Genomic DNA, 55,841 nt, shown 5'->3' with positions numbered 1-55,841 from the left:
GATGATGCGTATCGCTCATTTCAAGCAAAGAAATTAATTCCCATGGATGTGCCCAATACCATTGCGGATGGATTGCTGACTTCTCTGGGTAAACTCAATTTTCAGATCATCATGGAGTACGTAGATGATATCCTCACGGTCAACGATGAAGAAATCATTGCAGCCATGCGCTTGATTTATGAAAGAATGAAAATCGTTATCGAACCCAGTTGTGCTGTTCCCCTTGCCGCTTTGCTCAAAAACAAAGAGCAATTCAAAGGTCAAAAAGTAGGAATTATCCTAAGTGGTGGAAATGTAGATTTGGGAAAGCTGCCTTTTTGATCCCTGTTCTATAGCACACGGATGACTTAAATGTTGCGGATTTCCGCTGATATTGTCTCTTGGTGAAGATTGCATCTACACCTTAAATATCTTTTAGGATTCATGATGATAAGATTAGAGGTGGTTTTTTCATCAGCGACTATCTGCTCAATCTGTGATATCCGTGTTCTATAGCACACTGATGACGCTGATTTTGCGGATTTCCACTGATTTTGTTTCTTGGTGTAGATTGCATCTACACCTTTAATATTTTTTCGGATTCACTGTGATAAGTTTAGAGTAATATTTTCATCAGCGATTATCTGCTCAATCTGTGATATCCCTGTTCTATGGCACGCGGATGACGCTGATGTTGCGGATTGCCACTGATTTTGTCTCTTGGTGTAGGCATCTACACCTTCATGTTTTTTGAATATCAATTTTTTAATCATCGACTACCCGCCCAATCTGTCAGATCCGTGTTCTATAGCAAATAAAAAAAGCCCCAACATGGGTTGAGGCTTTATAAGTTTTGTGCTTTATGCACGCATTAGATTTTTAATTATTGTTGATTCGAAACTCCACCTTGTGGAATTGCAATACCTAGTTTGGTAAGTACCAACTCAGTGAACTTATCTTCGTCTCTTGTGTAAAGCAATACAGGAGATTGACCTGCTGACTCAGAGAAGATATGTGTATAATTGTTTTCTGCTGCTACGGCATTGATCGCATTGAATACTTTAGTCTGTACAGGCTCCAAAAGCTCCTGTAATTTTCTTTGGTAAGAAACTTCAGAGTCCTGCTGATATTTTTGAAGATCTTGTTGAACTTTTGTCAATTCTTGCTCTTTTGCATTTCTAGCTTCTTCAGTCATGGTCTGCGCAGCTTGTTGATAAGCTTGTACCTGTCTTTGGAAATCCGCATTTTTAGTTTGAATTTGCGTTTGGAGCTGTTGTGAGTAATCTTGAATATCAGCACCGATTTGTTCCATTTCTGGCATCAAGTCCATAATCAACTCTACATTGGTGTAACCAATTTTCACATCTTGAGCCTGAGCTACGAATCCTACGCAAAAGATAGCAATTGCTGAAAGGATAAATTTTGCTTTCATCATCTTAGTTTTTATTTGTTTTTTTTTATTTGTTTTCAATTCCTAATTCTTCCAATACAAATTCAGAGTAGTCATGACGCGGATCCGTGTAGATCAGGCCCATTGAAGCCGCTTTGTCATGCAAGGCTGCCAGTCCATTTCTTTTTGCTACCTTATCGATCGCGTCAAAGATTTTAGACTGCAAGGGCTGTAGCAACTCAGTCTGTTTTTGGTAATATTGACCATTAATGCCAAATACCCGATTATTGAATGCTACGGCACTATTTTGCTTTGCTTCTATCGCTGCCATGCGCTCTTGATACATCTCTTCTGTCAATAAAACCTCCTCTGCCTTAAGCGTTGAAAGCATTTCTTTCACTTCCCTTTCCAAATTTTGTGCCTCTTTTTTCCACTCTGCTTTGAGAGCTTCTAGTTCGTTCTGAACAAGCTTGTAGTCAGGATGTTTGTTCAGAATAAATTCCGAATCTATGTATCCCCACTTTTGGGCTGACACTTGATGTATACCTATTGTCAGGAAAAATATACCTGACAAAAGTAACAAATTGATAACTTTTTTCATGTTTATCTGAATTGTTGACCAATAGTGAAGTGGAATTGTGGTCCACTTCTTTGATTGGTTCCAGGAGCATCATCGAATCCATATCCCCAATCAATTCCCAAGAGACCGAAAGCCGGCATAAATATCCTTGCACCAACACCCGCAGACTTGTAAAGGTTATATGGGTTGTATTCAGCATAGGATCCCCAGTTGTTTCCTGCCTCAGCAAAGCCAAGTAGGAAAATTGTCGCAGATGGATTTGGCGACACCAAGAAGCGCAACTCCATCACATGTTTGTTATAAACGATACCACCATAACCTTGAGTGGAATTTGGATCAAATCTTGTCACCGCTCCAGGTGTTATTGTTTGGTTTTCGTACCCTCTCAGACCTATGATTTCTTGTCCTAAGGCAAAGTTATTAAATGTCATACCATCTCCTCCCATCACAAATCTTTCCAATGGAATTACGCCTATTCTACTTCCGTATGACCCCAGGAAGCCCATGTGCGTACGTGCACTTACTACCCATTTGTTAGACCCGAATACAGGAGTGTAGAAAGTTGCATCAAACATCCACTTGTGATATTCTAACCACTTGAACCTTTCCTGATCAGGAGATTCTCGATTAATATTTCTATTCAGCGAAGAGTATGGAGGAGTAAAGGATGTAGCTAACGAGATATTAGAACCCATTCGCGGGTAGATGGGGTTATCCACATTATTTCTAGTGATCGTTGTATTAAAAGCTAAACTTTTTGATTGACCGGTCTGATAACTTAATCCAAATTGTCTTCCAAATTGATCAAAATCATAAATTTGGAACTGCAGGGAGTTACTTACCATGAAGTAATCATCAGGCCAAGTGACTCTTTTTGCTAATCCTAATGTTGCCCCAGTTATGCTAAATGACCCTATTTCTTGCATAGGATTTACTCTGTTAGTAAAATCCAATTGCCTTTGTACCGAATGGTTAAAGCTAAAGCTTAGTGCGTTTGGTTTCTTTCCACCAAACCACGGTTCAGTTAAGGAAATACTGTAGTTTTGGAAAGACCTACCATTTGCTTGTACTCGCAAGGATAGTTTTTGTCCATCACCCACAGGAAGTGGTCTCCACTTATCGAAATTACCAATGTTTTTGATAGAGAAATTGTTGAAAACCAATCCAACAGTACCCACAAAACCGAAGAAACCTCCCCAACCACCTGACAATTCTACCTGATCATTTGGTCTTTCTTCTAATTTAAATACAATATCTACTGTAGCATCCTCAAAGTTAGGACGCATATCCGGTTCGATATTTTCCGGATCAAAATAACCCAATTGTGAAAGTTCTCGAATCGTTCTTACGAGCAAACTTCGGTTGAATTTTTGACCTGGAAGAATCCTGATTTCTCGCATTACAACGTGATCAGAAGTTCTTTCATTTCCCTCGATTGAAACAGAATTTACTGTTACTTGTGGACCTTCTATGATACGAAGCTCAATATCTATGGAATCATTTTGTACATTCACCTCCACAGGATCGATGTTGAAGAAGAGATAACCATCATCTTGGTAGAGTGATGAGATATCATCTCCCTTCGCAGGATCATAATTCAATCTTGTACTTAGCTTTTCTTTGTTGTAAGGATCACCTTTTTCTATCCCTAATTTAGCTAACAAAATACTGTCGGGGTAAATATAGTTACCCGTAAAATCGATTTTTCTATAATAGTATTTGTTTCCCTCTTCGATTTTCAAGCCTACATTAACTGTATTTTCAGAATACTTGTAAACCGTGTCAGAAAGAATTTCAGCATCTCTGAAACCTTTTGAGTTGTAAAAATCTATAACCTTTCCTTTATCTTCTCTGAAGTCTTTGGTGACAAATTTGGATGCGTTGAAGAAGTTTAACTTGAAATTCTTATTCATGTAAGTGATCACTTCTTCATCTGAAACAGGGTTTCTGTAAAGAATGGCTTCTTTTGCAGATTTTGGAGTTGTATTGGTCAGGCGGCTATAAACTTCTCTGAAAAAATGCATTCTTGGGTGTTCCTTGGTACCCTTCAGCTTGCCTTTTACTTTTCTATCGCTGATTTCTTCATTTCCATCAATGATCACTTCATTGATCTTTACCTTACCTTTTTTATCTACGTCAAATTTTAATTTAACACTATTAGGAAGCGTAGTGTCTCTTTCCTGAACAACTTTTACCTCAGTATTGAGGAATCCTTTATCAACAAAATACTGACGGATATTTCTCTGAGAGGTATTCAAAACATCATCCCTGACAACCCTTCCGCGGATATTTACTTTATCTTTCAGTTCACTTTCTTGGGTTTTGTTGACACCAGAAAACTCAACCCTACTAAACCTCGGCCTTTCTGTCAAATCCAGGAGAAGATAAATGTCATCCCCTTCGATTTTGGTTACCAAAATTTTAACATCACCAATGATACCCTGTCCCCACAGTTTTTTGAGGGCAGTAGATATTGCATCTCCTGGCACGTTGATCTGATCATCTACCCGTAATCCTGAAAGTGAAATGATGGCAATTTCATCTAGCGTGGCCAAACCAACAGCCTTAATCTCAGCTATTCTAAATTTTTGAGGCTTTGAATAATTGAGTTCCAAAATATCCACCGGTTTAGAGGAGGTGTAGCGACTTTGACCCAGTCGAATCTGAGCTTGAAGTGAACCTGCCACAAGGAGGAAAGCTAGGATAATAAAATACTTTTTCATCAATAATTATGATTTAATCTGAGTTCCGGTTTTACCAAACCTTCGCTCTCTTTTTTGATAGTCCAGAATAGCAGCTTCTAAATGCTCTTTTCTGAAATCCGGCCACAATACATCTGTAAAATACAGCTCTGTGTAAGCCATTTGCCATAGGAGGAAATTACTGATTCTCAGCTCTCCACTCGTCCTGATCAGCAATTCTGGATCAGGCATGTCATTGGTATTCAAATGGGAGGCAATTGCCTCCTGACTAATTTCTTCTACGGTCATTTGACCTGCAACTACTTTTTTGGCAATGTCTTTTACTGCTTGCTCCAACTCCCACCTTCCACTGTAACTCAAAGCCAGATTTACTCTTACTCCTGTATTGTTTTTGGTTGTCTCTACGGTATTCTTCAAGTTCCTCTGCATACTTTCAGGAAGACTTTTGATATCCCCAATAGCCGTCAGGCGAACATTATTTTTCACCATTCTAGGAAGTTCACTGATGAAGCTATTGATCATGATTTCCATCAGGGCACTCACTTCATCTGCTGGTCTAGACCAGTTTTCTGTGGAAAATGCATAAAGGGTCACGATTTTCACACCCAGATCATCTGCTGCTTCTATCGTGTCGCGAACCGCGGCTAAGGCATGTTTGTGACCAAAGACTCTCATGGCGCCTTTTTTTTGAGCCCAACGGCCGTTACCGTCCATGATTATCGCAATGTGTTGAGGGATTTTTGTACTGTCTATTGATTCCTTCATTCCGTTCAAAACCGATTTCGGTAGTTTTTTGGAGGTACAAAAATGCTATTTCTTTTCCAATATTCTAACCTAACGGTCAAATAATTAATAAGCGTAGCATTTAATAGAAGTAATCGAATAACTCAAAGTTACACCCAAAAAATAATACCAGTCTTTATCGCTGTAATTCCCATAATAGAAACCTCCAATTTGACTAGGAGGATCCACTAGGCCTGTTTCAGGATCTCTTTGAAATCTAGCTTTGCTATCTAATCGGTCTACCAAATCACTGAAAGTTGGCCTAAAGCCCATCTCGACGCCGAGGATCCAATTATTATTTATTTTATATTTCATTCCTATTCCAAAAGGAATCACAGGTGTAGAAACTGCATAGCCGCCACGATCGTCATTTCCGTCGTAGTTAAAAGCGCCATTTCCAGAGATAACCGAATAACCTAAGCCAAAGAAGCCATAAGGTGAAAACCTGTAAGCTGACTGTGGATGAAGATAATCCAGAAAATGATATTCCATGACCGCTGATATTTCAAATACGTTTGCCTTGAAATAAGCATTGCGGATCTCAGCCAAAGGATCGATTGGATTAATGCTGTCCGCCGCACTGATTCTTCCATAAGAAAGTCCTGCGCGAAGAGACCATACATTGTCAAAATTTCGTCTGCCAAATAACGTACCTTGAATACCCACATTTCCTTTGTCCAACCTTCGGACAATATCACCTGTGTAAGCAGCCACTCCTAAGCCCCCTCCAAATTCATATTTTTGTGCTTTCACTTCTACAAAAGACATTGAGCCATAGAGGACAAGTGTCATGAATAATACAAGGAGACTAAAGTTGACTTTTTTCAAGACGTTGCAATTTATGAAGTACTAAACGATATTAAAACCTAGTTTAGTGTTTGGTGGGTTAATTTATGTTAATACGATTTCAATACAGGCAAATATGGAAATATTACTTCCAATTCACAAGTTTAAAAGCTTGGTTGTCATGAGATATGATTGGTGATTTTGAAATTCCTACTTTTTAAAAGTGGCCAATCAAAACAATTAAATGATGTCTTTTCAATCAGCAATGAACTAGCGTCCGTCGACAGTTGACTTTTTCAATTGTCCTGAAATCAGCTAAGCACAACAAAATCAGCTATGCACGATAATGTATTCAGGCCCTATTCATCAGCAGTTGACCATCGTCCGTCGACTGTCGACTTTTTCAATTGTCCTAAAATCAGCAAAGCACAACAAGATCAACTATGCACAACGATGTATTCAAGCCCTATTCATTAGCAGTTGACCATCGTCCGTCGACAGTTGACTTTTTCAATTCCTCATATCAAAGCCCCAATTCAGCTTTTGCCTTAGTGTGTCGAAAAAGGAATAACTAGAAAACTTCACAAGCTTGGCTGAGAAATCCGCTTTTTTTAATCGCAATTCATCAGATGCATCAATCGTAGTCGATCTTGAATCCAAAGAAACAAGGAATTTCTCTCCTCTACCTTCTATTCTAAAACTCATTTCGGATTCGTCTGAAATGATGATGGGCCTCACATTTAAATTATGTGGACTCACCGGTGTGATTACAAAATTGCGAGCTCCGGGTGTAATCAAAGGCCCGCCACAACTCAAAGAATATCCTGTAGACCCGGTAGGTGTGGCTATAATCAATCCATCAGCCCAATAACTGTTGAGATACTGTCCGTCGATATACGTATGAATGGTAATCATGGAAGATGTATCCCTTTTATGAATCGTGAATTCATTCAATCCAAAGTTTACACCATTGAAAATCTGTTTTTCTGTATGCACGCTCACCAATGCTCGGTTTTCTATGGTGAAATCACCAGCTATCAATGCCTCAATGGCCAAATCAATGTTTTCCTTTGCCACTGTGGCTAAAAACCCCAGTCTTCCGGAGTTGATTCCCACGATGGGGATTTCATATTCACCCACCAAACAGACTGTATCCAAGAGGGTTCCATCGCCTCCTACAGAAAGCACAAAATCCATTTCTTGGATAAGGCTCTTTGGTAAAAGAGGTTCGTAACCCTCTATTTTCAAATGATTTTTTTTGAGTGACTTTGAAAAAGATTCTGTAAAAAAGATGCGAATATCATGTGATTTCAAACTAGCAATCAACAACTCAATATGGGGCACAAATTCTTTGGGAAATCCTATTCCATGAATTGCAATGTTCATTGATGGGTCATTTAGATGTCCAAAAATCTTAAAAGATTTCCTATGCGGTCCTGTTCTTTGTCAGGTTCGTTTTCTTCTTGGTAATGGTCAATAATTCTATATCCAAAGCGCTCTAAGGTAGCTTTGATATGCCTCAACTCAGTTTTATCCAATTTCAAAGTGACTTTGATTTTGCTATCATCGAGCGGGTCAACACTGATGAAGCTGGACAGGATTTTTGCGTTTTCTGATTCAATTACCCGGGCAATCTCATACATGCTGTAGTCTGTCATAAACATGGACAAAACCACCACAGCACCTTGTGATTGAATTGAAAAACTGTCAGCAAAGGCTGAAATAGCATCTTCCATCGTGATTACTCCTTGGTACTTGAGGTCTCGATCCAAAACTGCCACCATATTCGAATGATGCTCAGAGGCTACTCGAAGGACATCATAAATGTGCTTGTCTTGGTACACAAAACAAGCGATTCCTTCCGTTTCAATGTCCCCAACTTTAAGTGTGGGGTCATTAAGCGTGTAGATCAAGTCGTCTGTGATCAACCCCTTGAATTGAGTGTCATCTACAACAGGCAAAACATTGATACGGATTTCCTCCATCCAAGCCAAAGCCTTTTTGGTATTGTCAGTCACTTTCAATGGGGGAATAAGATTGTTGATAAATTCGTATGCCTGCATAAGCTAAATATATTAATTCAATTCGGATAATAAAACTAAAAAGCGAATGAAGAGGTTCGGAAAACACCAAATTAGTGAATATTTTAAAGTTGGAAAGTTAAAAAGTTTTAAGGTTAATGGAGTTGCGAGATTTTGTTGTTCTTTGGAGAGAAAAAAAGCCTTGTGCCCTTTGTGCAACCTTCGTGTTCTCCTTTGTGGTTAAAAAATTTAAAGTGAATTTAGAACGATGAACTCTGAATTATAAAGTAAAATTCACTCTCAATACTGCATTTCTTGGTACATTGTACTTAGTACTTTGTACAAAAATCATCCTTTAACTTTTCCCCTTTTTCCTTTAACCTTTTATTTCATTCCTGCCCAATTCCTAATCACCTCTAAACCATACTCCGTCAAATGCGCCTCAGGATGATACTGAATCCCTACGATAGGTAGTTGGTTGTGGGCAATGGCCATGATTTCTCCCTGAGGAGTTTCCAAGATTTTCTCTAGACAGTCAGGAAGCTCTTCCAAAATCAAAGAATGGTATCGCGTCACCTCAAATTCTGCCGGGAGCGAATCAAAAATCGGATGGGAAGCACATTTTCTCACTCGGTGAACCTTACCGTGTACCGGAACTTTGCCTTTCACTAATGTAGCTCCAAAAAACTCTCCAATAGCCTGATGCCCCAAGCACACACCCAAAATAGGGAGTTTGTCATGATAGTAGCGTAAGATTTCCATCAAATTCCCCGCTTTGTCAGGAGATTCGGGTCCTGGAGATAAAATGACTCCCTCAAATTCTTCATCCTTGATAGAATTGAGATCAATATCATTTCTGACAATCTTCAATTCTTTACCCGACTGCCGAAAGTAATCTGCCAAAATATGGGAAAACGAATCAAAATTGTCAATTAAGAGGAGCATTCTTGGCAGTATTTACAAGTTCTTGTATGGTGGAAACCGCTTGGTTGATGATAGGAGTGTAAGCATCCACGAGGGTGATGACAAATGGAGCAATAGGTTGAATGATCGGATAAACTTTCGACTCCGCAATCCATTCTTCCGAAACCTTAAATTCAAATGAATTGGCTACCCAAAGCAGGAGACTTAATATGAATCCGGTCTTCAAAATCCCTAATACAGACCCCGCGACATTGTCTAAAGAACCTAAAATGGTCAAATCCATCGTTTTTTTCACCAAAAAAGCCAAACTACGAATGCTGATGATGACAATCAAAAATATGATCAGAAATGCTACAAAAGGCAACATAAAGGTCAGGTTTTCAATTTTCGAAGCCAAAACCTCTGCTCCCCAATCCATCAGATGAAAGGCCAAAACGATGGCTACAAAAAAAGCCACTATAGATATAATTCCAATGAATAGACCTTGTCGATAGCCGCTGTAAGCTCCGATGGCTAAAATTATGAAAATGACGATATCTAAAGTGGCCAAATGATTTTATGCTAACAATGATTTTACCTTTATGGAGATGGCTTTTCCATCAGCTTTTCCTGCCAATGCTTTGGAAGCAAGTCCCATCACTTTACCCATATCTTTGGGTCCTTCCGCACCTGATTCGGCGATGATTTTCTTCAACTCAACTTCCAATTCCTCTTCTGATAATTGTTTTGGCAAAAACTCTGAAATGATTTCTAATTCAGCCAATTCCACTGCCAAAAGATCTTCTCTATTCTGTTGTTGATAAATATCAGCAGAATCTCTGCGCTGTTTTGCAGCTTTGGTAAGTAGCTTCAATTCATCCTCTTCAGATAAAGTCTCAGCTGCTCCTCCTTTGGTTTCTTCCAACATGATCAATGATTTGATCGCTCTCAAAGCACGTAATCTGTCTTTGTCTTTAGCCAACATGGCTTTTTTAATTTCACTTTCTACACTTTGCTTTAAACTCATTCCCTTGTTGTTTGTGTTATAGGTGTAAATTTGTCACAAAAATATCTTTTAATTTAGGAAAATGACCAAGTTAAGTGTAAATATTAACAAAATCGCCACCTTAAGAAACGCTCGTGGAGCAAATAACCCGAATGTTGTCCAAGTAGCTTTGGATGCAGAGCGATTTGGTGCTCAGGGGATAACCGTCCATCCAAGACCTGACGAGAGGCATATTCGTTATCAAGATGTCCTTGATTTGAGCAAAGTGGTGACCACGGAGTTCAATATCGAAGGTTACCCGGACAGAAGATTTATGGATTTGATCAAACTGGTGAAGCCTGCACAAGCCACCTTGGTTCCAGATCCACCGGAGGCGATTACCTCTAATTCAGGTTGGGATACCATCAAGCATTTGGAGTATTTGAAAGATATTGTTGCAGAACTCCATTCCTACGGAACGAGAGTCTCGATTTTCATCAATCCGGAAACCAAATATTTTGAACCTGCCAAAGAGACGGGGACAGACAGAGTAGAGCTATACACAGAGCCTTATGCCGTGAATTTCCCGAAAGACAAACAGGCTGCTATCAAACCTTATGTGGAGGTTTCCGAACTTGCGAGACAACTCGGACTGGGTCTCAATGCAGGACATGATTTAGATCTACATAATCTCAAATTCCTCAAAGAACAGATTCCCTATCTGGATGAAGTATCTATTGGTCATGCTTTGGTTTGCGATGCTTTGTATTATGGTTTGGAAAATACCATCCAAATGTACAGGAGGCAGTTGGAGGTTTAAAATCTAATTCGGTAGCCGAGAAAAGATATTTCAAAAAGATCGAACTGATGAAGTATAGAGATTGAAATAAGGTAGAAATACGCCTCTGCCTAACAGCAGACAGGGTTGGCGAAATATTGAAATAGGTAGACTGACTGTGAGAAAGCCTTTTTATTGAAAATTATAGGATAAGCAAATGAAACTTAATTTTAGAAAAACAGGCTCAGGAGAGCCATTGATTATATTACACGGACTTTTTGGATCTGCGGATAACTGGTTTTCCATAGCCAAGGAGCTGGAGAAAGATTTCACCTTATATCTCGTCGATCAGCGAAATCATGGGGATTCACCGCACAGTGAGGAGTGGGATTATAAGGTCATGGCAGAAGATATCAAGGAATTGATGGAAGAAGAGGGGATAGAAAAAGCTTTTTTCATGGGGCACTCCATGGGAGGGAAAACAGTAATGAATTTTGCTTTAAGATATCCGGAAAAAGTGATAAAATTGATTGTGGCTGATATTGCACCAAGGCATTATCCTGTACATCATCAAACTATTTTAGAAGGCTTGTCTTCTGTCAATTTATCAGAAATCAAATCTAGAAAAGAAGCAGATGAGCAACTGGCAAAGTTTGTTCCCGAAGCAGGTATAAGACAATTTCTGCTCAAAAGTTTGGGGAGAGATGGCAAAGGAGACTTTATTTGGAAGATCAATTTGTCTGTTATCATCGACAAAATAGAAAATGTTGGTGAGGCTTTGGATTACGAAAATAGCTTCGATCAACCAACTTTATTTATGGGAGGTGCCAATTCAAACTATATCCAAGACAAAGACAAGGAAGATATAGATCGATACTTCCCTAATAATCATCTGATTTATATAAAAAATGCTGGACATTGGCTTCATGCCGAGCAACCGCAAGCGGTGATCGATACGGTAAAGGCTTTTCTTAGATGAAAAATGTACAAAGTACTAAGTACAACGTACAAAGAGGTTGAAAATGTAGTTTGGCCTAAGGATAAAAGAGATTAGATTTTATTTCTATCCACTTTCACAACAGTAGCCATTCAAAATAATTGGATCATTATATTTCGATCATCAGTTGACTGTCGATCGAGGATCGTGGAAAACCATAAAATGATATATAATAATCGCACTTAAAGTATTGCAGATAATCATATAATCCATTTATTTCGCATAACAAACGGGGTGTAGCGCAGCCTGGTAGCGTACTTGCATGGGGTGCAAGGGGTCGCTGGTTCGAATCCAGTCACTCCGACGAAATGTAAAGCCTGTCTTAAAAGGTAACTTTGAGTCAGGCTTTTTTTGTTTTTAATGTCCTTTGCGAGTTATAGATTCAACTCCATTCGGAGTTGTTGGGTTGATTTTATCTAGCTGGACCTCCGAGTTGTCACTCGGGGTTAATCGAAGTTTGTTCCCGTTCGGGAACGTGAGAAATAGATATTTTTAGAAATTAATTTTTACACTTTAAACGACAGATTATTTGAGTGTATTTCAAGACAATTTCCAAACTCAGCTGTCTGATTGATTATTATTTAAGCTATAATTCCTTATCAATCTAAATCAAAAACTTTTACCCAAACTGATTCCTAATCCAAAGGGAAAAAATTGGATGGGGTTTTCTGAAATGCCAGAATTATAGAATGCTAGGGTAGGGGTGTAGCCTACTCTATAAAAAAAACCTCCTTCAGGCTTCTGATAACGATATCCAATTCTTGCCATTACGAAGCTATCCCAATATGTTTTTTCTTGAAGTTCGCCTGCTTGATCGGGGTCCAACAAAAATCTTCGGTTTAGAATTGTGAAAAATCCTGCACCAAACTCAAAATGATGTTTATCTCTCCCAAGAAATGCTGTAATCTCAGCTGGAATGACAGGAGTCAAATAACCAGAGTGAATAGGTTCACTAGGTTGGCGATATCTCAACGAGAAACCTACACTTGCCGCTATTTTTAACTTATTGTTTTGATGTATAATGCGCCCATAGTTGACGGCATGCTGAAGCGCATTTGCCTTGAGATCAACAAATATCGAGTTTTTGGCAGTGAAAGTTTCAGCCTCTTCTTGGGCAATTGCATCGAATTGAGAAAAGAGCAAAAGGATGATGGAAGTGAAAAACATAAATCTATTTTGAAATGATTTCATAGGCTTAGATTTTATTTCAGTTTTCATCTTATTAAGGTTTTACTATCAAAAACTTTTCCCCAAACTGATTCCTCCCCATAGCGGATGGAATTTTGGACTATCTTCTGAACCGAGAAAAAGATTAAATGCAGGAGTGTAACCAACTCTGAAGAAGAAACCTCCTTCTGGTTTTTGATACCTGTAGCCTATTCTCAGCGGGAGGATTGCTTCTAGAGATTTGTCTTCTTGAAAATTATTGGCTGCATCTGGATTGAATACTAATGCACGAGAAGCATAAAAAGTAAGACCGGTGCCAATTTCCAAATGATGATTTGACTTTCCCCAGAAAGCGGAAATTTCAAGTGGTAACACAGGTGACCAAAAGGGAGAAATGTTTGAAGACTGACTCCCTCCACTTTGTTGGAAGATGGAAAACCCAGCACTCCCCGATATTTTCAATTTACTTTTCTGAAGTAGGATTCTATTGTAATTCACTGAATAATAAATTGAATTTCCCCCGAGATCAACAAATATCGAGTTTTTGGCAGTAAAAGTCTTTGCCTCCTCTTGGGCAATAGCATCAAGTTGGGAACACAGCAAAAAGATGATTATAAAGGAAAATAGAGGTTTTTGGAATAAAGATTTCATATTCAAGCTTTTTGTTCGAGTTTCAAACGGAAAAATCATTAAACTAAAGAATTTTTAATTTTACAAAAAAAAATCTAGGAAACAAATTATTAAAAAAATATCTAGGAATATTTACAGAATTTATGTCTAAGAATACTTTGAAAAATTCATTTATCATTTATGTTTGATTCAACTCCATTCGGAGTTGGGAGATGGTTTTTATTCATTTCATCCCCGAGTTGCCACTCGGGGTTAATCGAGATTTGTTCCCATTCGGGAACTTAATTACTAAATAATTTTAGAACATAATATCTAAAAAGAATTTAGAAAAAATCTCCTCATCATTTCGGAAGAGCCTGTTCCGAAGAATTGCGAGGAAAGTATTATTGAAAATGTATTCAACTTCAAATGAGTTATTTTTTTGATCTATTACCTGAAAATCTATGAGACATTTAATCCAAACTTGGCAAACTCAATTTGTACTTCACGGCGATCATTCGAATGGATATTACTACAGACATAGAGATAAGCAGATTATAATCGCGCTCTAGCCCAAAATAATTCAACACCAAATACAATATAGCTCCAGTCAAACAAGCGGAAGCATAAATTTCTTTTCTAAAAAGAATCGGAATTTCATTGGTCAAGGTATCCCTCAGTACGCCGCCCATAACAGCTGAAAACATACCCATAATGGCAGCAATCTCCACACTTGCCCCTAGACTCAATGCTTTTTCCACACCTAAAACCGTAAAAAAACCAATTCCCAGTGTATCAAATAGAAACATGGTTTTGCGAAGCTTCAACAAGAATTTTTGAAATAAAAATGCGGAGATGATGCCTGCAAAAATCGCATAAACAAACTGAACATCCCCAATCCAAACCAAAGGATAGCTTCCCAGGAGTACGTCCCGCAAACTACCTCCGCCAATCGCCGTGATAAATCCCGTGAATCCAGCTCCAAAAAGATCATGTTCCCTGTCTTTCACAGCCAACGCTCCTGAGATCGCAAAAACAAATGTACCAGCTAATTCCAGAGGGTATTGTAAATCCATTGCAGTGATAAAATTGATTTAATAATTTGTCAAAGTTAAGTATAAACGATTGTTTAATTAAAAAATCCCTTTTAGCTGTAGCACTTTTGGAATAGATTTCGTCTAGAGATTTGTAAATAGGGAATAAAATTATGAAAATGAATACGATGAAAAATTGGCTAGTAATTTTTCTATTATGTAGCTCTGCACTTTTGGTAGCATTTCAATGTGGAGAAGATATCAATCCCGACGAGATTGTAAACTGTATTGATGAATCAAAAATCCGCACAGATGCCGCATGCTACATGATTTATGACCCTGTATGTGGTTGTGATAAAAAGACCTACGGGAATGACTGCATCGCTATCAATGCCGGCGTGACGTCATTCACCAAAGGTGCCTGCGAATAAGCTTTATTGTTATTTGCTCAGAGGATAAATTAGGTTTCAGCCATATTTTGTAAAGTTTAATGTTATCTGACACTGACTACGCCGCGGCATATAAGATTAGATGGTTTTATCAAAATTTGGCTTAAGCTAAATTGTTTAATAACTGGCCCTGATTCACCGCAAGTGATCTTAATTCTCTCTATCCTCGTACCATTTTTCATCAAAGGTAGAATTCACCTCTACGTCAGCGACGAGGACTTTATAAACCATCCAAATGATTATCATCGGAGAAATTGAAAAGGCGAATAGGATCAAAGCCAAATTGATATTGGCGAAAATGGCAGCAACATAAATTATCAGGGCTGCAGTGCCGTAGTAAACAGGAGAGAGGTAATTTTTCATATTATTTTGTTTATTCTTTCAATATGATAAACTAGCTAGCACCTATTCTTGTTATGACCCTGTTATGAAAGGATTCAGATTTACAAAATATATACCCCCACAAGATCCAGAAAAAAACAATTTTGAAAATTTGCTCAATATTTTTCTGCAACTAGTGACCATGACCGGTGGTGATGCAGCAGAAGCCTTGAGTTGGTTGACCAATTTGGATAAGCAATACAACCTCACTACCCCACAATATGGTATTGGAGATTTTATTGAAGACCTGAAGTCTAAGGGCTATTTAACCGAAGAAAATCAAAAAGGTGAATTTAAAATCACTGGCAAAGCTGAGCAATCAATCAGAAAATCAGCTTTGGAGGAAATTTTCGGTAAATTGAAAAAGTCGAAAGGTGGACAGCATAAAACTACCCACTCCGGAACCGGCGATGAAAAAGGAACCGACAGAAGACCTTATACTTTCGGAGATAATTTAGATCAGATAGCTTTGACGGATTCTTTGAGAAATGCCCAAGTGAATCATGGTTTTTCTGGAGATTACTTGTTGACTGAGGATGATTTGGAAGTAGTGGAAAATGAAGTCAGAACGCAAACTTCCACTGTCCTAATGATCGACATTTCCCATTCCATGATTCTCTATGGAGAAGACAGAATCACCCCTGCAAAGAAAGTGGCCATGGCCCTTGCAGAATTAATCAAAACCCGCTACCCAAAAGACACGCTCGATATCATTGTGTTTGGAAATGATGCTTGGCAAATAGAAATCAAGGATTTGCCTTATTTGCAAGTTGGTCCATACCATACCAATACTGTTGCAGGATTAGAACTAGCCATGGATTTGCTTCGCAGGAGAAAGAATCCCAACAAGCAAATATTCATGATCACAGATGGCAAACCCACCTGTCTGAAAGTTGGAATCAAATACTATAAAAATAGCTTTGGGATAGACAGCAAGATATTGAGTGAAACGCTCAAGTTAGCTGCGCAATGCCGAAAGCTAAAAATCCCCGTGACAACATTTATGATTGCTTCGGATCCTTATCTGAAGGAGTTTGTCAAAGAATTCACCAAAGTGAACAATGGAAATGCCTATTACAGTAGCTTGAAAGGGCTCGGAGATTTGATTTTTGAAGATTATAAGCGTAACAGAACTAAAAGATTTTAAAAAATGGAGTACAATAAATTGACTGCTAAAGAATTACTGAAAATAAAAACCTTGGGAGAACTGAAAGCCGCTGGCTATGAACCCAAGTCTATCAAAGAAGAACTCAGACAAAACTTGATCTCAAAAATCCAAAAGGGCGAAAATGTCTTTGAGGGAATTTGGGGCTACGAGGATACGGTAATTCCTGATATTGAAAGAGCCATTCTCTCTAGACACAATATCAATTTGCTTGGCTTGAGAGGTCAGGCAAAAACTAGAATTGCCAGGATGATGACTTTTTTATTGGACGAATTTGTACCCGTGATAGAAGGGTCCGAATTGAATGACGATCCACTTGCGCCTCTTTCAGCTTCTTCGTTAGCATTGATAGAAGCGAAAGGGGATCATACGCCAATCGGGTGGTGGCATCGAGCAGATCGCTATACTGAAAAATTGGCCACGCCAGATGTTTCAGTCGCCGATTTGATCGGTGATGTAGATCCGATCAAAGCTGCGACCATGAAGCTTTCATACAATGACGAACGGGTAATTCATTATGGATTGGTACCACGATCGCACAGATCGATTTTCGTGATCAACGAACTTCCTGATTTACAAGCGAGAATTCAGGTTGCACTTTTTAATATTTTGCAAGAAGGAGATATTCAGATCAGGGGATTTAAATTGAGGCTGCCATTGGATATTCAGTTTGTCTTCACTGCGAATCCGGAGGATTATACCAATAGAGGATCTATCGTGACACCATTGAAAGATAGGATAGAAAGTCAGATTATCACCCATTATCCAAAGACCATTGAAATCGGGAAGCAAATTACTGCCCAAGAAGCCAAGCTAGACGGGAAGCCTTTGGACAAAATCCATGTCCCTGAATTAATGAAGGATTTGATAGAGCAGATTGCGATAGAGGCAAGACATAGTGAGTATGTAGATGAGAAAAGTGGGGTTTCGGCAAGGTTGACGATCTCGGCTTACGAAAACTTAATTTCAGCTGCTGAAAGAAGACTCTATAAAAATAAAGAAGAAAATACAGTTGTTCGGATTTCAGATTTGATTGGTGTTATTCCTGCCATTACCGGAAAAGTAGAATTGGTTTATGAAGGAGAGCAAGAAGGCGCAGGTTTGGTCGCTTACAACTTGATAGGAAAAGCCATCAGAACCTTATTTGTGGATTATTTCCCTTCACCCGAACAAAAGAAAAAAGACAAAGAGGGTAATCCTTATGTGTTGCCATTATCTTGGTTTGGAGAGGGAAATTCCTTGGATGTCTTGGCATCACAATCTGACAAGGAATATAAATCAGAATTGCACAAAGTGCCAGGCTTAGAGGATATCATCACGGCAACCATCAAAGGACTTCCTGAAAAAGAGAAAGAATTCTTTATGGAATTTGCACTTCATGGATTGGCAGAATACAGTCAGTTGAGCAAGAAGCTTCTGGACACAGGCATGCAATTCAAAGACCTATTCAGTTCTATGTTTGACATGGGCGCCCCCGATGAAGACGACTTTGACGAGGATGATAATTGAATTTATTTGAATCTTGTCTTATATTTATAGGAGTGAACTTTGAGAAAAACATAAGAAGATGAACACAAAAGAAAAGTTTCATTTATTGATTGAAGGTATTGAGAATGAAAGGGAGCTGAATTCTTATTATCACCTAATTCAACGATTAAGTTTAAATACACAAGGAGAGCTTCTATCAGGTTTGTCTGCTCAAGAAAAAAATGAATTAGAGATAAGTTATCAAGAAAGTGAAGATCCAAATCAACTTATTCCTCAATCTGAAGTCGAAAAACAATTTAGTAAGTGGTTAAAAGGGTTGTGAATAAAAAGGGGCGTCAGCCCTGCAATCTTCGTAGAAAATAAGGTCTAATAATTAATATAAGGGGCGTAGCCCTGACATCTCTTAGTTTTCACATTAAATAAAATTCATTAAAAAAAAGTCCAGCTTCTGATTTAGAAGCTGGGCTTTTTGATTATATTATTATTTTTTAATTGAAACTCACTTTTCTAAAAACCATATCTTCCTCAGGGGTATCTAAAACACCTAAATAGAGCCCGTCATTTGTTAAAATTCTGGCCAAAAATGAGTACTCAGCTAAAATTGAGTTAAATAGGGTTTCTCCAAGCAAGTTAAAGTTTGCATCAAACTTTTGAATAGAGAATTCTCTAGTAGCAGCACTGTTCCTTTTGCCGTCTAAATCAGTCAAATCTTGAGATAAAACACAGATTCGATAGATAACTTCATTGTAATTGTCTGTAATGATGTCATGATAATAGCCTTCTTTGACCATCCATTCTATTTGGTTGATGCTTTGATTAACATCTAAAGGTGTTGGACTTTTTAAAAATGATGATTTGGCATCAAACCAATTATTTTTGTCGACACTAGAACTTTGAATTGAATCTTCATTTCTGAAAGAGATTAATATTTCAGTATCTGAATGCAAAGCATAATCAATTCCTAGTTTAGTATTGTTAAAGAAAAACTTACCATTTTTAATCTTATAACTATCTGGATATTCACCAAATATGGTTGCTTCATCGAGGGTTTTTAAATTAAGCTTTGCCAAAATCTTCCCATCATAATAGGCTTGTTCTTTTGGAGAAAAGGCACTTTGATGAATTCTAAAAATTAGATTTCCATTTTTATGAATCAGATTTTGAGAATTGTTTCCAAAGAAAAACTCGTATCCTTCTGGTAAATAGTCGTTAAGATTAAAAGCCTTTATAAAGTCACTGTCTGAATCCGACAAAAGTATTTTACCAAAAAAATCTATGAATAAAACAGAATCTTTTGATATTGGCAGCACTTCTGACAAGGAAAATTCATAGGCTTCAGGAACATCTGGTAAGGGAATAGTCCTTATAAAAGCACCATCTTCCCAGTTAAATAAATCTAATTGGGATGAGAGTTGGTTGAAACCATATAACAGATTTTCTTCAGAAAGAAGATAATGTTTGTTATAGCCTCCTATGGCTTCAGAAATATCAATTGTTTTTGTTTCTTCAAAAACTGGTGCTTTGATTTCAGATTTTTGTTCACAAGAGATAGTTGAAGTTAAAAGGATAAAAAGGAAAATGATATTTTTTTGCCGCATTGTGTTTAAAAGCTAATCCTTAAAGTTAATTAAAATTTATAAAAATATCGATTTTAACAGCAAGAATAAGTTGAGGTAATAATCATTTTTAAAAATCTACTGTATAGCTTACTTATTTCATTCTTTAATTAAAATATTCATCAATAAAAAAGCCCATCTCCTTCAGGAAATGGGCTTTTCTATTTTTTTTATCTTTATGATTAAAGCACTCTCTCAGCTTGGCTGAAAAAGAAATTACCTTCGATTGCTGCATTTTCGTCAGAGTCAGAACCGTGAACCGCATTTGCTTCGATAGATTTAGCGAAGATTTTTCTGATTGTTCCTTCCGCTGCATCAGCAGGATTGGTCGCACCGATCAATTTACGGAAGTCTTCTACTGCATTTTCTTTTTCTAAGATTGCAGCGAAGATAGGACCTGAAGACATGTAAGCACAAAGGTCAGCGTAGAAAGGTCTAGCTTGATGTACTTCGTAAAATTTACCAGCCAATTCAGGAGTTAATTTTGTAGCTTTCATTGCTACTACCTTGAAACCTGCTTCTTCGATCATTTTTAAAATTGCACCTGAATTACCCGCGCCAAAAGCATCAGGCTTGATCATTGTGAAAGTTCTGTTAGTTGCCATATTGATAGATTTATATCGTTTTTAGAATTAGGGTGCAAAAATACGGGAAATAAATGAAGTTCCGAATGTTGCATGTGAAATCTCTGTTATCTCTTTTGTTTTGAGGAGCTTAGGGATATTGGGATTTTCGGAAAATTATCCTGACCTTTGCGGACTGTGTTCTAAAAAGAGCAGTAACAAAAGCTTTATAATGCAAGCATTCGAGTTATTTAAAAATAAAATCGCCTCCCCAGCCAAAGTAGTAATTACCACCCATCATAAGCCCGATGCAGACGCCTTGGGATCTTCCTTGGGATTGGCTAACTACTTAATCAAAAAGGGCCACGAGGTAACTGTGATTACCCCTTCTGATTATCCTTCCTTCCTGCATTGGATGAAAGGAAATGAAGATGTAATCAATTTTGAAGATAAGAGCGTTCAAGAAATCGCAATAAAAAAAATTCAGGAAGCTGAAATCATTTTTTGTCTTGATTTTTCTTGTTTGAGTAGGCTTCAGTCTATGCAAGATTATGTCAAAGAATCCAAAGCCTACAAAGTAAATATTGACCATCATCAAGATCCAAAAGATTTCTGTGCTTTCCGATATTGGAGTACAGAGGCTGCTGCCACTTGTGAATTGATCTATGAATTGATTGAAAAAGTAGGGGACAAAGGTTTGTTGGATTCAGATATTGCAGATTGTCTCTATGCGGGCATCATGACAGATACCGGAGGCTTTAGGCATCCTAATACCACCAAAAATGTGCATTTGATCACCGCTGAACTCATTGAGCTAGGTGCAGATAATTCTAAAATCTCCAAACTGATCTATGATACCAACAGCGTCAATAGATTGAAATTCATTGGCTTTGCGATATCAAGAAGATTGGTTATCAATGAAGAGTTGAAAACGGCTTATTTTGCGATCAGCAAGAAGGATTTACGCAAGTATTCTTCTCAAACAGGTGATACCGAAGGTTTGGTCAATTATGCCCTTTCAATTGGAGGAATAAAAATAGCAGCACTATTTACGGAGAGAGAAGATGGGATTAAAATTTCCTTCCGATCGACAGAAGAAGTGGCTGTCAATAAATTTGCTCAAGAACATTTTAATGGTGGAGGACATAAAAATGCCTCTGGCGGAAAATCGGACTTGACTTTGAGCGAAACAACAGAGAAATTTGAAAAATTAATTAAAGAAAATTATAACACCTTATTCAAACAACTTGAACTTATCCATGAAAAAAATTAAAAATCTTCTATTATCAACCGTCGTTTTTGCATTGGCAATCGGAATGGTTTCTTGTACTAAAACGAAAAAAACGACAACTGATGGAATCGAATATACCTACATCAAAGAAGGTAAAGAAAGTCCAAAGAATGGGGAATATGTATTATATAATTTGATCGTACAAACAGAAGATGATTCCACTTTCATTTCTACATACGAGCAAATGGCTCCCCAGTATTTTATTTATGATGATTCTCTGGAGACAACTCTTGGGATTCAGGAAATCCTAATTGGATTGAGAAAAGGCGATAGCATCGTTTTCCAGGCTCCTGCTGTAAAGATTTTTGGTGAGTTCAATTCTCCACCATTTATCGGAGAGAATGGTGAAGTAAAAGTTCAAATCGGTGTATTTGACGTATTGGATGAACAAGGTGTTCAAGAATATTTTACTTCTTTACAAGAAGCACAAATGAAGAAGCAAGCTGAATTGTCTGTAAAGCAACTTGAAGAAGATGTGAAAATCATTGAAGAGTATGTTGCTGCAAATAATTTGAATGCAACCAGGACGGAATCGGGTCTATTTTACGTCATAGAAGAAGAAGGTACAGGAGATCAAATTGCAACTGGTCAGGTAGCATCAGTGCATTATGCAGGTTACTTGTTAGACGGAACTGTATTTGACACAAGTATCAAAGAAAAAGCACAGGAAGCTGGCGTATTCAGTGAGCAAAGAGATCAAATGGATGGTTATGCACCACTTGACGTAGAAGTAGGTATGGGTCGTGTAATTCCAGGATGGGATGAAGGTCTTGCGATGTTGAAAAAAGGTTCAAAAGCTAAATTCCTTATTCCTTCTACATTGGCTTACGGAGAAAGAGGTTCTGGCGCAGTCATCAAGCCAAACTCTGTATTAGTCTTTGACGTAGAAGTGACAGACGTAAAATAATTTGAATATATGAAAAGATTTGGCTTAGGATTATTATGTTGCTTAGCACTGATAAGCTGTGTTTCAGAATCAGAAAATGCAGAGGTACTTCGTGAGCGGGAGAGAGTAGCTTTCGAAGAATACATCACAGCAAATGATATAGTTGGAGTAAGAGTAGAGAGGGAGCCAGCCTTGGGTTTTATATTTATTTGGTTAGAAGAGTCTGGATCTGATGTAAAGCCTCAAGCTTTAGACACAATCAAGGTTGATTATGTTGGGAGATTGGTTAATAACTTAGTCTTTGATACTTCTATCGACTCTATCGCAAGAGAAGTTGGTATTTTTGATCCAAGAAGAAACTACCAACCATTTGAATACATTCACGATGTAGGATCAGTTGTTCTTGGGTTCGATTATGCCATTTCTAAAATGGATTATGGTGATAGAATGATTGCTTTTATACCGTCTATTTATGCATATGGTGCATCAGGTCAGGGAAATATTCGACCAAATACACCGTTGATATTTGAATTAGATTTATTATCAAAAGAGACAGAAGGAGAAGATTCTGGAGATTAAGCTATGAGAAATTTATTTTATTTGATAAGTTGTATTGTTTTCTTTACTTCATGTGATGATGCTGCCAGACTTACTGGTGGGCCAGTTTACAATGTTGAAGCTAACATGGCGATAGATAGAGCCAAAATTGATACATATCTAGCTAATACGCCGATAGACAGTCTTTATAGAATTCATGATCCCTCTGGAGTTATCATAATAGTTCAAGAAGAAGGTGAAGGAACAAGACCTGTTTCCAATACAGTTGTATATACAGATTATATCGGGAGTTTATTAGATGGTTCTGTTTTTGACACAAGTTTTGAAGCTGTAGCAAGGGAAAACGATATCTTTCAAGAGTCTAGAGATTACACTCCTCTCGTATTCACAATTCCAGCTCCAGGTGTAGCAGGGAATACAATCCAAGGATTTAATTTCGGGTTTAGAAGATTGAGGCCAGGCGCCAAAGCAGTATTGATAATTCCTTCTCCATTAGCTTACAGAGATGATGTTAGAGAAAATATACCAACAAACTCTATCCTTAGATTTGATATAGATTTCCGAGGAATAGATTAAGGAAATCAATTATATAATGAACAAAGGCAGCTTATTTAGCTGCCTTTGTTGTTTTCGGGAATAGCGCAGGAATGTGTTTTTTGTAATCAAGGTATTCCTGACCATATAGCTCAATTAACTTTTTCTCTTCATAAAATATCCCAAAAGGAAGATATGCTAACAATGCGATCAAATGGATCATAGATGCAGCATTGGGGTTGAATAGAAAATATCCGATAAAAATCCCTATCAGGCCAGTATAGATAGGATGTCTGATGTATTTGTAAATCCCTGAAGTAACCAACTCCTCTTTTTCTCCTTCCAAATTATTATGGGGAATCAATCCGATGAATTTAGCCCCGCTGAAATACTTCAAAGACCTGACAATTATAATAGTTCCTAATCCCGCAGTCAAATATCCTAGGTACAACAGACTTGGGGATTGCTGGAAAATCATCAGCTTTTGGAGGCTTCCTGCATAGAGGAAAATAAAGAAAATAAAGCCTATTGAAATCAAACTGTAGATCAAGCGATACCATTTATAGGCCTTACCCATGATTCCTTGGATTTTTCTTTTTATCTTGAGACTCGCGAGTATGCTATGCGAGGCATAGAAAATAACCCAAAGAAAAACCAAAACAAAGTACATCATGAAGCTAAAGTTTTTAAGAAAATCCAGATTATTCTGATAAGTTTTTCAGAGTAGGTGGAGCTAAGAAGCAACACCATACTATTCCAAAGATAAAGAATCTTACACGCTTATTGTTTGACTGAAATGAAAATAGCATTAATCAAAGAAGGGAAAACCCCTGCTGATAAAAGAGTTGCATTTACTCCCGAACAGGTTTTGGAAATTCACCGCGCTTACAAGAACATTGAGATTTTTGTTGAGTCTAGTGATGTGAGATGTTATGACGATGAAGAGTACGCCGCTTTAGGAATTCAAGTAGTGAAAGATGTTTCGGCATGCGATGTGTTTTTTGGGATCAAGGAAGTTTCCATTTATAACTTGATTTCTGATAAAACATACTTCTTTTTTTCTCACACAATCAAAAAGCAATCTTATAATAGAGATTTGTTACAAGCCGTAGTCGACAAAAATATTACAATGCTGGACTACGAGGTGCTTAAAAATGCATCCGGCGAAAGAATTGCCGCATTTGGAAGATGGGCTGGTATCGTAGGAGCTTACAATGCGCTATGGACCTATGGAAAGAAGACAGATTTATATCATATCAAGCGTGCTTTTGAATGCTTCGATCGGCAAGAACTGAAATCTGAGTTGAAAAAAGTGCAACTGCCTCCCATCAAGATTGTGGTGACGGGAACAGGAAGAGTTGGGAAAGGCGTGCTTGAAGTTCTTCAGGCAGTAGGGATTCGGCAGATCGAACCCCATGATTTTCTTTTTAATTACTACGAGGAGCCTGTCTTTACTCTACTTTCTTCTTCTCATTTCAATAGAAGGAAGACTGATGGGGGATATGATAAAAGTGAATTTTACAGTCAACCAGAAAAGTATGAAAGTCATTTTCTGAAATACGCAGAAGTCAGTGACATCCTGATTTCAGGAGCATATTGGGATAACAGAGCACCACGTTTATTCAAGAAAACTGACATCAAATCAGAGGACTTTAGTATTTCAGTGATTGCAGACATCACCTGTGATATCAACGGTTCTCTGCCTACAACCATAAGGGCAAGCAAGGTCAATAGTCCAGTATATGATATTGACAGAGATACTTTTGAAGAGCTTCCCGCTTTTGGGAAGCAGTTTAGTATCTCGGTGATGGCTATTGATAATCTCCCTACCGAGCTTCCTCGAGATGCCTCGAAGGATTTTGGTGAGCAGTTGATCAAAAACATCATCCCCGAGTTGCAAAAGACAAAGTCAGATATTTTAGAAAAGGCAACAGTCACCCAAGGAGGAGATTTGACGCTAGAGTTTTTATATTTGAGGGATTTTTTGAATGGAATAAATAGCGAAGAAAAATGAAGCATATAGAGAGATATATCGAGCAGACCATATTGAAGCCACTAACCGTAGACTCTGATATTGAAAATCTGGTAAATGAAGCGAAAATTCATGGTTTTGTTGGAATTTGCGTCCCACCTTTTTGGGTCAAAAAGGCAAAAAGAGAGATTGGGGAGGCGCCTATTCAGCTTGTTACGGTCATTGGATTTCCGCTGGGCTACAACATGACAGAAACCAAAGTTTCCGAAACAGAATTGGCAATCAAAGAAGGGGCAGATGAGATTGATGTAGTTTGGTCCCTGACTGCTTTTAAAGCGGGTTTGAATTGGCCAAAAATAGAATTGGCGAAGTTGGCTACTTTATGTCATCAGCATGAGCGGATTTTGAAAGTTATCATAGAAACTGCCTACCTCAGCGATGAAGAAATTGTGCAAGCTTGTGAAATCTGTCGTGATGCAGGGGTGGATTATGTGAAGACATCAACAGGTTTTGCTCCTGAAGGAGCGAAAGTAGAGCATATTGCATTGATGAGGGCAAACTTACCAAGTAATGTAGGGATCAAAGCCAGTGGAGGGATCAAAACATTCGCACAAGCCAAAGCATTGATTGAAGCCGGCGCTGATAGAATAGGGACAAGTTCAGGGGTGCAGATTGTAGCAGAACAACAGGCTCAACAAAGTTAATGCTTTGTTGAAACCTCTGTTTCGATAGGTTTTTTGTATTTGTAGTGCGATTGTCTCAAATCCTCGTTTTTGTTGAAATAAATCAAGAGGAAAGGGATAACGAAGAAAGTCAAAAGGATATAAGCAAATCCAACAAGTCTTGTTCTTACAGATTCTCTTCCCAAGAAAGTAGCGATTTTTACAGGGATTTTGCGAATGGATGGGAAAGGCAAAAAGATTGCCGCACCTAGTAAGTTAAAAAGTATATGGACAATGGCTATGCTGATAGCAGCTTCGGTTTTGTAGATAGCTGCGATCACAGCAGTGATTGTAGTACCAATATTGGCCCCAATGATAAAAGGAAAAACTTTGATCAACGACACACGTCTATTTGCTACTGCAGGAACAATCAGTGACGTGGTGACTGTACTAGACTGCACAGCAGCGGTAAAAAAGATCCCATAAAGAAATGCGATTCCTGGGTTTTTGAAAATATGCTTGCTGACTTTTTTGAAATTACCAGAGACAAATGACTTGAATACAGTCTCAGACAAGATTTTAATTGCCAAAAAGACAAATATTACACTTAGAATCAGGCCGATAATAGGCATGTTGATTAAATCAATCAGCCAAATTGTAGCAGGTCTTGTGAAAATCACATTGTATTGGTAATTGCTATCATTGCTCGCACTAGAATCAAAAAAGGTGTTGGTCAAAAATATCGCCGTATTACTTAAAAACCCAAAATACATTTCTAATGGGAAAAGTATAATAACAGTGATGATATTGAAAATATCGTGAATAACACCCGCCGAAAGAGCTTTTTTGAACTCTCCTTTTTTCATAATAAAAGAAAAAGAGACCAATGTACTGGTTAAAGTTGTCCCAATATTCGCACCCATGATAAGAGGCACTGCTTGCATCAGGTTGAGATTTCCAGAAGCGACTACAGCAACGATCATTGCCGTGACCGTAGAACTACTCTGAATCAATGCAGTCATCAATAAGCCGATGAATAAACCTACAAATGGATTATTGGTTGCTTGAAGAATGTCTTTCGCTATTCCGCTGTTGATCTGAAGCATAGATACAGTGAGCAAGTCTATGGAGAACATAAACAGCAACAATGCAAAAATCATCTGCAAGAAGAAGATCGCTTTCTTGGGTTGTTTTACAGCTTCAGTTAATTCAGTCATGTAGAGCAAACCCAACGGTAGGGTTTAGTAGTCTAAAATTTTACACAAATTAAAAGTAGATACAGCAATTAACAGCTGAAAACGTATGAAGATATTGTTAATATTAATTCCAATTGAAAGGTGAAAGAAATTGAGTATTTGATATTTTATTCTTTACTTTTATCTGATCATTATCTATTATTTGGTTTAAACTCTCATATAACTGACGATAGTAGCCAAGACTTACTGTTAAGAAATGGTATCATTGACTTAACAATTTGTTAACATTTAAGCCAAAGAATCTTCTTTAACTTTGTATCCGAATTTACAACCGCCAAATCAAAATCATGGCTAAACTTAAAGATCAAAACATCAATCAGGACGCCTTATCTAAAGCCTCCTATTCACTTTTTGATTTCACTAGAAAAGAAAAACCCTTTCTTATTGTCATACTTGTCCTTGTTTCTGTTGCAGGGATAATTACCCCATATACCTATGCAGCCATGTGGTTTGGGTTTGCACTTGCAGCTTACTCGGCTATTGCGAATGACAGTATTCAGACCATTGGTACTTTCATTGCATCCAACCAAAACAGGAAGTGGTATTGGCTTTGGCTTTTCATGGGCTTGATTTTCGTAGGAACAGTTACCTACAGTTGGTTTACCTACAACGGCGATGTGAGTTATGAAAGATTGCAAGTTCCAGGTCTTGAAGTAGCGCCTACCAACTTTGTGTTTTTACAGCTAGCAGCACCTATCGTTTTGTTGGTGATGACAAGGCTCAGGATGCCAGTTTCTACGACCTTTCTTTTGCTTAATGTATTTACTTACAAAGCAGGGACCATAGTCAGTGTGATGCAAAAGAGTTTTTTGGGTTATTTATTGGCCTTTTTTATTGCAATCATCGTTTGGTTTGTCCTTGAGAAATTTGTAAAAACCTACTTAAAAGGTGAAGCAAAACCTTATTGGTATGTGCTGCAATGGGTGACTTCTGGAACGCTTTGGGCAGTTTGGATTATGCAAGATGCTGCGAACATTGCCGTATTCTTACCACGACAGTTGAATGTGTGGGAATTTATAGCTTACGCAGGTTTTGTGTTTATAGGTTTAGGATTTTTATTCTACATGAAAGGTGACAGAATTCAAGGAATTGTCACAGAAAAAACAAAAGTAACAGACGTGAGAGCAGCCACAATAGTGGATTTTGTGTATGCGGTCATACTTTTCTATTTTAAAATCATGAGTAATGTGCCTATGAGTACTACATGGGTATTCATTGGCTTGTTGGGTGGCCGAGAATTATCCATAGCCTTGGCTAAATCTAGAAAACTGAAGAAAAGACGAGCACGTCTAGTACGTGCTTATAGACTAGCCAAGAAGGATGTGGTAAGAGCAATGATAGGTTTATTGGTCTCTCTTATACTTGCATTGATTATCAATGAAGGTGTTAGAAAAGAAATGATTGATTTAATCTTCTAAAAGCTATTTCGTATAAAATTCTAAGGAATATAGGAGATAGCTCACTTCGTCCGATAGGACTTCTTTTAAAATAAGGCGTAATCCTTTTCAAGGTTTGCGCCTTATTTATTTAAAGGTATTTTTGATACTTATATTTAACCTGATTGATTCTCCAATCAGATAGCTATGATTCTTGGGATTTAAGATAAGAAAATGGACCTTTTCACAGACGAGTATTTTATGAATGAAGCCATGAAAATGGCCAAAATTGCCTTTGAGGAAAATGAAATTCCGGTAGGTGCGGTCATCGTGTGCCGCAACAAAGTCATTGCAAGAGCTTACAATCAGACCGAAAAACTTACAGATGCCACAGCCCACGCAGAAATGTTGGCCATCACTTCAGCTGCGAATTCTCTTGGCTCAAAATATCTGAATGAATGCAAACTCTATGTCACCTTAGAGCCTTGTGTGATGTGTGCAGGCGCTTCTTTTTGGTCCCAATTAGGAGAAATTCATTATGCAGCTTCTGATCCCAATAGAGGATTTGCGAGGCTATCGGAAACGGTGATCCATCCCAAAACGAAAGTAAAAGCAGGTCTTATGGCTGCTGAAGCCAAGCAACTCTTGGATGATTTTTTCAAAAAGCTAAGAAATTGAGATGTTTTGAAGCAAAAGAGAACCATTTCCAAAAACTGTTGGTTTGTTTAATGTATCTCAAAAAGAGAATTTAATATTTATTTCAAACTATAAAACTTTATAACAAATGGCTTTTGAACTTCCAAAATTACCCTACGACTTTAATGCGCTAGAGCCGCATATTGATGCAAAAACTATGGAAATCCACCATGGTAAGCACCACAATGCTTATGTAACTAACTTGAACAATGCGATCGCAGGAACTGACCTTGAAGGAAAGTCTCTTGAAGAATTGATGAAAGTAGCTGGTTCAAATGCAGCAGTAAGAAACAATGGTGGAGGTCACTTCAACCACAGCCTTTTTTGGACTATCCTTGCACCAAACGGTGGAGGTCAGCCTTCTGGCGATTTAGCTTCAGCTATTGATGCCAAGTTCGGTTCTTTCGATGCTTTCAAAGAAGAATTCAACAAAGCAGCAGCGACTAGATTCGGTTCTGGCTGGGCTTGGCTTTGTGTAGATGAGAAAAAAGAGCTTTGTGTATGCTCTTCTCCAAACCAAGATAATCCATTGATGGACGTAGCTGAGTGCCCGGGTACTCCAATCCTAGGTCTTGATGTATGGGAGCATGCTTACTATTTGAATTATCAGAACAGAAGACCTGACTATGTAGGTGCTTTCTGGAACTTGGTCAACTGGGACGAAGTAAGCAAAAGATTTGCAGCAGCTAAATAATTAAGTTGCTTGATATCACCTCAAACCCTGTAAGCTTCTAGCTTCCAGGGTTTTTTTGTGTTATTTATTATCTATTTTTACTTTTTCCATTTTAACGTTTATCACAATAAACCATCTCTTATTTTAAGCATCATATCGGTTGACCTAACCCAATTCACTCCTTCTATTTCTAAACCTTTCAACAATTTCTTATCACCTGTCCAGAGTGGAGAATCTAATTCTAACGAAAGAGCAACAAATGGAGCATCAAATTCATCCATATTTTTTATGAGCTCAATTGCTTTTTCCCATGTGAATTGTCTTATTGATTCCAAATCGATAAAATCTATTTTTTTGTAAATACTATTTTTCAAAAAAGTTAGTTCCTTTACCGAAAAACCAGAAAGTGTTAAAAGTTTTTTCTGATGCTTCTCAAGTTCTTCCAACAAATATGAAGGCGCATAAAAATCAAATATATTAGTTGAGTTCAGGAGGATATCAGAGATTTTTCCTTTTGGGCTTAATAGTCCGCTAAAAATTATATTTGTATCAACAACAATGTTCACTTTATAAGCCGACTTTTATTTGAATTCCACCATGATGATTTTGATTCGGCTGATGCTTTATCTATTTGATCTTGTGAAGCCTTACTTTTGGATGCTATTTCTCGATATTTCACATAGTCTAAAATTCGCTGAAGACCAATCAAATCTGTATCTGAAGATACTCTGATCAATATTTCCTTATTTGTTCTCTCAATTTCCATATTTAAATATATCTATAAATATCAATCTATCCTATTTTTATAATCCCCTCAAAACTAAGGGAAGAACTAGCAAATGTCTTAGTATAAACATTCCCTCAATCCATCTTTTATATGTTTACGTAAATTCTGGAATTCAGATTTTCATTTCTTTTTCCTCGCCCCTTTTTCTTGAACTATTCCACTTTAACTTATTTTTCTTTTTTAACCTTTTCCCTGCCATTATTACTCTTTTCTTAATTTCCGCGAGGCCTCGAGGTAGAAACCAGAGAAAAGAGATTTGCAATCCCGCGCTACAATTCATAATCACTATTGTATAGAAACTGAACAATAAAACTGTTCGGTATTGAAACAAAGATTATTTTGTGATATTTGTCAAATAATTGATAATCAGTATTTTAATTCTTGTTTTTTCTCTTGGCATTGGTTTTTCATAGTGCTCTGTACAAATAACTCAGACACAATAAATTTCTAAACCAATGAAAATTTCTATCCAAGTTTTTACCATCTTTTTTGCCTTCCTTTTGGGTGTGAGCAACGTAGCAGCAAAAGAGATTGCCGTGATCCAAGGCCAAGTGAAGGATCAAAAGGGAGAAGTGCTTCCATTCGCTAACGTGATGTTGGTGGATGCGGAGTCTGAAAATATGATTACCGGCGCCGTGACTGATGAGTCCGGAAATTTTACTCTAGAATCAGCCCGTTCGGGAAATGTGAAGCTGATGGTTTCTTCTATCGGATATGAAACTTTCAAATCTGAAGCTTTTATGATGAAAGCAGGCGAAAAGAAAGATTTTGGTGCAGTGACAGTAACAGAAGAAATTGCTGCCTTAGGTGAAGTGACTGTCCGGGCAAACCGTCCTGAAGTCATCATTGAACCAGATAAAACCACCGTCAATATAGAAGGAACTGTCATGGCTGAAGGCAATACAGCACTTGATGTGATCGGTAGGTCTCCAGGAGTCTATGTCGATCAAGATGGCAATATCAATCTCAATGGTCGGTCAGGCGTCACCGTCATGATCAATGACAGACAAACCTACATGAGTGCAGATGACTTGGCAAACTTCCTCAGAGCCATGCCTGCCGACAACATCAAAAGCTTGGAAATCATCAATAATCCAACTTCAAGATTCGATGCAGAAGGTGGTGCAGGAGTGATCAATATCAAGTTGAAGAAAAGCAATCTGGATGGAGTATTCGGAAACGTGCAGGTAGGAGGTCAGTATAATGGTCAGTATGCCCCTAATACAGGCGTCACTATCAATGCCAAAAAAGGAAAATGGACAAACAATGCCAGTTTGAATTACAGTGAATATGCTGTATTCAACGACCTTGAAATCAACAGAAATTTCCAATTGGATGAAGGGATTTCCAACTTTGATCAAAACAGTAGAATCACGACCAGAAACAAAAGTTTGTTTTTCAGTGGAGGATCTGACTATGAAATCAATAAAAATCATAGTGTAGGTGTGAGTGTTCAAGCTTCAGGCTCTAATGGCGTGGATGTCAGCGATGCCTTGACCGAAGTTTCTAATCCTGGGACAACGGACAGAAATTTCTTAAGGTCATTGAATGACAGTGAAAATAAAAGTCAGAGATTCTTCACCAATCTCCACTATGTTGGCATGTTGGATACTTTGGGAACAAAGCTTACCGCAGATTTTGACTTCACCAATATGCATTCTGATGCATCGGCTGTCTTGTCGAATGCTTATTGGCTCAATCAAAATGAAGATCAAGCTTCGATGGATAGAATCCGCAACTTGAATAATATGGATTATAACATATTCACCGCAAAAGCGGATTTTGTGAAGCCTTTTGGGAAGGGAAGAGTTTTGGAGACAGGGGTAAAAGGAAGCTGGGTGAAATCTGACAACAACCTTGATTTGGCACGTGCTGTCGAAGAAGAACCATATATGCCCGACCCTAGTAGTAATCGATTTATATACAGAGAAAATGTACTGGCAGCTTATGCTTCCTACAAAAGTAAGTTTTCCGAAAAAGTAAGTTTCCAAGCTGGATTGAGAGGGGAATACTCAGATATTTTGGGCACTTCGGTGACTTTGGAACAAGAAAATGAACAAAAATACTTCAACCTTTTCCCAAGTGTCTTCATACAGCATAAAGTGAGCAAGGATTATCAAATCGTGTACAATGCCAACAGAAGAATCACCAGACCAAACTATCGCTTACTCAATCCTTTTGTGTTCTACATTGATCCGCTGACAACCGAACGAGGGAATCCAAACCTCAGACCTCAGTATGCGCACAACTTGGAAATGAATCATATCATCAAAGGAGCTTATCAATTCAGCTTAAGCTATGCGCTGACTACAGATGTTTTCCAGCAGATCTTTGAGCAGGACGAGGAGTCAAGAACGACGACCACCTTTACTTCGAACCTAGATAGATCACAGAATTTGAATTTCAGGGCGATTGTTCCAGTAGAAATCACGCCATGGTGGAATACAAACAATATGGTTCAGGCTAATTATTCAAAGTGGAAGTCGATGATTGGTGATGCTTTATTGGATGTCTCTCAGGTGTCTTACATGATGCGAAGTCAGCATAACTTTATCTTACCGAAGGGCTTCAAAGCAGAATTAATTGGGATGTATATGGGACCGATGCTTTGGGGTCAGGCCACTATCGGAGCCATGGGTGGATTGGATGCAGGAATTACCAAGTCATTTGCAAAGGATAAGTTTACGCTGACTGTCAACGGAACAGATTTACTGAGAACTCAGGTCATCAGAGCGAATGTCAACTTTGAGCAAATTGATACTTCTTTCAGACAATATCGCAGCAACCAAGGCGTAAGGTTGACATTAAGATACAAATTTGCCCAAGGCGAAAGCTTCAGAATTTCCAACCGAAGTGGAAGTACTGAGGAAAGAGACAGGTTGAATTAATGGGGAAGTTGTTAATTCATAATAGCTAGAAAAAATAGATTGGATTAGGTTAATAAAAGGGAGGTTAACTCCGGAAATCAAACATGCCCCAAGGGTTCCTTGGGGCTTTGTTTTTAAAATACCCAATAATCTAGCATGTGGGGTCTTTCGTTAACCCAAATCAAGTCTAATCTTCCATTGCTTGTCCACAAGAAAGTGTGCTGAATGGATTTGACAGAATCTAAAGGTGCTAAATGTGAAGAAGCAGATAAACTAAACAAATTCCTTAAACTGTAAGACCCCGGATATTTATTTTTATAACTAACCAGGTTTAGCCTACTTAAATTGATTTCTTCAAGAGTAACATCAATTTCCCTTAAATCATAGATGCTGATATGTTTGAGCAGATTATTTTTTTCAGTTAAGTACAAGGTCTTTTTTTCATTCAAATAATCATTGAAATTGATTTCAGATCTACTATTATTTAGCGTTAATCCCAGATTTTTGACAGCATTTCCTTTTAGTAAGCTGTCTAAACTAAAGCCTTGGATCTCAACAGATGATTTTTCAAAGCTTTCGGCTATTTCTTCAATTACTATTCCGTCAGTATCTTTCATGTACCAAGCGGGAGTGTCATTTTCAGCAAATCCGTATTTATGAATATAATTTTCGAAGTTTTGATCGTCTTGATAATTTTCATCAACCTCAATAGTAGAGTTGTTGTTGTTTTCCTTAGATGAACATGATGCAATAAGGAAGAAGAGTAAGATGATTGATATATTTTTCATTTAATAAAGCTCTATTTTAATTTTCAAATGACCTTTCGTCACATCAATAGGATTATAAGTGATTTCTATTTCGTTATGATACCAATCACTGCGGATCACGCGATCAATTTTTCCCGCTTCAAGTTTAAGGTTTCGATTGATCATGAAATCTCCATTTACTTCTCCTTTGATGGTTAGAATAGAGGTTACAATTCTTTTTGGATCAGTTTTATATTGAATGACTTGAGATTGTGAAACATCTTCGATTTTTTGAAATCCTCTAATCTCTTTAGCCCAAAAAAGAGAAATTGAGATAAAGACAATAAAAGTAATTGTGAATATTAATTTTTTCGAGCTTTTTTTCATTTTCAACTTTAGTTAAACCAAATAGAAGTTCATACCCCCTAGTGATTTCCAAACTCCCTCAATTTTTTCATAAATAACTAGCTTTGGGCCAACGCAGGGATCTGGAAAACAAACTGACTGCGCGTAAATAATTGCATACTTATAGTTTTTAGTAAAAATTGGTCTAGAAAGCTTTTCATAATATGTAAACTTATTCATTTCCTCGGTAATGTAAATAGGTCCTCCTCTTTTTACATTTTCCTCTAAGGAAGTAATCATTTTGTCAATTCTTTCCTTTGGTACAAGACTAATCTGCGGATGTAGTTGATTAGGCAAGAACTTATAAGGTTTGGCATTTTCAAGACATATATGCTCAATATCTTTTTCTGTATAGATTTTTGATAAATCAATACTCTTAGGTACTGCGTGATTAAAGAGTTCTTTTAGCCAGAAAAGATTACAATTCTTTTCGAATTCATTACCTTCCCACTCCAATACCGCATCTTGTACAAGATAAATAGAATCTCCTCTCGCTATTTTTTTTTCAAAAATTGTCTCGAGCAATGCAGATATCTCTTCTTGTTCCCTAGATTGGCAGGAAGCACACCCAATTACGGCAATGAGTACTTTTAATAATGTTTTCATATCAATCACATGCGTTTAAAGCTTTTGGCGTAGTAATTACATTGGTATACCCACCTTCGGAATTATTAACTTCTCTAAGAATAGATTCACCCTTAATCTCAGCATGAATCCTATCTTATATTATTTTTTTGTCAGAATCTAAGCTCTTCATCATATCACAGACAGGGGCTTTAGCCCTGTCATCTTCGTAGAAAACATCGGGTATATCAAATCTAAAAGGGGCGTTAGCCCTGACATCTTTCTGTGCTGATTCTGAATGATAAACCTCAAGCAATTCCAATTGCTTGAGGTTTATCATTATAAAACATCTTCTAATCAAAAACCTATCTCCCCGTCCCTCCATTAATGGTACTCCCGAAGAAAATCGCATTCATAAACAATTTGTTGGTGCCAAACCAGAATGCTCTGAAATTGGGATTATCTACAAACCCGATCACTCGACCTCGTCCAACTGTAGCTACACGAATGGCAGCTGAATCTTTCATCTGCTCTAGATTACTAGGATGAACATAGCCACTTGCCAAGGGATCTGAAGTGTAGATCATTGGGTTTGCATAAGGGTTGTCAGCAGGAATCATAAATTGATTTCCACTTCTGAAAGTAAATAAATCAGGACTTGTATAGCCATATCCTAGTGGATGTGTGATATCAAGTTTGACATTGAAGATTGCTCCGCCTGTCACTCTTGCTCCGGTAGCATTACTGTAATCGGCATAAGGTTTTTGAATTGCGCTTTCTTCCTTTAGATCTTCTGAATCAACTTTGAACTTGAAAGAACCGATTTCATTTTGATCCAACCAATTCAAAGCTGAACCTCGAGCGATCAATGTCCCACCAGCGCTTACCCAGTCTTTCAATTTTTCGGCACCTGATTTTCCTAAACTGTAATAACTCCCATTTGGAAGGATGATCGTATTGTATCGATTAATATCTGTTCCATTGAATCTATCCATAGGCATTAGCGTGATCGGCATTTCATACCTTTGATCAAGCAAATGCCAGATTTCTCCAGCTTCACTGCTCGAAACACCTCCATCTACCAGCATTGCGATACTTGGTTTGTTCAATACATCAAGGCTTGGAGATCCCACATTGACTCCTTTGGTGTAGCCACTACTGATGGCATAGATTTCTACGCCTGAGGTTTTGGCAGTTGCTTGGAGATCATTATAAAACTCCTGATCGCTTACTTTTGACAATCCCTTGCTGATGAAGATGCTTCCTCTTTTGAATTTGACTTCACCCTCAGCTTCCATCTCGGCATGACTTGCGCGGACTAGATAGCCTTTGTCCATTAACTCATAAGCAGCTTTTGGCGCGTAATATTCAGTCCATTCAAAAGCATAGGCATAAGCGCCTGCATCACCGATAACCTTCCCTTCTGGAAGTTTCAAGCTTTTATCGACTTGCTCTACATTGGCCAAATTGAGAATTCGACTACTCAAAGCCATATTGTTAATATTAAATGCCATGGGCATCGTCCACGCGGACACATCGTAGAAAAGACTGTCTGCAAAACTTGTCCTTGTTTCAAAAATCCCTTTGATCAACCTGTATTGGGGTTGGTTGAGTGGAACGATATAGGCTTTGTCTTTTTTGAATTCCATTCCGTTGACTGAGATGTCTTCTTTCAAGCTAAAGACATCAATGTCATGCTGCAATATGATGTCAGCCAAGTGGAAAATTTTTCCACCATCTTCTGCAGCTCCAAAAATATAGGCTTTGTTGGTATCTACATCGGACTCAGATTTTGCCTCTGCATAAAAGTCTTTGAGGTATTTGTTCATTTCCTCACGCATCTCTACGGCGGCTTCGAAGGAAGAAAGTGTGGTTGTAAATTGATTTTTGATCGTAAACTCAAATCTCACAGGACCATAAATGCTTTCCTGAAGGTGTCCTCGCGAAGAGGCTTGCTCAAATAGTATCCCAATCGAACCTTGTACATCAGGATAGGTGGAGCCTTTTCCGTAATAGAAGTCATCGAAATCCTCCTGACTGTAATAAAGTGAGCCAATATTATCAAGGTACTTGGCATGATACTGCCCGATTTTCTCAGTCAATTCAAAGTTCTTCTTTGGGGTCAAAGGGTGATTTCTCGAAGGTACTCCAGGTTGGAAAAAGTAGGTGCTGTTGGTTCCCATTTCATGAAAATCAAGCTGAATATTGGGCAACCAATCTTGGATCACTGCCACGCGATTTCTTGATTCAGGATGCTGTACTGGTAACCAATCTCTATTCAAGTCAAACCAATAATGGTTAGTTCTTCCTCTAGGCCAAGGTTCATTCAGTTCTCTATTGACAGGGTCGCCGTTTGGAACATAGCTCTTGTGGGAATTTACCCAAGAAGCAAATCTATTGACTCCATCAGGATTCAAAGCAGGATCAATCAAAATGATAACATCTTCCAAATCTGATTCAATTTCATTGGCCGCAGCGAAGTGATAGGCAGCTAGCAAAGAAGTATTCACCGCAGAAGGTTCATTGCCATGAACAGAATAACCTGCGTAAACGACAATGGGCATATCTTTGATATTTACAGACGCATTTGGCTTACGGAGTTTTTTTCTTTCTGCTTTGATTTTATCTATCTGATTGTGATTCGATGGACTTGTGATGGTCAGAGTGAGCTGTGGTCTTTGCTCGTATGTTTTTCCGATTTCTTGGATCGTTACCCGATCGGAGGCAGCCGCAAGGGTTTTCATGTACATAACCACCTGATCGTAGGAAGCATGCCATTCACCGACCTCAAATCCCAACACTTCCTTAGGTGTAGGGACCGCTGGATTGTAGGTGTGGTTTTCGGGAAGATAATATTGGAGATCAATTTGCGCGAAACTTACCGTAGTAATAAAGCTAAGGAACAGGAATAAACTTCTTTTAAACATCATATTTGAATTATTTTATGCTTGTAATTAGAGTGATTTAAACTATTTTTAGTAGATTCGTTTTCTTCTTTTTTCATTTTAAATAAAAGAACATGGAATTTATAACACCTTCTTCTATGTCAGGCTTCATTCCAAACGCCATTTTGCTTACGATGGTACTTTATGGAATACTTTGGATTTGGAGTTTGGTAGATTTACTAAAGTCCGAATTTACGGATAATTCAATAAAGATGCTTTGGTTGCTACTTCTGGTTTTTCTGAATCCTGTAGCACCATTCCTTTACGGTCATTTTGCTAGAAAACAAAAACTGAGATACAGATGAATTTATCATTTATAGGAGGTATAAGTCCCGGAAGTTTTATATTGATTCTCTTTTCGATAGTAGCTTTTGCTTTTTTCGTCTTTTGGATCATTACTTTAGTGGATATAGTCAGGTCTAATTTCAAAGATCCAAATATGAAGCTGATTTGGATTCTCATTGTCTTATTTGCTAATTTCCTTGGGGTGATTATCTATTGGATTATTGCACCAAATCAGAAAAACAATAATTTCAATCAATTTAATCACTTTAAATAGATCCGATGACTTTACCTATTGTGATCGTAGGCTTGTTGCTCATGTTGTTTTGGGTAATAACGCTATCTGACGCATTCGAGTCAAAATTTAAAGATTCGGATATGAAAGTGGTTTGGATTTTGGTTATCATTTTTACCAAACCTTTTGGAGCAATTTTCTATTGGATCATAGCGCCAAAACAAAAAGTAAATAATCTTCCACCTATAAAATAAATACTATGTTTGGATTAGGAATAGTAGGCCTTTTGATTTACGCCTACACGATTTATGATGTGTTGACAAGAAAATTCGGTGGTGGAGGAAATGACAAAATCGTATGGATACTGGTAGTGTTGTTTTTGCCACTTCTTGGTACCATTCTTTGGTTTCTCTTCGGTAGGAAGGGGACTTCTTAATACAGTTAGTTTCTCGCAAAGTCAGGGTAGGAGCGGAGTTATGTTTTTTTTATAATCCGCTACGGCGGACGAGTTCTACAAAGTGATAAAGTGTGGACATTACTTTATTATTCTAAATCTTCTTCAAAAATTTTTAACCACGAAGAGCACCAAGTTTTCACAAAGGGCACAAAGCTTTTTTACTCTGCAGATCAACAAAATCTCGCTACTCCATCAACCTTAAAACCTTAAAACTTTCCAACCTTAAAATTATTTCTTAGCTACCCCACCAACTTTGAAACTTTTTTACCTTAAAACCTTACAACCAACTATTTAAAAGTCTTCTCCAGCGCTTCTTCGATGCTCGGATATCGGAACTGGAAACCAGCGGCTTCTATTTTTTTGGAACTTGCTTTGTTTCCTCCAAGGACCATCAGTGCCATTTCCCCTAAGATAATTTTCAACAAAAATGCAGGAACACCAACACCAACAAACAGCTTATTGATTTTCTTAGCAGCACTTTGAGTGAGTGTTCTGTTTGTTACTGGTTTTGGGCCTACGGCATTGAACACACCTGATAAGGATTCATTTTCTATTGCAAAGACAAACATCCTCGCCAAATCCTCAATCTGTATCCAACTCATCCATTGGTCACCCGAACCCAATGGAGCGGCAACAGGTGGCTTGAGCATTTCTTTAAGCGCTCCACCAGATTCATCCAGCACGATACCGATTCGCAACATGACCGTTCTCAAACCATGATTTTCTAGTTTTTTGCTTTCATTTTCCCAAGCGATGACCACTTGAGCCAAGAAATCATCCCCCGCAGGACTGTTTTCTGTGATCACATCATTCCCTGTGCTAAATCCATAGTACCCAACAGCACTAGCTGCGATAAATGAACTCGGTTTGTTTTCTGCCTTGGAAATAGCTTCAGCCAAGATTTGAGTGGAATGTGTTCGGCTATGAAGAATCGCTTGCTTTCTCTTGGCCGTCCAGCGGCTATCTGCCACACCTTCGCCTGCCAAGTGGATGACAGCGTCAGCCCATTCAATGGCTTCTTGGTCGATTTGCATCGCATCTACATCCCAAGAAAATGATTTTTGTTTGTACTTATCAGGAGATCGGCTAAGCCACGCGACTGCATGTCCTTTCGCTTCTAAATGTGCTGTGATTCGTTTTCCTACCAATCCAGATCCTCCTGTGATCAAAATGTTTTTCATGTTTTGCTGGTTTACTTTTCCTAGTTAAAATAATCAATTAAGGGTGTCTTTGTTTTAATAATTAAAAGTTAGGCATTATTATTTTGATAAAAAAGGAAAGGCTAAGGTTAGCTTTGGAAGCATTATTTTCTATTTTTGTCCTACTTAGGTGATGGGGTTCCACCTTCAACCGCCCATTTTTGGTGCTGATGACTCCTACTTCAACTTTCATTTTCTTTCTAATCGGGATTTCTCGATGGAAGATTTCACCTTTATCTCTTGTTGGAGTGGGCTATGGCATATTTAAAAATTAAAGAGTTTTCAAAAGAAGAGTTTTTCCCGAGTTTAGAGTTTACCATCAAATGGCTTTTGATAGCCGCGGTGATCGGATTATTGGCAGGTTCTGCATCAGCAGTATTTTTGGTTTCCCTGCATTGGGTTACCGAATATAGGGAGGCCAATATTTGGATCATTGCGCTATTGCCTTTGGGCGGATTGCTAATTGGCTGGACATACCATCAATATGGTCAGAATGTCGTCAAGGGGAACAACCAACTCTTGGAGGAATTCTATAATCCACAGCAAACCATCCCACTTAGAATGGCTCCTTTGGTGCTTTTCGGAACGCTAGTGACACATCTTTTTGGGGGTTCGGCAGGACGAGAGGGTACGGCGGTGCAGATGGGGGGCGCCATAGCGGATCAGTTTACGAAGTGGTTTAAGCTCAAAAAAGAAGACCGTAGAATATTGATTACCATTGGAGTGGCAGCAGGTTTTGCTTCTGTATTTGGGACACCCTTAGCGGGGGCAGTTTTTGCTTTGGAGTGGTTGGTCATTGGAAGAATCCGCTATGAAGCGATTTTGCCAGCTTTTATCGGCGCATTTGTAGCACATTATGCCTGTGCGGAATTATGGCAAGTCCACCATACTCAATACGAAATCCCTATTTTACCCAACCTCAATTTGATCAATTTGCTATGGATTATTCCTGCTGGAATATGCTTTGGTTTGGGGGGAAGATTATTTGCAAAAGCGACACATTTTTGGAGTGAAATATTCAAAAAATATATCAAATACCCACCCTTGAGACCTGTGGTTGGGGGCGTTTTGGTTGCTTTGCTTGTATTTGTAATGGGGACGACGAAGTACATTGGATTGGGTGTGCCGACAATTGTGGAGGCTTTTTCAGAGGATTTGCCTTGGTATGATTTTTTAGCAAAAATTGGAATGACATCCTTAACTCTCGGGGCAGGTTTCAAAGGGGGAGAAGTAACGCCATTATTCTACACCGGCGCCACCTTAGGAAATGCACTAGCTTTCTTGATTCCCTTGCCTGTTGCACTTTTGGCAGGAATGGGTTTTGTGGGAGTTTTCTCGGGAGCTACCAATACGCCGCTTGCTTGTACGCTAATGGGTATAGAACTCTTTGGTGCTGAGTCTGGAATTTTTATAGGAATAGCTTGTGTGACCGCCTATATCTTCAGCGGACACTCAGGAATATACAATTCCCAAATCATCGGCTCACCCAAAAGCAAGTTGAGAATGGGGCAGAAAGGAAATAAAATAGGGGATTAGATGAGAAATAAGAATTAAGAGATACGATGCAAGAATCAAGACTTGACTTTGGTAGCATGACTTTGATTTTTTGTATAGAGGAATAAAGAATATATCCCTTACATAGACTATGTTGGTTTGATTGTTTTATGTTTACCGCAAAGGGCACGAAGGATCGTGGAGGAATTGGATCAATTTTCAATTTATTATACATACAAGCTATATTGAGATATTTAACCCTTATGGGACTGCCTAGCGTCTTACTGGGTTGAACTTTTTCTTAGCTGCAGAGGTGGCATTGATCCAAAATCCCAAAAAGTAAATCCCACTACATTCCCAGCTTACCCCTGTTCAAATAAGAGGGAAAATCTTTTGAAAATTGCTTATTCTTACATTTTTGTATCAAATAAGCATGTTGTAATGTGCCTATTTTTACATGCAATTTAATAGTATGGTGACGTTCATTAAAAAATGATTTATAAGAAACACTTGTAACTACTTTATAATAATTTTGAAAAAAATAGACGATTAATAGCTTGTGTTTTCACTAAGGATCATGCAGGCATCTAATAAATTGTAATTTTCTTTATAAATTAAATTACCGCTTTTACCTTACCCTACAATTTAATCAGACGGAAACTTTTATCGATATTTTTATGTAGATTTGATTAGGAAGTTTTGAATAAAATTATGAAAACAGCATTAAAAATAGATTTAACATTTGAACAAGTAATTTCTATTGTTAAACAGCTTTCCACGAAGCAAAAACTTGAGCTTTCGAAGGAATTGGAAAAAGAAGCTATTAATAGTAAGTTATCTCTTCTCCTTAAAACATTTAAATCCGACGAAATCGATTTGAATGTAGTCAATGAAGAAGTAGAAAGTGTTAGGCAAGAAATATATGATAACAAAAAGCGTTAGAGTTATTTTTGACACCAACGTGTGGATTAGTTTTTTGATTGGAAAGCGACTATCAAGAATTAAGAATTTCATTTCCAATGGTAAAATCATAATTATAATCACACCGCAGCTTTTAAATGAAATTGAATTAGTTACGACTCGTGAAAAACTTAAAAAATATTTCCCAAAGCAAAGTGTTCAGGACTTGTTAGACCTTTTGGAAACAGTTGGAGAATTAATTGAAATCAAGCCTATAAATTTTTCATGTAGAGATCCTAAGGACAATTTTTTGTTAGATTTAATTGAATTTTCAAATGCAAATTTTTTGATTACTGGTGACAAAGACTTATTAGAGCAAAATCCTTTTAAAAACGCTCGAATTTTATCCCCAAACGATTTTGAGATTGAATTAGATAAATTCACTTCAAATACATGATAAATCGAATTCCTTAATTTTATTAAATTATTTCCCCCTCCGCTTCCTCAACTTATACTTCCATTTTGCTCGAGAATATTTGGGAATGGAGCGAAAAGATTGGAGAATAATCAAAACCAAAATCAAAGCCGTCACTCCAAAGACCACATCAAAGCTAAAACCTGTATCCAAAAGAATCCCATAAAGCGCGGGACCAACAGCCGAACTCAAAACCATCAAGGAGGTAAACAGACTCCTCACCGTCCCGATATATTTTTGCCCAAAAAACTCCACTTGCAGTGCTGCTATGGTGGCATTTCCAAAACCAGTCGATAGTCCAATCAAAACCATATAAACATACATAGTCACTGGAGATTGGCCAAACCAAATCACAAATATCCCCATCAGAAATGGAATCAAATAGAATGGAAAGAAAGTCCTAGCCCTATATTTATCGATCAAAGGACCTGCTGTCAGGATGCTCACCGTACTTGAAATAGCATAAGCGGTCAGCCCTGCCGCGATTACTCCAACGCTCCATCCTTTGAACTCTACGATTGGGAATTGATAAAAGAAAAGTCCTGTAATAGCAAATGGGATAAAAAAGATATTGGGAGCCAAAAGCAAAAATGCTTTGGACTTCATGATATCTCTCTGCCTTACTTTGACAGTTTTTTTGTCCTTTTGAGCATCCGAAATCCCCTCCATACTCTCAGACACCAAATGCTTCGGCTTCACTACAAAAAGCGTGTAGCCCGTCACAATCACAGCGACCAAACTGGCATTAATCCACAATGATTCCCTCCAACCGATCTGCGTGATTACCAAGAGAATGATTGCTGGCAATACCGCCTGACCAAGCGGATGCCCCAAGGAAGCCAAGGAGATGGCCTTTCCTCTATTTTCTACAAAATATCGCGACATAGTCGTGATCGCAATGTGAGAATACAAACCTTGGCCTGCGAGCCTCAATCCCAAAAATGCAATTGGGATATACCACCATGATTGAGCAAAACTGAAAAATACCAAAGCCACTAAAAACAGAAAAGTAGTAACCAAAGTGAATTTTTTTAGAGAAATGGTATCGATCAATTTCCCAACTTTTGGCAGCATTGCTGCGGATGCAATCGTCGCTACACCATAAAATGTACTGATCAGTCCATTGGAAAGTGCAAATTCCTCAATCAAAAATGGAATGTAGAGTGCAAGTAAAAAAGTCTGCCCAAAACTGGACAGCGCTGTCATCATGATGCCGAAAAACACCATAACTTTGTGCTTTTGAATAAATTGAAAATAATTCACTGGAATAGATAGGTTTGAAATTCCTTGTAAGGTACGGACAATTTACAAAAAGCGTCTTCGAATCTACTTTTTCAGACTTCATCAGCAAAGAGGCTATCTCTTGGAATTAGCTACCCTCAGTAAAAAATTATAAACTGTTTTTCAACTTTCAACAGATCGATCGTATCTCTTTATTTGGTTTTTTTATTTCAAATCAGAATAAATAATGTGTTATTTTGAATGAATTGTTACCATCGGCTTTTGAGTCCTTGATAGAATGTGTAAATTTGAGGAATAATTAGCTGTAAAGATTAACGGAATTTAAGGTTGTGATTTTTTGAACGCACGAAGGCCTCAGCACAACGCACCAAACCCGCTGCCAAAAAAAGGCATTCAATCGAATATGACTCTAAGGAATGTCAGCTAAATTATAGTGAATTCGAGAAATAAATAAAAATATGGATACAGAATCAGAAGTTCAAGCAGCCCCGACGACTACAATACAAAATAAAGTACTCCTTGTCTCTTATGACAAGCAAACAACGCTAGCCAAAAAGCTCGCTCAGTCTGCTGATGAAGTTGGAGAACTTGTACTGGAAGAGGCGCCGGAAGATAGAATATTCAATTTCACTTCTTTGAAGCCTGCCATTGATCAGGCCAAAGAACAAGGTTACAATATCATCGTAGCGGTAGAACCTGAGGATAACAAAGTCTCTTTGGTTGTGAAAAAAGGAGGCGTTGCTGGCGCATTTATGGTACTGAATGTACATCAAGTAGCCGCCGTATTACTTCAAGATTGGATTAAATCTGAAAAGTATGCTGGGATGCAACTGTTGAAGTCTATTCTGATGTCTGATTTGCTTGATGTGGTAGCGCGAAAAGGCAATGTGCAGACCATAGATCAGGTAGTTCCTCTTGGAGGTTTGGAGCCAATGTTCAAAGAAACCAATGCCAAATTTGCCGATGCGCCTGTTGCTGGATTCAATATAGATCAGCAAGTAATGCATTCTGATTTGAGTTTTGAAGATATGGTAGAGCAATTGGTGATCTTAGAAGGAGTTCAGAGATTAAAGGATCTGACTATTTACGATGCACTTCTTGAAGTATATTACTACAACGGCTTTTTCAAAGAGAAAGCAGTGGCGATTGACCTAAGCTTGGACATCCACAGAAAGCAGTTGAATAAGTTCATGTCAGAAGTCAGAAAGAGTCCAAAATTCTTAGAGGAGATTTTCTCCGTGAGTGCAGTGACAGATTTCAATAAAGGCGTGAAAAAGAATATCTTGACTGATAAAGTCTATCAGTACCCAATTTCAGGAACGAATATTCTAAAAATCGAAACAGTAGAAGGAGTAAGTATTTCTCTTGTACCTTCTGAAGATAAATTGACTTATTACATCTCCGTAAGAGAGTCTGTCAATACTCCAGAGCGATTTGAGATGGCGAATAAAGCTTTAGATCAAGAGATCTTCAAACTTGTTCAGTATTTCAATAAGAAAATATAAGTTTCAAAATGAACTTTGACGCCAATACAAAAGGAAGACTGATCTCAATGAGTCTTCCTTTTTTTTATACCCATAATTCTTACCGCTTTCGTGCTCTAATCAGGCGATTCTGCCGAATGATGGAGATCAAATCTCAATTGCCCTCAAGTGATGACTTGGGGAATTGGAGTGGATATGACTATGCGCTAACATGGGAAGGGATTGAATTTTAACCAGTTTTTCTAAAAACCACAACTCTTTTTTGATCGGTATATTCCAGCTTGAGTTTGTATTTTAAAGCTATCCACATAAAAGTTTTTTCAGAATAAAGACTAACATGTGTAGCATCCTTGATATAATACCAATCATTGATTTTATTTAAACCAGGGTGGATTTCAGTCATCATAGAAAGGTACCCGCCTACTTTTAAAAGCCCAAGGATTTTCTCAAATTCTTGATTTGGGTGAAAGAAATGTTCTACACATTCTGTAGCAAAAATAAAGTCATAGGATTTTTCCTTGATCCCTTCGGGAAAGAAAAAAGGATCATAATTATCACAGGAGATTTGATAAGATTGAAGGATGTAATTGATAGCTGGGCCTGGACCACAACCAAAATCCAAAGCTTGGAGATTTGGCAGTAGATGGGTCTCGATAGGATCAATGGCTCTTTTCAAAAATGAAACATAACCATCATGCTGTGGGCCATTTTGATGCAGTAGATAGTGTTTTTTCTCTCCTAATCCAGTAAAGGAGGCTTTTGGCGCTCTAAAGATTAGATCACATACCAAACAATGTGTAAATTCTCCTTTGAACGCAAAGTTTTGATTAGGTGATAAACAAAGTGGACAGCTGTAAAACATTTGTTAAAATTGAAGAAAAAAAATAACACAACAGCAGCATTCCAAAGAACAAATTGTCTTTTGCTTCTAAAAAGAGTAGCTTTGCGACTTCTTTTCACCAAATCACAAGCCTAAGCAATGACTTGTACTCCACCCTGAAACATATTTTTTATGTTAGATCACCCCTTTTCAATTGATTAGGAGGGTGATTATGTACCTTTTATTTACCGCTTCCTATTAAATTTATAAAGTTATGACACAGATGTTTTATCGCCTATTTAAACCCACGCAGGCAAATCTGAAAGACGAAGTATTATCCGGCTTGACTGTAGCCTTGGCCTTGGTGCCTGAAGCAGTTGCATTTTCATTGATAGCGGGAGTGAGTCCGCTGATTGGATTATATACCGCATTTATTATTGGTTTGATTACCTCAATTTTAGGAGGTAGACCGGGGATGATCTCAGGGGCGACTGGAGCAATCGCAGTGGTCGTAATAGCGCTTATTGCTCAGCATGGTGTTGAGTATCTCTTTGCAGCAGTGGTTTTGATGGGCTTGATCCAAATTTTGGTTGGTGTCTTGAAACTTGGGAAATTGATCAGACTGGTTCCACACCCTGTAATGTTCGGTTTTGTGAATGGGCTGGCAATTGTAATTGCGATGTCTCAATTTGATCAATTCAAATTCACCACGGCTGAAGGTGTAGTAGAATGGATGACAGGTAGCCCACTTTACATCATGATTGGCCTGGTGGCTTTGACCATGGTCATCATTAAGTTCTTGCCAAAGTTGACCACCGCAGTGCCATCTGCTTTGGTAGCGATCTTGACAATCTCGTTGATTGTGATTTTTGGAGGGGTTGATACCCGTACTGTTGGTGATTTGGCTTCGATCAGTGGAGGATTACCAGAGTTTCATTTGCCTGTAGTTCCCTTAAACTGGGAGACTTTGATGATCATTTTGCCTTACTCTGCGATTATGGCTGGGGTGGGTTTGATTGAGAGCTTGCTGACCTTGACTTTGATTGATGAGATCACAGAAACTAGAGGTCATGGTAATAAGGAGTGTGTAGCGCAAGGAGTGGCGAATCTTACCACAGGCTTCTTTGGTGGTATGGGCGGCTGTGCGATGATTGGTCAGTCTTTGATCAATGTGAACGCAGGCGGTAGAAACAGAATTTCTGGAATCATTGCCTCTGTGGGACTTTTGGTATTCATTCTTTTCCTTTCTACTTATATAGAAATGGTTCCAATGGCTGCATTGGTGGGGCTGATGTTTATGGTTGCAATTGGTACTTTTGAATGGGCGTCTTTGAAGGTTTTCAGGAAAGTGCCTTTTCATGATGTTTTGGTTATGGTGATTGTAACCTTAGTGACAGTATTCTTACATAATCTTGCCCTGGCTGTGTTGATTGGTGTGATTATTTCAGCTTTGGTATTTGCTTGGCAAAATGCTAAAATGATCCGTACAAGAAAACGTGTAGACGAAAATGGCGTCAAGCATTATGAAGTTTTTGGACCTTTGTTTTTTGCATCGGCGTTGACTTTTGGACAGAAGTTCGATCCAACCAATGATCCTGATGAAATCGTCATTGATTTTGCCGAGAGTAGAATTGTCGATCACTCAGGGATAGATGCTGTTCATAAGGTAACTGAGCGATATGAGAAACTAGGAAAGACTGTCTATATCCGTCATTTGAATACTTCTAGTAAGGTTTTGTTGGAAAAAGCAGAAAAAATCATCAATGTTAATTACACTGATGATGACCCAAGTTTCAAAATTATTGTAGATTAGAGGTTTAATTTTAATCCTTAATATCAACCAACGCTAATGTCCGCTTTGTCAATTTTACCAATCAAAAGAAAGTTACAAAGTCAATGGAAGTCTTTGAGATTTAATCTCAGCGCTTCCAATAATCCAATCTTTCTTGGGTTTTATAAATACTTCTACAACCCAAAGGAAGGCAGTTTGAGCGGGTTTTTGAATGCTTATTCTTTATCAAAAAAGGAATTTACAGTAATTCAAATCGGTGCCAATGACGGAATTACGCATGACCCTATTCATAAATTCATCAAAAGAGACAATTGGAAGGGTGTTCTTTTGGAACCTCAATCGGGTGTATTTCATCAATTTTTAAAAAAAATCTATGCGAAAAACAAAGGGATAGTGACCCTTTGTGCTGCAATAGGCGAGGAGGATGGCTTTTTACCAATTTATAAAATTGCTTTCTCAGACATGCGATGGGCGACCGGTTTGACATCTTTTTCCAAGGAGAAAATTGAAGACGCTTTTCAAAATGGAATTGTCGAAATCAATTGTTCAAAGTTTGGGATTGAAATTCCTCAAGATAAAAGCAAATGGATCAGCGAAGAAAATGTTGAAGTCATTTCTCCTAAAACCTTGTTAAAGAAATTTGGAATTGGAAAAATAGATCTCCTGCAGATTGATGCGGAAGGTTATGATTTAGAAGTTATTAGGATATTTGATATTGAAAATACCAATCCAGAAGCCATCATATTTGAAAATGTTGGTTTAGAGGAATCTGACTATCAAACCTATCTCAAAAAATTGAGAGATGCAGGTTACAATACGAGAAAGTTTGGACCAAATACATTGGCTCTAAAAAAAGAGAATATACAATTCCAAAAATATTTTGCATGATGAATAATGAAATGGTATCAGTCGTCATTCCATGCTACAATCAGGGGAAGTATCTAAGGGAAACAGTCGATTCTGTATTGACTTCTACTTATAGACCGCTTGAAATCATCATCGTCAATGATGGTTCCACTGATGATTCCTTGCTGATCGCCGAGCAGCTTAAAAAGGCTCACGCAGAAATCAATGTCATCGACCAAAAAAACGGAGGTGTTGCAAAAGCAAGAAATACAGGTGTCAAAGCTGCATCAGGAGAAATAATTCTACCATTGGATGGGGATGATAAAATAGCTCCTGAATACATAGAAAAGGCCATTGATACACTAAGAAATAAGCCAAGCGTAAAAGTAGTGTACTGCAAGGCAGTGAAATTCTCTGAGGCAGGGGAGAAGTTTTGGAAATTAAAGCCCTTTTCTAGCTATCAGCTTGCGCGTGACAACATGATTTTTGTTGCTTCCTTATTCAGAAAGCAGGATTTTGAAGCAGTTGGAGGATTTTCAGAGGATATGGTGATGGGTAGAGAAGACTGGGAATTTTGGATCAAAATGCTCAAAAATGGGGGGGAAGTCGTGCAGCTTCCATTTATCGGTTTTTACTATAGAATGACTCCCGAAAGTAAAAGGAAAAAGACTGGGACCAATACGAAGAAAAGACAGCGAATAGCTTATTTGAATGCCAAACATGCAGATTTTTTTGAGCGAGAACTCAATGGACCACTCAGGTTTCAGCGTACTTGGTCAAAGCCTTATAATACTTTAATGAAATGGCTTGGTAAATGAAAATAGAGACAGTCATTTTTAAGACAGTCTCTATTTATTCTAGTTTGAATTGGGATTTATTCGATTGATTGTGGCTTAGTCTTTATCTAAAAGAAAAGCTTATTATTTTTTATGATTATCCGCTTTGTTACTAGTAGCGATTTGTAATATTGTATGAAGTTCATTCAATCAGCTATTGTCTGTTGACACTTGTACGTTTAGAGAACTATTATCAGCAAGTCAATAAGTAAAATTTTCGTAGACAGATGTCATAGCAGATAATCATAAATTTTAAAATAGAAATCTCCAAGTCAAATTCAGAGGTCTTATATTCTCTACATTACGTGCCTTCAGTGGTGAGTGGAATTGATAAGTAACTCCAAAACTTGAAGCGTTGAGGATTTCCAGTTTTTTGAAATAATTGCCTTTAAAACCAAGCATTAATTCCGCTTGAAGATTGAATGTGCTGGCTACGTTAGATAAATTGATAGATTCATTTTGATCATTTTCTCTGTATGTGAAGGTGGTACTTAGGTTATATCCACCTTTCAATCCCGTTTGAAGGAAAATATTGCTCGTTTCTTTGCTGCTGTTATCTTTAAAATAAATTCTTGTTTGAGCTGAAAGATTTAAACTGTTTTGGAATACTCTAGTGAATTTGACTCCATCGGGAGCTTGCGTAAATGCTTGGTTGTTTTCATCCAAAATAGGGAAAAAATCAAGATCGTAAATTAATCTTTCTAATTCCAAACCTGTTACAAAAGAGACTCTTTTGTTGATTGGCATTTCTTTCATCAAGCCTATCTGTACATTGCTGTGTCCATCTTGGTAGAAGCTATTCGGCACTCCCCGTAGAAAGCTTACTCCAGCTCCAAAACTGAAGTAAGTTTGAGATCTATAAGGTTTTTTAGAGGTGAGCTCAATATTTTGAGCTTTTAGAGTCTGGCTCAGATTAAAGATTACGATGATCAATAATGCTTTGCTTAATTTAATCTTTTTCATTTTTGTAGCTGTTTGTTTTACAACCGCAAAATTGGAATGAAACTACAAATCAAAAATTGACCTATGTTAAGAAGTGTCCTATCGCTCTTCAAAAAGTTTTTTCCTGATTCTACTCAATGACTCAGGTTTGATATTGAGATAGGAAGCCAGGTACTTTAAGGGTACTTGCGCTAAGTATATGGGGTGTTTTTCCATCAATCTGAGATACCTTTCTTGAGCAGATTCCGTCATCAAAGAAATTTCTCTTAGTTCTCTCCAGATGTAATACTGTTCCACAGCTGTCCTTCCAAACTTATTGCTTTCTGGATAATGCAGATAAAGTTCTTGCAGAAAATCGTAATGAATAGAGGCTAAAACACAATCATCCAATGCTTGAATGAAAAATCGAGAAGGTTCTTGTTGAATAAAGCTTGAATAAGAACAGCTAAACTCGTGCTGAAAGGAAAAGTCAAATGATTTTTCTTCTCCTTTTAGCATTAGATAATGTCTTGTACAGCCTGAAATCACAATGGAAAGAAACCTTTCATTTTCCCCTTCACTCAAGATAAAATCCCCTTTGTGGTATTTTCTAATTTTGAAGCCCTGCTTGAAAACCTCCCATTGCTCGTCTGTCAATGGCAAATAGTCATATAGTAATTCCCGAGCTTGAATGAGATGAAGCTTGTACTCATCATCTGAAAATGTTCTCTCCATAGAGGGTTGATGTTCAGTTTAATCTTCAAGATAAGCATTAACTTAACATAGATCAATTTTTAGGTTTGTTTGGTGCAATACCTTTGTCAAACAAACTAAATATAAAGACAAAATGAAAATTCAATTTAAGTTCGGGAATCTCAAAGGACTCAGTGTGATTGCTTACCTTCTGCTTTTTGGTGGAATATTACGAATCTTCTCAGGCCTCTATGACTTCTTTAAAATTCAATCAAAATTAGAACTCCTCGAAAAGTTTGACTTTTTGGTTCAGAATGCATTCTTATTTGGTCTAAACGGATTGATCTTATTCTTAATTCTTAAATGGATTGTCGTAAACTTAAAAGGGAAAGACTTTGAAATGAGCTTGAAATAATTAAAAATCATTCATAAGAATCCAAGACTTCATCATAAGCTTCTCGTCAAAGATCCTTAATTTCTTGTTTGATCAGAAGCTTGACATAATGCCGATTGCGCCTTTCTTTTTTGGCATCAGCTCTTTTTTCATTGCGCTTATCCACCACAATCTCACTCAAATCGTTCAAATCTTCGAGTTTCTTCACGTCATTGACAGAGGTTCTTTTTGGCATAAGTTTAAAACTTCAAATTCTCATTTACCCCTTTTTAACCTTGACTGGTGGAACAATGTTTTTCAGATGTTACCCCTATGATACCTACAGCTGACCACTTTTCAGGAGGGTTGATTTTCTCAAGACGCTTTAGGGCTAGTTCCCAACCTTTTTTATAACTTTCAGCTAATTCCGAACCTTTGCTTTTTCTGAATTTCCACATACGAGCAACAATTATAGATTTAAATAACTTGCAGCCATAAAAATAGTTATAATAAATCTTCCTTTATCTTAAGAATAATTAAGGGAAGTTAAGAAGTGTGAAAAATAGGGGGCAATTGTTTCAGCATAAGATTATGCGCGCTTAATCATATCTCAAACAATTTTCAGTGAGTCTGTCTTAACATGAAGACCTCCAACATCCTCCTTTCTGATCAAAACCTCAAATTTCAAATACCCTTTAAGATTTATTGGCGCTAAAAATGCACCTTACTTATATCCGTTTTCTTACCAGTAGCCATTTACAATATTAAGTTAAATTCACTGCAATCAGTCGTGGTCTGTCGACACTCATGCGCCGCGGCGTAGTCGACAATTATCTGTAAGATTATTAGAGATAAAACTACAAACCAGTGGCATTGTATATAATCATAATATGTTCATATTTTCTTAATCGATATATATCTAAAAATCTTGAAATTAGCTTAAAATTTCGAGCAATGACTTTTAATAAAGATATCCCAGCATTTTCATTTTACATGCTTTTAAGCAGTATTGTGATTTTTATGATTTTATTGAATTATAGCAATGAAGGCTTCTCCATTTATATCAATCACCTTCATCAGCCTATATCAGATTTATTTTTCAAGTATATAACACACCTCGGCGATGGACTGATGTTGTTGCTTTTTGTTCCAATAATTATTTTCAAAAAATCTGCCTACGGACTTATTTTAAGTGTAGGTGCACTCATTCATTTTATCATCATCTTACTTGGAAAGCAGGTGATTTTTCATGGCGCCCCTCGACCAATGCTGCATTTTAATGAAATGTCGCTACATGCGGTAGAAGGTGTTAAAATTGCTTACTACAATACTTTTCCCTCCGGACATACGGCAACGGCTTTTCTGATAGCAGCCCTTTTGGCTCAAATTAAAGCAAGAAACCCTTTTTATCAGTTTATTCTTTTTTCCTTAGCCTTCCTCGTGGCAGTGAGTAGAGTTTACTTGATGCAACATTTTCTATTGGATGTATTGGCAGGCATGTGGATTGGATATGCCTCTTATCTTATGGCAAAGGCCATTATTTTGAAACTACCTTTAGCATGGTTGAACTTTCGTCTCAATCAATTCTTATATACAAAATCTCTATTTGTGTTCGTCTCGCTGAGGCGGAGAATTCAGGCGGAGAATTACCGTTATCGGAGATTCAAATAAGTCATTTTCTTCTGCTAAAATTTGATAAGAGTAACCTTCAGTATCCAACTTTTGTAAATACCTTTTTCTACTAATGATCAAATCGCCGCTTTTTGCTGAGGAGAGATCCAATCGCTCTACAGGGGACTGTAAATAAAAGACAAAGGCTGGATTGAAATTTTCATAATAATAAATTCGCTCGCCTTTATCCCATATTGATTTGGTAAGTAATACAGGATTTTGCTGATCTAAAGCAGGCATTACTGAAAGGAAAAAGAGGAGGGAGGCAACTGCATAAGAAATCGAAATTCCTGCAAAAGCCTTCAGTTTCTGATTTTTTCTAATAAAAATCATGGAGAAAATAAGAGGGAATAAGCCTGCTAAAAAGTAAAGTGCTAAATGTTTATGATCGGATAAATACGTGATTTCGGCAAGACCAAAATATCCTCCGAAAGCAAGCGTCAGCACAAATAGAAAACTCAGTCCCCAAACATATATAAGAGGGCTAATTGATTTAACTTTTCCAAAGTAGACCGCTAACAGCATCATAAACCAGGGATAGGCTGGGACCGTGTAATTGGGCAATCGAGTAGAAGCAAAGCTGAAAAATATCAATATTATAAAACCAGCTAAAGTGGCAAAAAGCAAAAAGCTATTTTTTGAAATTGAATCTCCATATTCTCTCAACTTTTTAACATATAAAAAATGCATTGCCTTTGGTAAAAATATAACAAATGGAAATAATCCTATGAATACAAATAACCAAGTTTTCAAAAATGAACCGCCGTGACCTTCCATTGGACTACTGAAGCGGGAAAGATTATGTTTTAGAAAAAACTCTCCTAGCCAATTGCCGCCTGTTGTCATTCCTACCAAAGCATACCACGAGCCGGCTACTAAAATGAATAAACATAAAGGAAAAAAACGAAACCAAGGTTTGAGATTGAGACGCTTCTGGAAAAGCATAAAGAGTATAAAAGTGATCATGTAGAGCAAGAGCGCAACAGGTCCTTTACTCAAAACAGCTAAGCCTAATAGGAGGTAGGAATAATATTGATACCTGATTACTTGGTATTTACTTTCGTAATATTTAAATCCATACAAATAAGATGTTGTTAAAAATAAGATTAGAAATGGGTCAGGAACAGCCATATGGAATTGAACCATCCAATGAATGTTAGCAGCGATAAGAAGTAAAAAGAAAAATGTAACCCGATGTCCAAATTGTGCTTTCACAAATTTGGCGCAGACAAGCATACACACAAGTCCTGCAAGAGCAGAAAAAAAGCGAGCCCCAAAAGCATTATACCCAAAAATTTTGTAGCCAATTATGAAAAAATAATAGTGAAGAGGTGGTTTGTCGTATCGAGGTTGATTATTGAATTTTGGAAGCAAATAATCATTGCTTTCATACATTTCAAAAGCCGCTACTGCGTTTTTTGCTTCATCTAAAGCGTAAATACTGAGCTTGGCGGTACCCGAAAAATGAAGCAGGATAATAATAACTACAAGGACTGAGTAAATGAAAGTTCTTTTCGGCTTATACAT

63 protein-coding genes, 1 tRNA gene and 1 riboswitch (1 of these 65 only partly in view) are annotated in these 55,841 nt (G+C 37.7%); of the genes, 31 read left to right on the top strand and 33 right to left on the bottom strand.

Features of this window, described 5'->3' with window-relative positions:
- On the top strand, positions 1–321 hold the end of the coding sequence (locus IEV57_RS11635; protein WP_188443105.1) for a pyridoxal-phosphate dependent enzyme. 627 nt of this gene lie to the left of the window's left edge; 321 of the gene's 948 nt are visible here — the last part of the coding sequence; its start codon lies beyond the left edge, outside the window; the stop codon is at positions 319–321.
- 541 nt (positions 322–862) lie between these two features.
- Here IEV57_RS11635 and IEV57_RS11630 read toward each other — a convergent pair.
- The 10 genes from IEV57_RS11630 to IEV57_RS11585 all read right to left on the bottom strand — a co-directional run bounded on the left by IEV57_RS11630 (position 863) and on the right by IEV57_RS11585 (position 10,171).
- Positions 863–1,414 (bottom strand): OmpH/Skp family outer membrane protein, encoded by a 552-nt coding sequence (locus IEV57_RS11630; RefSeq protein WP_188442966.1) that lies wholly within the window; start codon positions 1,412–1,414, stop codon positions 863–865.
- Positions 1,415–1,436: 22 nt separating this feature from the next.
- On the bottom strand, positions 1,437–1,970 hold the full coding sequence (locus tag IEV57_RS11625; RefSeq protein ID WP_188442964.1) for an OmpH/Skp family outer membrane protein: 534 nt from the start codon (positions 1,968–1,970) through the stop codon (positions 1,437–1,439).
- Between the two features lie 2 nt (positions 1,971–1,972).
- A complete protein-coding gene (locus IEV57_RS11620) occupies positions 1,973–4,672 on the bottom strand; it encodes a BamA/OMP85 family outer membrane protein (protein ID WP_188442962.1) in 2,700 nt (899 codons plus the stop codon).
- A 6-nt stretch (positions 4,673–4,678) separates the two neighbouring features.
- Positions 4,679–5,416, bottom strand: coding sequence for an undecaprenyl pyrophosphate synthase (gene uppS / locus IEV57_RS11615; RefSeq protein ID WP_188442960.1), 738 nt, complete (start codon positions 5,414–5,416; stop codon positions 4,679–4,681).
- A gap of 84 nt (positions 5,417–5,500) precedes the next feature.
- The gene (gene porG, locus IEV57_RS11610; protein ID WP_188442959.1) at positions 5,501–6,262 is read right to left on the bottom strand and encodes a type IX secretion system protein PorG; all 762 of its coding nucleotides are present in this window, start codon (positions 6,260–6,262) and stop codon (positions 5,501–5,503) included.
- Positions 6,263–6,730: 468 nt separating this feature from the next.
- Complete coding sequence (locus tag IEV57_RS11605; protein ID WP_188442957.1) at positions 6,731–7,606, bottom strand: NAD kinase; 876 nt, start codon at positions 7,604–7,606, stop codon at positions 6,731–6,733.
- An 11-nt stretch (positions 7,607–7,617) separates the two neighbouring features.
- Entirely contained in the window at positions 7,618–8,283 is a 666-nt protein-coding gene (locus IEV57_RS11600; RefSeq protein ID WP_014772079.1) for a CBS domain-containing protein, read from the bottom strand.
- 342 nt (positions 8,284–8,625) lie between these two features.
- A complete protein-coding gene (locus IEV57_RS11595) occupies positions 8,626–9,186 on the bottom strand; it encodes an anthranilate synthase component II (RefSeq protein WP_188442954.1) in 561 nt (186 codons plus the stop codon).
- Positions 9,170–9,715, bottom strand: coding sequence for a CvpA family protein (locus IEV57_RS11590; RefSeq protein WP_188442952.1), 546 nt, complete (start codon positions 9,713–9,715; stop codon positions 9,170–9,172). The genes IEV57_RS11595 and IEV57_RS11590 overlap by 17 nt, the downstream gene beginning before the upstream one ends.
- A 6-nt stretch (positions 9,716–9,721) precedes the next feature.
- Positions 9,722–10,171, bottom strand: coding sequence for a GatB/YqeY domain-containing protein (locus IEV57_RS11585; protein WP_188442950.1), 450 nt, complete (start codon positions 10,169–10,171; stop codon positions 9,722–9,724).
- A gap of 61 nt (positions 10,172–10,232) precedes the next feature.
- Here IEV57_RS11585 and IEV57_RS11580 point away from each other — a divergent pair, with 61 nt between their 5' ends.
- The 3 genes from IEV57_RS11580 to IEV57_RS11570 all read left to right on the top strand — a co-directional run bounded on the left by IEV57_RS11580 (position 10,233) and on the right by IEV57_RS11570 (position 12,208).
- A complete protein-coding gene (locus IEV57_RS11580; RefSeq protein ID WP_188442948.1) occupies positions 10,233–10,949 on the top strand; it encodes a pyridoxine 5'-phosphate synthase in 717 nt (238 codons plus the stop codon).
- A 175-nt stretch (positions 10,950–11,124) separates the two neighbouring features.
- The gene (locus IEV57_RS11575) at positions 11,125–11,886 is read left to right on the top strand and encodes an alpha/beta fold hydrolase (RefSeq protein ID WP_188442946.1); all 762 of its coding nucleotides are present in this window, start codon (positions 11,125–11,127) and stop codon (positions 11,884–11,886) included.
- A gap of 248 nt (positions 11,887–12,134) precedes the next feature.
- Positions 12,135–12,208 (top strand) — tRNA-Pro (locus IEV57_RS11570).
- A gap of 305 nt (positions 12,209–12,513) precedes the next feature.
- Here the strand turns inward: IEV57_RS11570 and IEV57_RS11565 are convergent.
- The 3 genes from IEV57_RS11565 to IEV57_RS11555 all read right to left on the bottom strand — a co-directional run bounded on the left by IEV57_RS11565 (position 12,514) and on the right by IEV57_RS11555 (position 14,756).
- Positions 12,514–13,122: a hypothetical protein gene (locus tag IEV57_RS11565; protein ID WP_188442944.1), complete on the bottom strand. Its 609-nt coding sequence runs from the start codon at positions 13,120–13,122 to the stop codon at positions 12,514–12,516.
- Positions 13,123–13,140: 18 nt separating this feature from the next.
- Complete coding sequence (locus IEV57_RS11560) at positions 13,141–13,722, bottom strand: hypothetical protein (protein ID WP_229744420.1); 582 nt, start codon at positions 13,720–13,722, stop codon at positions 13,141–13,143.
- A gap of 431 nt (positions 13,723–14,153) precedes the next feature.
- Positions 14,154–14,756 (bottom strand): trimeric intracellular cation channel family protein, encoded by a 603-nt coding sequence (locus IEV57_RS11555; protein ID WP_188442942.1) that lies wholly within the window; start codon positions 14,754–14,756, stop codon positions 14,154–14,156.
- A gap of 137 nt (positions 14,757–14,893) precedes the next feature.
- Here IEV57_RS11555 and IEV57_RS11550 point away from each other — a divergent pair, with 137 nt between their 5' ends.
- Positions 14,894–15,145: a Kazal-type serine protease inhibitor family protein gene (locus IEV57_RS11550; RefSeq protein ID WP_373282258.1), complete on the top strand. Its 252-nt coding sequence runs from the start codon at positions 14,894–14,896 to the stop codon at positions 15,143–15,145.
- Positions 15,146–15,313: 168 nt separating this feature from the next.
- Here IEV57_RS11550 and IEV57_RS11545 read toward each other — a convergent pair whose 3' ends face one another.
- Positions 15,314–15,526, bottom strand: coding sequence for a hypothetical protein (locus IEV57_RS11545; RefSeq protein WP_188442938.1), 213 nt, complete (start codon positions 15,524–15,526; stop codon positions 15,314–15,316).
- 64 nt (positions 15,527–15,590) lie between these two features.
- Here IEV57_RS11545 and IEV57_RS11540 point away from each other — a divergent pair, with 64 nt between their 5' ends.
- From IEV57_RS11540 to IEV57_RS11530, 3 genes are read left to right on the top strand one after another with little or no spacing between them, the layout of a single operon-like run.
- Positions 15,591–16,691, top strand: coding sequence for a vWA domain-containing protein (locus IEV57_RS11540; RefSeq protein WP_188442936.1), 1,101 nt, complete (start codon positions 15,591–15,593; stop codon positions 16,689–16,691).
- A 3-nt stretch (positions 16,692–16,694) separates the two neighbouring features.
- Positions 16,695–18,218, top strand: a complete 1,524-nt coding sequence (locus tag IEV57_RS11535) for a P-loop NTPase family protein (RefSeq protein ID WP_188442934.1) — start codon at positions 16,695–16,697, stop codon at positions 18,216–18,218.
- 58 nt (positions 18,219–18,276) lie between these two features.
- On the top strand, positions 18,277–18,519 hold the full coding sequence (locus IEV57_RS11530; protein WP_188442932.1) for a hypothetical protein: 243 nt from the start codon (positions 18,277–18,279) through the stop codon (positions 18,517–18,519).
- 166 nt (positions 18,520–18,685) lie between these two features.
- Here IEV57_RS11530 and IEV57_RS11525 read toward each other — a convergent pair whose 3' ends face one another.
- On the bottom strand, positions 18,686–19,795 hold the full coding sequence (locus IEV57_RS11525) for a DUF4221 family protein (protein WP_188442930.1): 1,110 nt from the start codon (positions 19,793–19,795) through the stop codon (positions 18,686–18,688).
- A gap of 200 nt (positions 19,796–19,995) precedes the next feature.
- Complete coding sequence (locus IEV57_RS11520; protein ID WP_188442928.1) at positions 19,996–20,418, bottom strand: nucleoside-diphosphate kinase; 423 nt, start codon at positions 20,416–20,418, stop codon at positions 19,996–19,998.
- Between the two features lie 190 nt (positions 20,419–20,608).
- On the opposite strand from IEV57_RS11520, the gene IEV57_RS11515 reads away from it, so the two are divergent.
- The 4 genes from IEV57_RS11515 to IEV57_RS11500 are packed head-to-tail and all read left to right on the top strand — an operon-like array spanning position 20,609 to position 23,687.
- The gene (locus IEV57_RS11515) at positions 20,609–21,649 is read left to right on the top strand and encodes a DHH family phosphoesterase (protein ID WP_188442926.1); all 1,041 of its coding nucleotides are present in this window, start codon (positions 20,609–20,611) and stop codon (positions 21,647–21,649) included.
- Entirely contained in the window at positions 21,636–22,574 is a 939-nt protein-coding gene (locus IEV57_RS11510) for an FKBP-type peptidyl-prolyl cis-trans isomerase (RefSeq protein WP_188442924.1), read from the top strand. The genes IEV57_RS11515 and IEV57_RS11510 overlap by 14 nt, the downstream gene beginning before the upstream one ends.
- Before the next feature lie 9 nt (positions 22,575–22,583).
- A complete protein-coding gene (locus tag IEV57_RS11505) occupies positions 22,584–23,132 on the top strand; it encodes an FKBP-type peptidyl-prolyl cis-trans isomerase (protein WP_188442922.1) in 549 nt (182 codons plus the stop codon).
- 3 nt (positions 23,133–23,135) lie between these two features.
- On the top strand, positions 23,136–23,687 hold the full coding sequence (locus IEV57_RS11500) for an FKBP-type peptidyl-prolyl cis-trans isomerase (RefSeq protein ID WP_188442920.1): 552 nt from the start codon (positions 23,136–23,138) through the stop codon (positions 23,685–23,687).
- 31 nt (positions 23,688–23,718) lie between these two features.
- Here the strand turns inward: IEV57_RS11500 and IEV57_RS11495 are convergent, their stop codons facing one another.
- Positions 23,719–24,318, bottom strand: coding sequence for a methyltransferase family protein (locus IEV57_RS11495; RefSeq protein WP_188442918.1), 600 nt, complete (start codon positions 24,316–24,318; stop codon positions 23,719–23,721).
- Positions 24,319–24,441: 123 nt separating this feature from the next.
- Between IEV57_RS11495 and IEV57_RS11490 the strand changes: the two genes are divergently transcribed.
- Together IEV57_RS11490 and deoC are read left to right on the top strand one after the other, a co-directional pair.
- On the top strand, positions 24,442–25,659 hold the full coding sequence (locus IEV57_RS11490; RefSeq protein ID WP_188442916.1) for an NAD(P)-dependent oxidoreductase: 1,218 nt from the start codon (positions 24,442–24,444) through the stop codon (positions 25,657–25,659).
- Entirely contained in the window at positions 25,656–26,321 is a 666-nt protein-coding gene (gene deoC / locus IEV57_RS11485; protein WP_188442914.1) for a deoxyribose-phosphate aldolase, read from the top strand. Before IEV57_RS11490 ends, deoC begins: the two co-directional genes overlap by 4 nt.
- Here the strand turns inward: deoC and IEV57_RS11480 are convergent.
- A complete protein-coding gene (locus IEV57_RS11480) occupies positions 26,318–27,496 on the bottom strand; it encodes a Na/Pi symporter (RefSeq protein WP_188442912.1) in 1,179 nt (392 codons plus the stop codon). The genes deoC and IEV57_RS11480 overlap by 4 nt on opposite strands.
- 326 nt (positions 27,497–27,822) lie before the next feature.
- Here IEV57_RS11480 and IEV57_RS11475 point away from each other — a divergent pair, with 326 nt between their 5' ends.
- From IEV57_RS11475 to IEV57_RS11465, 3 genes are all read left to right on the top strand, one after another.
- On the top strand, positions 27,823–28,953 hold the full coding sequence (locus tag IEV57_RS11475; RefSeq protein ID WP_188442910.1) for a hypothetical protein: 1,131 nt from the start codon (positions 27,823–27,825) through the stop codon (positions 28,951–28,953).
- Positions 28,954–29,145: 192 nt separating this feature from the next.
- Positions 29,146–29,589: a nucleoside deaminase gene (locus IEV57_RS11470; RefSeq protein ID WP_188442907.1), complete on the top strand. Its 444-nt coding sequence runs from the start codon at positions 29,146–29,148 to the stop codon at positions 29,587–29,589.
- Positions 29,590–29,695: 106 nt separating this feature from the next.
- Entirely contained in the window at positions 29,696–30,301 is a 606-nt protein-coding gene (locus tag IEV57_RS11465) for a superoxide dismutase (RefSeq protein WP_188442905.1), read from the top strand.
- Between the two features lie 101 nt (positions 30,302–30,402).
- Here IEV57_RS11465 and IEV57_RS11460 read toward each other — a convergent pair whose 3' ends face one another.
- Both IEV57_RS11460 and IEV57_RS11455 read right to left on the bottom strand, forming a co-directional pair.
- Positions 30,403–30,846, bottom strand: a complete 444-nt coding sequence (locus tag IEV57_RS11460) for a PIN domain-containing protein (protein WP_188442904.1) — start codon at positions 30,844–30,846, stop codon at positions 30,403–30,405.
- Positions 30,843–31,046: a hypothetical protein gene (locus tag IEV57_RS11455; RefSeq protein WP_188442902.1), complete on the bottom strand. Its 204-nt coding sequence runs from the start codon at positions 31,044–31,046 to the stop codon at positions 30,843–30,845. Before IEV57_RS11455 ends, IEV57_RS11460 begins: the two co-directional genes overlap by 4 nt.
- 476 nt (positions 31,047–31,522) lie before the next feature.
- On the opposite strand from IEV57_RS11455, the gene IEV57_RS11450 reads away from it, so the two are divergent.
- Positions 31,523–33,955, top strand: a complete 2,433-nt coding sequence (locus IEV57_RS11450; protein ID WP_188442900.1) for a TonB-dependent receptor — start codon at positions 31,523–31,525, stop codon at positions 33,953–33,955.
- Positions 33,956–34,068: 113 nt separating this feature from the next.
- Here the strand turns inward: IEV57_RS11450 and IEV57_RS11445 are convergent, their stop codons facing one another.
- From IEV57_RS11445 to IEV57_RS11425, 5 genes are all read right to left on the bottom strand, one after another.
- Positions 34,069–34,722 carry a hypothetical protein gene (locus IEV57_RS11445; protein ID WP_188442892.1) on the bottom strand — a complete coding sequence of 218 codons (654 nt, stop codon included), beginning with the start codon at positions 34,720–34,722 and terminating at the stop codon, positions 34,069–34,071.
- Positions 34,723–35,067: a hypothetical protein gene (locus IEV57_RS11440; RefSeq protein WP_188442890.1), complete on the bottom strand. Its 345-nt coding sequence runs from the start codon at positions 35,065–35,067 to the stop codon at positions 34,723–34,725.
- Positions 35,068–35,079: 12 nt separating this feature from the next.
- Positions 35,080–35,691, bottom strand: a complete 612-nt coding sequence (locus tag IEV57_RS11435; protein ID WP_188442888.1) for a hypothetical protein — start codon at positions 35,689–35,691, stop codon at positions 35,080–35,082.
- Between the two features lie 115 nt (positions 35,692–35,806).
- Positions 35,807–35,989 carry a hypothetical protein gene (locus tag IEV57_RS11430; protein WP_188442886.1) on the bottom strand — a complete coding sequence of 61 codons (183 nt, stop codon included), beginning with the start codon at positions 35,987–35,989 and terminating at the stop codon, positions 35,807–35,809.
- 25 nt (positions 35,990–36,014) lie between these two features.
- Complete coding sequence (locus IEV57_RS11425) at positions 36,015–38,579, bottom strand: M14 family metallopeptidase (protein ID WP_188442883.1); 2,565 nt, start codon at positions 38,577–38,579, stop codon at positions 36,015–36,017.
- A gap of 89 nt (positions 38,580–38,668) precedes the next feature.
- On the opposite strand from IEV57_RS11425, the gene IEV57_RS11420 reads away from it, so the two are divergent.
- The 4 genes from IEV57_RS11420 to IEV57_RS11405 are packed head-to-tail and all read left to right on the top strand — an operon-like array spanning position 38,669 to position 39,547.
- A complete protein-coding gene (locus IEV57_RS11420) occupies positions 38,669–38,899 on the top strand; it encodes a PLDc N-terminal domain-containing protein (protein WP_188442881.1) in 231 nt (76 codons plus the stop codon).
- Positions 38,896–39,153: a PLDc N-terminal domain-containing protein gene (locus IEV57_RS11415; protein WP_188442879.1), complete on the top strand. Its 258-nt coding sequence runs from the start codon at positions 38,896–38,898 to the stop codon at positions 39,151–39,153. The genes IEV57_RS11420 and IEV57_RS11415 overlap by 4 nt, the downstream gene beginning before the upstream one ends.
- Before the next feature lie 5 nt (positions 39,154–39,158).
- The gene (locus tag IEV57_RS11410; protein ID WP_188442877.1) at positions 39,159–39,365 is read left to right on the top strand and encodes a PLDc N-terminal domain-containing protein; all 207 of its coding nucleotides are present in this window, start codon (positions 39,159–39,161) and stop codon (positions 39,363–39,365) included.
- Between the two features lie 5 nt (positions 39,366–39,370).
- The gene (locus IEV57_RS11405; protein ID WP_014772112.1) at positions 39,371–39,547 is read left to right on the top strand and encodes a PLDc N-terminal domain-containing protein; all 177 of its coding nucleotides are present in this window, start codon (positions 39,371–39,373) and stop codon (positions 39,545–39,547) included.
- Between the two features lie 308 nt (positions 39,548–39,855).
- On the opposite strand, the gene IEV57_RS11400 is transcribed toward IEV57_RS11405, so the two are convergent.
- Positions 39,856–40,749, bottom strand: coding sequence for a TIGR01777 family oxidoreductase (locus IEV57_RS11400; RefSeq protein ID WP_188442875.1), 894 nt, complete (start codon positions 40,747–40,749; stop codon positions 39,856–39,858).
- 138 nt (positions 40,750–40,887) lie between these two features.
- A riboswitch (Fluoride riboswitch) is annotated at positions 40,888–40,954 on the top strand.
- A gap of 68 nt (positions 40,955–41,022) precedes the next feature.
- Here IEV57_RS11400 and IEV57_RS11395 point away from each other — a divergent pair.
- The 3 genes from IEV57_RS11395 (at position 41,023) to IEV57_RS11385 (ending at position 43,618) form a co-directional block, all read left to right on the top strand.
- Entirely contained in the window at positions 41,023–42,303 is a 1,281-nt protein-coding gene (locus IEV57_RS11395) for a voltage-gated chloride channel family protein (protein ID WP_188442873.1), read from the top strand.
- A 669-nt stretch (positions 42,304–42,972) separates the two neighbouring features.
- Positions 42,973–43,203, top strand: a complete 231-nt coding sequence (vap15, locus tag IEV57_RS11390) for a type II toxin-antitoxin system VapB15 family antitoxin (RefSeq protein ID WP_188442871.1) — start codon at positions 42,973–42,975, stop codon at positions 43,201–43,203.
- On the top strand, positions 43,166–43,618 hold the full coding sequence (locus IEV57_RS11385) for a putative toxin-antitoxin system toxin component, PIN family (protein ID WP_229744413.1): 453 nt from the start codon (positions 43,166–43,168) through the stop codon (positions 43,616–43,618). Before vap15 ends, IEV57_RS11385 begins: the two co-directional genes overlap by 38 nt.
- 27 nt (positions 43,619–43,645) lie before the next feature.
- On the opposite strand, the gene IEV57_RS11380 is transcribed toward IEV57_RS11385, so the two are convergent.
- Complete coding sequence (locus IEV57_RS11380; RefSeq protein ID WP_188442869.1) at positions 43,646–44,863, bottom strand: MFS transporter; 1,218 nt, start codon at positions 44,861–44,863, stop codon at positions 43,646–43,648.
- A gap of 473 nt (positions 44,864–45,336) precedes the next feature.
- On the opposite strand from IEV57_RS11380, the gene IEV57_RS11375 reads away from it, so the two are divergent.
- Complete coding sequence (locus IEV57_RS11375) at positions 45,337–46,383, top strand: hypothetical protein (RefSeq protein ID WP_188442867.1); 1,047 nt, start codon at positions 45,337–45,339, stop codon at positions 46,381–46,383.
- A 208-nt stretch (positions 46,384–46,591) separates the two neighbouring features.
- Here the strand turns inward: IEV57_RS11375 and IEV57_RS11370 are convergent, their stop codons facing one another.
- Positions 46,592–47,224, bottom strand: coding sequence for a methyltransferase domain-containing protein (locus IEV57_RS11370; RefSeq protein ID WP_188442864.1), 633 nt, complete (start codon positions 47,222–47,224; stop codon positions 46,592–46,594).
- 232 nt (positions 47,225–47,456) lie between these two features.
- Here IEV57_RS11370 and IEV57_RS11365 point away from each other — a divergent pair, with 232 nt between their 5' ends.
- Genes IEV57_RS11365 through IEV57_RS11355 form a run of 3 tightly spaced genes read left to right on the top strand, consistent with a single transcriptional unit; the run spans position 47,457 to position 50,638 of the window.
- Entirely contained in the window at positions 47,457–48,995 is a 1,539-nt protein-coding gene (locus IEV57_RS11365; RefSeq protein WP_188442862.1) for a SulP family inorganic anion transporter, read from the top strand.
- A gap of 36 nt (positions 48,996–49,031) precedes the next feature.
- Positions 49,032–49,862, top strand: a complete 831-nt coding sequence (locus IEV57_RS11360) for an FkbM family methyltransferase (protein ID WP_188442860.1) — start codon at positions 49,032–49,034, stop codon at positions 49,860–49,862.
- The gene (locus tag IEV57_RS11355) at positions 49,859–50,638 is read left to right on the top strand and encodes a glycosyltransferase family 2 protein (protein WP_229744412.1); all 780 of its coding nucleotides are present in this window, start codon (positions 49,859–49,861) and stop codon (positions 50,636–50,638) included. Before IEV57_RS11360 ends, IEV57_RS11355 begins: the two co-directional genes overlap by 4 nt.
- 270 nt (positions 50,639–50,908) lie before the next feature.
- Here the strand turns inward: IEV57_RS11355 and IEV57_RS11350 are convergent, their stop codons facing one another.
- Both IEV57_RS11350 and IEV57_RS11345 read right to left on the bottom strand, forming a co-directional pair.
- On the bottom strand, positions 50,909–51,619 hold the full coding sequence (locus IEV57_RS11350; protein ID WP_188442858.1) for a porin family protein: 711 nt from the start codon (positions 51,617–51,619) through the stop codon (positions 50,909–50,911).
- Between the two features lie 78 nt (positions 51,620–51,697).
- Positions 51,698–52,312, bottom strand: a complete 615-nt coding sequence (locus IEV57_RS11345) for a Crp/Fnr family transcriptional regulator (protein WP_188442856.1) — start codon at positions 52,310–52,312, stop codon at positions 51,698–51,700.
- A 112-nt stretch (positions 52,313–52,424) separates the two neighbouring features.
- Between IEV57_RS11345 and IEV57_RS11340 the strand changes: the two genes are divergently transcribed.
- Positions 52,425–52,685, top strand: a complete 261-nt coding sequence (locus IEV57_RS11340; RefSeq protein ID WP_188442854.1) for a hypothetical protein — start codon at positions 52,425–52,427, stop codon at positions 52,683–52,685.
- 46 nt (positions 52,686–52,731) lie between these two features.
- Here the strand turns inward: IEV57_RS11340 and IEV57_RS11335 are convergent, their stop codons facing one another.
- A complete protein-coding gene (locus tag IEV57_RS11335) occupies positions 52,732–52,899 on the bottom strand; it encodes a hypothetical protein (protein WP_188442852.1) in 168 nt (55 codons plus the stop codon).
- Between the two features lie 34 nt (positions 52,900–52,933).
- Positions 52,934–53,101, bottom strand: a complete 168-nt coding sequence (locus IEV57_RS11330) for a hypothetical protein (RefSeq protein ID WP_188442850.1) — start codon at positions 53,099–53,101, stop codon at positions 52,934–52,936.
- Between the two features lie 496 nt (positions 53,102–53,597).
- Here IEV57_RS11330 and IEV57_RS11325 point away from each other — a divergent pair, with 496 nt between their 5' ends.
- On the top strand, positions 53,598–54,314 hold the full coding sequence (locus tag IEV57_RS11325) for a phosphatase PAP2 family protein (protein ID WP_188442847.1): 717 nt from the start codon (positions 53,598–53,600) through the stop codon (positions 54,312–54,314).
- Here the strand turns inward: IEV57_RS11325 and IEV57_RS11320 are convergent.
- Entirely contained in the window at positions 54,246–55,841 is a 1,596-nt protein-coding gene (locus IEV57_RS11320; RefSeq protein WP_188442844.1) for an ArnT family glycosyltransferase, read from the bottom strand. The two genes, IEV57_RS11325 and IEV57_RS11320, sit on opposite strands and share 69 nt — an antisense overlap.

Source organism: Belliella aquatica, assembly GCF_014637795.1.
GTDB lineage: Bacteria > Bacteroidota > Bacteroidia > Cytophagales > Cyclobacteriaceae > Belliella > Belliella aquatica.
The sequence above is the reverse complement of the archived record's forward strand: the minus strand, read 5'-3'. Positions and strand labels throughout refer to the sequence as shown.

Coding starts and splice junctions, on each gene's coding strand:
- IEV57_RS11530 (WP_188442932.1), top strand. CDS start 18,277: ATGAACACAAAAGAAAAGTTTCATTTATTGATTGAAGGTATTGAGAAT.
- IEV57_RS11490 (WP_188442916.1), top strand. CDS start 24,442: ATGAAAATAGCATTAATCAAAGAAGGGAAAACCCCTGCTGATAAAAGA.
- IEV57_RS11580 (WP_188442948.1), top strand. CDS start 10,233: ATGACCAAGTTAAGTGTAAATATTAACAAAATCGCCACCTTAAGAAAC.
- IEV57_RS11435 (WP_188442888.1), bottom strand. CDS start 35,691: ATGAAAACATTATTAAAAGTACTCATTGCCGTAATTGGGTGTGCTTCC.
- IEV57_RS11420 (WP_188442881.1), top strand. CDS start 38,669: ATGGAATTTATAACACCTTCTTCTATGTCAGGCTTCATTCCAAACGCC.
- IEV57_RS11620 (WP_188442962.1), bottom strand. CDS start 4,672: ATGAAAAAGTATTTTATTATCCTAGCTTTCCTCCTTGTGGCAGGTTCA.
- IEV57_RS11380 (WP_188442869.1), bottom strand. CDS start 44,863: ATGGTGTTTTTCGGCATCATGATGACAGCGCTGTCCAGTTTTGGGCAG.
- IEV57_RS11555 (WP_188442942.1), bottom strand. CDS start 14,756: ATGGATTTACAATACCCTCTGGAATTAGCTGGTACATTTGTTTTTGCG.
- IEV57_RS11630 (WP_188442966.1), bottom strand. CDS start 1,414: ATGATGAAAGCAAAATTTATCCTTTCAGCAATTGCTATCTTTTGCGTA.
- IEV57_RS11425 (WP_188442883.1), bottom strand. CDS start 38,579: ATGATGTTTAAAAGAAGTTTATTCCTGTTCCTTAGCTTTATTACTACG.
- IEV57_RS11340 (WP_188442854.1), top strand. CDS start 52,425: ATGAAAATTCAATTTAAGTTCGGGAATCTCAAAGGACTCAGTGTGATT.
- IEV57_RS11465 (WP_188442905.1), top strand. CDS start 29,696: ATGGCTTTTGAACTTCCAAAATTACCCTACGACTTTAATGCGCTAGAG.
- vap15 (WP_188442871.1), top strand. CDS start 42,973: ATGAAAACAGCATTAAAAATAGATTTAACATTTGAACAAGTAATTTCT.
- IEV57_RS11400 (WP_188442875.1), bottom strand. CDS start 40,749: ATGAAAAACATTTTGATCACAGGAGGATCTGGATTGGTAGGAAAACGA.
- IEV57_RS11370 (WP_188442864.1), bottom strand. CDS start 47,224: ATGTTTTACAGCTGTCCACTTTGTTTATCACCTAATCAAAACTTTGCG.
- IEV57_RS11495 (WP_188442918.1), bottom strand. CDS start 24,318: ATGATGTACTTTGTTTTGGTTTTTCTTTGGGTTATTTTCTATGCCTCG.
- IEV57_RS11480 (WP_188442912.1), bottom strand. CDS start 27,496: ATGACTGAATTAACTGAAGCTGTAAAACAACCCAAGAAAGCGATCTTC.
- IEV57_RS11325 (WP_188442847.1), top strand. CDS start 53,598: ATGACTTTTAATAAAGATATCCCAGCATTTTCATTTTACATGCTTTTA.
- IEV57_RS11335 (WP_188442852.1), bottom strand. CDS start 52,899: ATGCCAAAAAGAACCTCTGTCAATGACGTGAAGAAACTCGAAGATTTG.
- IEV57_RS11365 (WP_188442862.1), top strand. CDS start 47,457: ATGACACAGATGTTTTATCGCCTATTTAAACCCACGCAGGCAAATCTG.
- IEV57_RS11600 (WP_014772079.1), bottom strand. CDS start 8,283: ATGCAGGCATACGAATTTATCAACAATCTTATTCCCCCATTGAAAGTG.
- IEV57_RS11345 (WP_188442856.1), bottom strand. CDS start 52,312: ATGGAGAGAACATTTTCAGATGATGAGTACAAGCTTCATCTCATTCAA.
- IEV57_RS11565 (WP_188442944.1), bottom strand. CDS start 13,122: ATGAAAACTGAAATAAAATCTAAGCCTATGAAATCATTTCAAAATAGA.
- IEV57_RS11320 (WP_188442844.1), bottom strand. CDS start 55,841: ATGTATAAGCCGAAAAGAACTTTCATTTACTCAGTCCTTGTAGTTATT.
- IEV57_RS11575 (WP_188442946.1), top strand. CDS start 11,125: ATGAAACTTAATTTTAGAAAAACAGGCTCAGGAGAGCCATTGATTATA.
- IEV57_RS11360 (WP_188442860.1), top strand. CDS start 49,032: ATGTCCGCTTTGTCAATTTTACCAATCAAAAGAAAGTTACAAAGTCAA.
- IEV57_RS11410 (WP_188442877.1), top strand. CDS start 39,159: ATGACTTTACCTATTGTGATCGTAGGCTTGTTGCTCATGTTGTTTTGG.
- IEV57_RS11535 (WP_188442934.1), top strand. CDS start 16,695: ATGGAGTACAATAAATTGACTGCTAAAGAATTACTGAAAATAAAAACC.
- IEV57_RS11605 (WP_188442957.1), bottom strand. CDS start 7,606: ATGAACATTGCAATTCATGGAATAGGATTTCCCAAAGAATTTGTGCCC.
- IEV57_RS11545 (WP_188442938.1), bottom strand. CDS start 15,526: ATGAAAAATTACCTCTCTCCTGTTTACTACGGCACTGCAGCCCTGATA.
- IEV57_RS11595 (WP_188442954.1), bottom strand. CDS start 9,186: ATGCTCCTCTTAATTGACAATTTTGATTCGTTTTCCCATATTTTGGCA.
- IEV57_RS11440 (WP_188442890.1), bottom strand. CDS start 35,067: ATGAAAAAAAGCTCGAAAAAATTAATATTCACAATTACTTTTATTGTC.
- IEV57_RS11540 (WP_188442936.1), top strand. CDS start 15,591: ATGAAAGGATTCAGATTTACAAAATATATACCCCCACAAGATCCAGAA.
- IEV57_RS11350 (WP_188442858.1), bottom strand. CDS start 51,619: ATGAAAAAGATTAAATTAAGCAAAGCATTATTGATCATCGTAATCTTT.
- IEV57_RS11445 (WP_188442892.1), bottom strand. CDS start 34,722: ATGAAAAATATATCAATCATCTTACTCTTCTTCCTTATTGCATCATGT.
- IEV57_RS11415 (WP_188442879.1), top strand. CDS start 38,896: ATGAATTTATCATTTATAGGAGGTATAAGTCCCGGAAGTTTTATATTG.
- IEV57_RS11330 (WP_188442850.1), bottom strand. CDS start 53,101: ATGTGGAAATTCAGAAAAAGCAAAGGTTCGGAATTAGCTGAAAGTTAT.
- IEV57_RS11500 (WP_188442920.1), top strand. CDS start 23,136: ATGAGAAATTTATTTTATTTGATAAGTTGTATTGTTTTCTTTACTTCA.
- IEV57_RS11455 (WP_188442902.1), bottom strand. CDS start 31,046: ATGGAAATTGAGAGAACAAATAAGGAAATATTGATCAGAGTATCTTCA.
- IEV57_RS11430 (WP_188442886.1), bottom strand. CDS start 35,989: ATGATAAACCTCAAGCAATTGGAATTGCTTGAGGTTTATCATTCAGAA.
- IEV57_RS11395 (WP_188442873.1), top strand. CDS start 41,023: ATGGCATATTTAAAAATTAAAGAGTTTTCAAAAGAAGAGTTTTTCCCG.
- IEV57_RS11520 (WP_188442928.1), bottom strand. CDS start 20,418: ATGGCAACTAACAGAACTTTCACAATGATCAAGCCTGATGCTTTTGGC.
- IEV57_RS11375 (WP_188442867.1), top strand. CDS start 45,337: ATGGATACAGAATCAGAAGTTCAAGCAGCCCCGACGACTACAATACAA.
- uppS (WP_188442960.1), bottom strand. CDS start 5,416: ATGAAGGAATCAATAGACAGTACAAAAATCCCTCAACACATTGCGATA.
- deoC (WP_188442914.1), top strand. CDS start 25,656: ATGAAGCATATAGAGAGATATATCGAGCAGACCATATTGAAGCCACTA.
- IEV57_RS11505 (WP_188442922.1), top strand. CDS start 22,584: ATGAAAAGATTTGGCTTAGGATTATTATGTTGCTTAGCACTGATAAGC.
- IEV57_RS11585 (WP_188442950.1), bottom strand. CDS start 10,171: ATGAGTTTAAAGCAAAGTGTAGAAAGTGAAATTAAAAAAGCCATGTTG.
- IEV57_RS11560 (WP_229744420.1), bottom strand. CDS start 13,722: ATGAAATCTTTATTCCAAAAACCTCTATTTTCCTTTATAATCATCTTT.
- IEV57_RS11450 (WP_188442900.1), top strand. CDS start 31,523: ATGAAAATTTCTATCCAAGTTTTTACCATCTTTTTTGCCTTCCTTTTG.
- IEV57_RS11355 (WP_229744412.1), top strand. CDS start 49,859: ATGATGAATAATGAAATGGTATCAGTCGTCATTCCATGCTACAATCAG.
- IEV57_RS11405 (WP_014772112.1), top strand. CDS start 39,371: ATGTTTGGATTAGGAATAGTAGGCCTTTTGATTTACGCCTACACGATT.
- IEV57_RS11515 (WP_188442926.1), top strand. CDS start 20,609: ATGCAAGCATTCGAGTTATTTAAAAATAAAATCGCCTCCCCAGCCAAA.
- IEV57_RS11550 (WP_373282258.1), top strand. CDS start 14,894: ATGAATACGATGAAAAATTGGCTAGTAATTTTTCTATTATGTAGCTCT.
- IEV57_RS11475 (WP_188442910.1), top strand. CDS start 27,823: ATGGCTAAACTTAAAGATCAAAACATCAATCAGGACGCCTTATCTAAA.
- IEV57_RS11625 (WP_188442964.1), bottom strand. CDS start 1,970: ATGAAAAAAGTTATCAATTTGTTACTTTTGTCAGGTATATTTTTCCTG.
- IEV57_RS11510 (WP_188442924.1), top strand. CDS start 21,636: ATGAAAAAAATTAAAAATCTTCTATTATCAACCGTCGTTTTTGCATTG.
- IEV57_RS11470 (WP_188442907.1), top strand. CDS start 29,146: ATGGACCTTTTCACAGACGAGTATTTTATGAATGAAGCCATGAAAATG.
- IEV57_RS11525 (WP_188442930.1), bottom strand. CDS start 19,795: ATGCGGCAAAAAAATATCATTTTCCTTTTTATCCTTTTAACTTCAACT.